Source organism: Erysipelothrix aquatica, from assembly GCF_009828775.2.
Lineage (GTDB): Bacteria > Bacillota_I > Bacilli_A > Erysipelotrichales > Erysipelotrichaceae > Erysipelothrix > Erysipelothrix aquatica.
This window is the reverse complement of sequence record NZ_WTSY02000003.1, coordinates 1-57,671: the sequence shown is the minus strand read 5'-3', so window position 1 is coordinate 57,671 and position 57,671 is coordinate 1. Positions and strand designations below refer to the sequence as shown.

Annotated in this window: 51 protein-coding genes, 1 tRNA gene and 1 other annotated feature (1 of these 53 running past the window's edge); of the genes, 46 read left to right on the top strand and 6 right to left on the bottom strand. The window is 38.5% G+C overall.

Going from position 1 to position 57,671, the window contains the following annotated elements; genetic code table 11:
- The 7 genes in view from GVV20_RS01550 to GVV20_RS01520 are tightly spaced (at most 55 nt apart) and all read left to right on the top strand, a layout consistent with a single transcriptional unit that may run on beyond the window.
- Positions 1–166 carry the end of an ABC transporter ATP-binding protein gene (locus GVV20_RS01550; protein WP_159740783.1) on the top strand. Its footprint begins 1,031 nt before the window's first position, so the window shows 166 of its 1,197 coding nt (coding positions 1,032–1,197); its start codon lies beyond the left edge, outside the window; the stop codon is at positions 164–166.
- The gene (locus GVV20_RS01545) at positions 166–804 is read left to right on the top strand and encodes an ABC transporter permease (protein WP_159740775.1); all 639 of its coding nucleotides are present in this window, start codon (positions 166–168) and stop codon (positions 802–804) included. Before GVV20_RS01550 ends, GVV20_RS01545 begins: the two co-directional genes overlap by 1 nt.
- A 1-nt stretch (position 805) precedes the next feature.
- Positions 806–1,777, top strand: a complete 972-nt coding sequence (locus tag GVV20_RS01540) for a glycine betaine ABC transporter substrate-binding protein (RefSeq protein ID WP_159740776.1) — start codon at positions 806–808, stop codon at positions 1,775–1,777.
- Positions 1,778–2,410 (top strand): ABC transporter permease, encoded by a 633-nt coding sequence (locus GVV20_RS01535; RefSeq protein WP_159740777.1) that lies wholly within the window; start codon positions 1,778–1,780, stop codon positions 2,408–2,410.
- A gap of 55 nt (positions 2,411–2,465) precedes the next feature.
- Positions 2,466–2,996, top strand: a complete 531-nt coding sequence (locus tag GVV20_RS01530; RefSeq protein WP_159740778.1) for a dihydrofolate reductase family protein — start codon at positions 2,466–2,468, stop codon at positions 2,994–2,996.
- 29 nt (positions 2,997–3,025) lie between these two features.
- Positions 3,026–5,629, top strand: a complete 2,604-nt coding sequence (locus GVV20_RS01525) for a sensor histidine kinase (RefSeq protein ID WP_159740779.1) — start codon at positions 3,026–3,028, stop codon at positions 5,627–5,629.
- The gene (locus GVV20_RS01520; RefSeq protein ID WP_159740780.1) at positions 5,604–6,284 is read left to right on the top strand and encodes a response regulator transcription factor; all 681 of its coding nucleotides are present in this window, start codon (positions 5,604–5,606) and stop codon (positions 6,282–6,284) included. Before GVV20_RS01525 ends, GVV20_RS01520 begins: the two co-directional genes overlap by 26 nt.
- A gap of 47 nt (positions 6,285–6,331) precedes the next feature.
- Here the strand turns inward: GVV20_RS01520 and asnS are convergent, their stop codons facing one another.
- Complete coding sequence (gene asnS / locus GVV20_RS01515) at positions 6,332–7,696, bottom strand: asparagine--tRNA ligase (RefSeq protein WP_159740781.1); 1,365 nt, start codon at positions 7,694–7,696, stop codon at positions 6,332–6,334.
- 39 nt (positions 7,697–7,735) lie between these two features.
- Positions 7,736–7,973, bottom strand: a binding site (T-box leader).
- A 157-nt stretch (positions 7,974–8,130) separates the two neighbouring features.
- Between asnS and GVV20_RS01510 the strand changes: the two genes are divergently transcribed.
- Together GVV20_RS01510 and GVV20_RS01505 are read left to right on the top strand one after the other, a co-directional pair.
- Complete coding sequence (locus GVV20_RS01510; RefSeq protein WP_159741377.1) at positions 8,131–8,292, top strand: hypothetical protein; 162 nt, start codon at positions 8,131–8,133, stop codon at positions 8,290–8,292.
- 15 nt (positions 8,293–8,307) lie between these two features.
- Positions 8,308–8,472 (top strand): hypothetical protein, encoded by a 165-nt coding sequence (locus GVV20_RS01505; RefSeq protein WP_159741378.1) that lies wholly within the window; start codon positions 8,308–8,310, stop codon positions 8,470–8,472.
- Positions 8,473–8,683: 211 nt separating this feature from the next.
- Here the strand turns inward: GVV20_RS01505 and GVV20_RS01500 are convergent, their stop codons facing one another.
- Positions 8,684–9,124: a GNAT family N-acetyltransferase gene (locus tag GVV20_RS01500; RefSeq protein ID WP_159741379.1), complete on the bottom strand. Its 441-nt coding sequence runs from the start codon at positions 9,122–9,124 to the stop codon at positions 8,684–8,686.
- A gap of 179 nt (positions 9,125–9,303) precedes the next feature.
- On the opposite strand from GVV20_RS01500, the gene GVV20_RS01495 reads away from it, so the two are divergent.
- From GVV20_RS01495 to pip, 5 genes are all read left to right on the top strand, one after another.
- Positions 9,304–9,894, top strand: a complete 591-nt coding sequence (locus GVV20_RS01495) for a nuclease-related domain-containing protein (protein WP_159741380.1) — start codon at positions 9,304–9,306, stop codon at positions 9,892–9,894.
- Positions 9,895–10,050: 156 nt separating this feature from the next.
- Positions 10,051–10,950, top strand: coding sequence for an ABC transporter substrate-binding protein (locus GVV20_RS01490; RefSeq protein WP_159741381.1), 900 nt, complete (start codon positions 10,051–10,053; stop codon positions 10,948–10,950).
- Positions 10,947–11,645 (top strand): ABC transporter ATP-binding protein, encoded by a 699-nt coding sequence (locus GVV20_RS01485; RefSeq protein WP_159741382.1) that lies wholly within the window; start codon positions 10,947–10,949, stop codon positions 11,643–11,645. Before GVV20_RS01490 ends, GVV20_RS01485 begins: the two co-directional genes overlap by 4 nt.
- On the top strand, positions 11,629–12,360 hold the full coding sequence (locus tag GVV20_RS01480) for an ABC transporter permease (protein WP_159741383.1): 732 nt from the start codon (positions 11,629–11,631) through the stop codon (positions 12,358–12,360). The genes GVV20_RS01485 and GVV20_RS01480 overlap by 17 nt, the downstream gene beginning before the upstream one ends.
- Before the next feature lie 49 nt (positions 12,361–12,409).
- Positions 12,410–13,324: a prolyl aminopeptidase gene (gene pip, locus GVV20_RS01475; protein ID WP_159741384.1), complete on the top strand. Its 915-nt coding sequence runs from the start codon at positions 12,410–12,412 to the stop codon at positions 13,322–13,324.
- 47 nt (positions 13,325–13,371) lie between these two features.
- Here the strand turns inward: pip and GVV20_RS01470 are convergent, their stop codons facing one another.
- Complete coding sequence (locus tag GVV20_RS01470) at positions 13,372–14,364, bottom strand: YeiH family protein (protein WP_159741385.1); 993 nt, start codon at positions 14,362–14,364, stop codon at positions 13,372–13,374.
- A gap of 182 nt (positions 14,365–14,546) precedes the next feature.
- Here GVV20_RS01470 and GVV20_RS01465 point away from each other — a divergent pair, with 182 nt between their 5' ends.
- The 5 genes from GVV20_RS01465 to GVV20_RS01445 are packed head-to-tail and all read left to right on the top strand — an operon-like array spanning position 14,547 to position 19,258.
- A complete protein-coding gene (locus GVV20_RS01465; RefSeq protein WP_159741386.1) occupies positions 14,547–15,434 on the top strand; it encodes a helix-turn-helix transcriptional regulator in 888 nt (295 codons plus the stop codon).
- Positions 15,431–16,513 carry a Gfo/Idh/MocA family protein gene (locus GVV20_RS01460; protein WP_236261746.1) on the top strand — a complete coding sequence of 361 codons (1,083 nt, stop codon included), beginning with the start codon at positions 15,431–15,433 and terminating at the stop codon, positions 16,511–16,513. The genes GVV20_RS01465 and GVV20_RS01460 overlap by 4 nt, the downstream gene beginning before the upstream one ends.
- Positions 16,510–17,478, top strand: a complete 969-nt coding sequence (locus tag GVV20_RS01455; protein WP_159741387.1) for a sugar phosphate isomerase/epimerase family protein — start codon at positions 16,510–16,512, stop codon at positions 17,476–17,478. The genes GVV20_RS01460 and GVV20_RS01455 overlap by 4 nt, the downstream gene beginning before the upstream one ends.
- Positions 17,478–18,188 (top strand): ThuA domain-containing protein, encoded by a 711-nt coding sequence (locus GVV20_RS01450; RefSeq protein WP_159741388.1) that lies wholly within the window; start codon positions 17,478–17,480, stop codon positions 18,186–18,188. Before GVV20_RS01455 ends, GVV20_RS01450 begins: the two co-directional genes overlap by 1 nt.
- A 20-nt stretch (positions 18,189–18,208) precedes the next feature.
- Positions 18,209–19,258, top strand: a complete 1,050-nt coding sequence (locus GVV20_RS01445; RefSeq protein ID WP_159812629.1) for a Gfo/Idh/MocA family protein — start codon at positions 18,209–18,211, stop codon at positions 19,256–19,258.
- A 44-nt stretch (positions 19,259–19,302) separates the two neighbouring features.
- Here GVV20_RS01445 and GVV20_RS01440 read toward each other — a convergent pair whose 3' ends face one another.
- Positions 19,303–19,971, bottom strand: coding sequence for a YoaK family protein (locus tag GVV20_RS01440; RefSeq protein ID WP_159741025.1), 669 nt, complete (start codon positions 19,969–19,971; stop codon positions 19,303–19,305).
- Positions 19,972–20,162: 191 nt separating this feature from the next.
- Between GVV20_RS01440 and GVV20_RS01435 the strand changes: the two genes are divergently transcribed.
- From GVV20_RS01435 to rlmD, 10 genes are all read left to right on the top strand, one after another.
- Positions 20,163–20,239, top strand: a tRNA-Arg gene (locus GVV20_RS01435).
- A gap of 153 nt (positions 20,240–20,392) precedes the next feature.
- A complete protein-coding gene (gene brnQ / locus GVV20_RS01430) occupies positions 20,393–21,757 on the top strand; it encodes a branched-chain amino acid transport system II carrier protein (protein ID WP_159741026.1) in 1,365 nt (454 codons plus the stop codon).
- 345 nt (positions 21,758–22,102) lie between these two features.
- Complete coding sequence (locus tag GVV20_RS01425) at positions 22,103–23,620, top strand: FGGY family carbohydrate kinase (RefSeq protein ID WP_159741027.1); 1,518 nt, start codon at positions 22,103–22,105, stop codon at positions 23,618–23,620.
- A gap of 71 nt (positions 23,621–23,691) precedes the next feature.
- On the top strand, positions 23,692–24,216 hold the full coding sequence (locus GVV20_RS01420) for a DAK2 domain-containing protein (RefSeq protein WP_159741028.1): 525 nt from the start codon (positions 23,692–23,694) through the stop codon (positions 24,214–24,216).
- A 141-nt stretch (positions 24,217–24,357) separates the two neighbouring features.
- Positions 24,358–24,684, top strand: coding sequence for a DUF1093 domain-containing protein (locus GVV20_RS01415; protein ID WP_159636180.1), 327 nt, complete (start codon positions 24,358–24,360; stop codon positions 24,682–24,684).
- Positions 24,685–24,833: 149 nt separating this feature from the next.
- Positions 24,834–25,958: an exonuclease SbcCD subunit D gene (locus GVV20_RS01410; protein ID WP_159741029.1), complete on the top strand. Its 1,125-nt coding sequence runs from the start codon at positions 24,834–24,836 to the stop codon at positions 25,956–25,958.
- Positions 25,955–29,029 carry an AAA family ATPase gene (locus GVV20_RS01405; RefSeq protein ID WP_159741030.1) on the top strand — a complete coding sequence of 1,025 codons (3,075 nt, stop codon included), beginning with the start codon at positions 25,955–25,957 and terminating at the stop codon, positions 29,027–29,029. The genes GVV20_RS01410 and GVV20_RS01405 overlap by 4 nt, the downstream gene beginning before the upstream one ends.
- Before the next feature lie 10 nt (positions 29,030–29,039).
- Entirely contained in the window at positions 29,040–30,011 is a 972-nt protein-coding gene (locus GVV20_RS01400) for a nucleoid-associated protein (RefSeq protein WP_159741031.1), read from the top strand.
- 90 nt (positions 30,012–30,101) lie between these two features.
- Entirely contained in the window at positions 30,102–30,803 is a 702-nt protein-coding gene (locus tag GVV20_RS01395) for a GntR family transcriptional regulator (RefSeq protein WP_159741032.1), read from the top strand.
- Between the two features lie 226 nt (positions 30,804–31,029).
- Positions 31,030–32,394, top strand: coding sequence for a 23S rRNA (uracil(1939)-C(5))-methyltransferase RlmD (rlmD, locus tag GVV20_RS01390; RefSeq protein ID WP_159741033.1), 1,365 nt, complete (start codon positions 31,030–31,032; stop codon positions 32,392–32,394).
- A 99-nt stretch (positions 32,395–32,493) separates the two neighbouring features.
- On the opposite strand, the gene GVV20_RS01385 is transcribed toward rlmD, so the two are convergent.
- Positions 32,494–33,327, bottom strand: a complete 834-nt coding sequence (locus tag GVV20_RS01385; RefSeq protein WP_159741034.1) for a helix-turn-helix transcriptional regulator — start codon at positions 33,325–33,327, stop codon at positions 32,494–32,496.
- Between the two features lie 95 nt (positions 33,328–33,422).
- Here GVV20_RS01385 and GVV20_RS01380 point away from each other — a divergent pair, with 95 nt between their 5' ends.
- Positions 33,423–35,156, top strand: coding sequence for a glycoside hydrolase family 2 protein (locus GVV20_RS01380; RefSeq protein WP_159741035.1), 1,734 nt, complete (start codon positions 33,423–33,425; stop codon positions 35,154–35,156).
- Between the two features lie 19 nt (positions 35,157–35,175).
- On the opposite strand, the gene GVV20_RS01375 is transcribed toward GVV20_RS01380, so the two are convergent.
- Positions 35,176–36,414 carry a competence/damage-inducible protein A gene (locus GVV20_RS01375; protein WP_159812627.1) on the bottom strand — a complete coding sequence of 413 codons (1,239 nt, stop codon included), beginning with the start codon at positions 36,412–36,414 and terminating at the stop codon, positions 35,176–35,178.
- 145 nt (positions 36,415–36,559) lie between these two features.
- Here GVV20_RS01375 and GVV20_RS01370 point away from each other — a divergent pair, with 145 nt between their 5' ends.
- The 16 genes from GVV20_RS01370 (at position 36,560) to GVV20_RS01295 (ending at position 57,599) form a co-directional block, all read left to right on the top strand.
- A complete protein-coding gene (locus GVV20_RS01370; protein WP_159812625.1) occupies positions 36,560–38,155 on the top strand; it encodes an ABC-F family ATP-binding cassette domain-containing protein in 1,596 nt (531 codons plus the stop codon).
- 142 nt (positions 38,156–38,297) lie between these two features.
- Positions 38,298–40,064: a phosphotransferase gene (locus tag GVV20_RS01365; RefSeq protein WP_159812623.1), complete on the top strand. Its 1,767-nt coding sequence runs from the start codon at positions 38,298–38,300 to the stop codon at positions 40,062–40,064.
- The gene (locus tag GVV20_RS01360) at positions 40,061–41,248 is read left to right on the top strand and encodes an ethanolamine utilization protein EutH (protein ID WP_159641214.1); all 1,188 of its coding nucleotides are present in this window, start codon (positions 40,061–40,063) and stop codon (positions 41,246–41,248) included. Before GVV20_RS01365 ends, GVV20_RS01360 begins: the two co-directional genes overlap by 4 nt.
- A 192-nt stretch (positions 41,249–41,440) precedes the next feature.
- Positions 41,441–42,289, top strand: a complete 849-nt coding sequence (locus GVV20_RS01355) for a MurR/RpiR family transcriptional regulator (protein WP_159740432.1) — start codon at positions 41,441–41,443, stop codon at positions 42,287–42,289.
- A gap of 79 nt (positions 42,290–42,368) precedes the next feature.
- Complete coding sequence (gene murQ, locus GVV20_RS01350; RefSeq protein ID WP_159740433.1) at positions 42,369–43,274, top strand: N-acetylmuramic acid 6-phosphate etherase; 906 nt, start codon at positions 42,369–42,371, stop codon at positions 43,272–43,274.
- A gap of 2 nt (positions 43,275–43,276) precedes the next feature.
- On the top strand, positions 43,277–44,422 hold the full coding sequence (gene anmK / locus GVV20_RS01345) for an anhydro-N-acetylmuramic acid kinase AnmK (RefSeq protein WP_159740434.1): 1,146 nt from the start codon (positions 43,277–43,279) through the stop codon (positions 44,420–44,422).
- A gap of 95 nt (positions 44,423–44,517) precedes the next feature.
- Positions 44,518–46,308, top strand: coding sequence for a sulfatase-like hydrolase/transferase (locus GVV20_RS01340; protein WP_159740435.1), 1,791 nt, complete (start codon positions 44,518–44,520; stop codon positions 46,306–46,308).
- A gap of 20 nt (positions 46,309–46,328) precedes the next feature.
- Complete coding sequence (locus tag GVV20_RS01335) at positions 46,329–48,116, top strand: sulfatase-like hydrolase/transferase (RefSeq protein ID WP_159740436.1); 1,788 nt, start codon at positions 46,329–46,331, stop codon at positions 48,114–48,116.
- Between the two features lie 177 nt (positions 48,117–48,293).
- Positions 48,294–49,016, top strand: a complete 723-nt coding sequence (locus GVV20_RS01330) for a WecB/TagA/CpsF family glycosyltransferase (protein ID WP_159740437.1) — start codon at positions 48,294–48,296, stop codon at positions 49,014–49,016.
- Positions 49,013–50,122: a non-hydrolyzing UDP-N-acetylglucosamine 2-epimerase gene (gene wecB / locus GVV20_RS01325; protein ID WP_159740438.1), complete on the top strand. Its 1,110-nt coding sequence runs from the start codon at positions 49,013–49,015 to the stop codon at positions 50,120–50,122. Before GVV20_RS01330 ends, wecB (GVV20_RS01325) begins: the two co-directional genes overlap by 4 nt.
- A 14-nt stretch (positions 50,123–50,136) precedes the next feature.
- Positions 50,137–51,948, top strand: coding sequence for an EpsG family protein (locus GVV20_RS01320; RefSeq protein ID WP_159740439.1), 1,812 nt, complete (start codon positions 50,137–50,139; stop codon positions 51,946–51,948).
- A 15-nt stretch (positions 51,949–51,963) separates the two neighbouring features.
- Positions 51,964–53,157 (top strand): glycosyltransferase family 4 protein, encoded by a 1,194-nt coding sequence (locus GVV20_RS01315; RefSeq protein ID WP_159740440.1) that lies wholly within the window; start codon positions 51,964–51,966, stop codon positions 53,155–53,157.
- Position 53,158: 1 nt separating this feature from the next.
- Entirely contained in the window at positions 53,159–54,175 is a 1,017-nt protein-coding gene (locus GVV20_RS01310; protein ID WP_159740441.1) for a polysaccharide biosynthesis protein, read from the top strand.
- On the top strand, positions 54,175–55,284 hold the full coding sequence (locus GVV20_RS01305) for a polysaccharide biosynthesis C-terminal domain-containing protein (RefSeq protein ID WP_250690166.1): 1,110 nt from the start codon (positions 54,175–54,177) through the stop codon (positions 55,282–55,284). Before GVV20_RS01310 ends, GVV20_RS01305 begins: the two co-directional genes overlap by 1 nt.
- Positions 55,285–56,412, top strand: a complete 1,128-nt coding sequence (gene wecB, locus GVV20_RS01300) for a non-hydrolyzing UDP-N-acetylglucosamine 2-epimerase (protein ID WP_159740443.1) — start codon at positions 55,285–55,287, stop codon at positions 56,410–56,412.
- On the top strand, positions 56,409–57,599 hold the full coding sequence (locus GVV20_RS01295) for a glycosyltransferase (RefSeq protein ID WP_159740444.1): 1,191 nt from the start codon (positions 56,409–56,411) through the stop codon (positions 57,597–57,599). Before wecB (GVV20_RS01300) ends, GVV20_RS01295 begins: the two co-directional genes overlap by 4 nt.
- Positions 57,600–57,671 lie beyond the last annotated feature (72 nt).

Here is a 57,671-nt window from a genome sequence, read left to right as displayed (position 1 = left end):
TAGCGATGGTAAGCTCGTTGGAATTGTGACACGTGCGGCAGTAGTAGGGGCAGTCTATGATGCATTCTGGAAAGACTACGAACCGCATGAAGACCTTGAAGTAATAGACGATGAATTATCGGACAAAGCATCTTCAGCTGTTGCTCAGAATGGTGGTGCTGCTTAATGTTTTTTATTGAAAATGGTCCCATGATTCTTTCGAAGATTGGCGAACACTTATTGATTAGTACCGCCGCACTATTGCTTGGGTGCTTAATTGCGATTCCTTTAGGGGTTATTGTAAGCCGAAATAAGAAACTCGCTCAATTTACAATTTCAATCGCATCTGTTTTACAGACGATTCCGTCGCTTGCATTGTTGGCGATGATTGTGCCAATAATGGGTGTAGGACGTGTTCCTGCAATCGTTGCACTTTGCATCTATTCATTACTGCCTATTCTTAGAAATACTGTTCTAGGGATGGATGGTGTTAATCCAGGCATCGTGGATGCATCCAAAGGTATGGGAATGAATACCCTACAACAAATTTTCAAAGTACAACTTCCGCTCGCATTATCGGTAATTATGGCAGGTGTTCGTTTATCAGCAACCTATGTATTGGCGTGGACAACATTGGCATCTTACATTGGCGCTGGCGGATTAGGGGACTTTATTTTTAGTGGTCTGAATAATTTTGATTTCAACCTTATCATTGCCGGAACGCTACCAATTATGATTCTTGCATTCATTGTTGATTTACTACTTGAGAAAGTAGAAATGAAGCTATCGCCTCAAACCGGTTCAGAACTTAGAGAGGGGGCATAACATGAAAAAAATAATCACAACATTAGTAGCACTTATGATTCTTACAGGATGTTCACTTCCGGGTTTAGGTGGAAGTGCCCGTAATAATGACATTGTGATCGCTGGTGGTAATACTACTGAACGGCAGATTCTTTCTGAAATTGTCAGTCAAATGACACAACACTACTTACCAGAAACACGCGTATCCCTTATCAATAATCTCGGATCAACCCTTCTCATATATCAAGCGATGAGCCGTAAAGATGCAAATATTTCGGGAGCTATGTATACGGGAACCTCGCTAACAGGCGAGTTAGGACTTCCGGCATCAAGGGATCCGCAGGATGCACTCAAACAAGTTCGTGAAGGGTACTTTGAACGGTTTGATATGGTTTGGTTCCCATCATATGGTTTCGCAAATTCCTATGCATTTATGGTAACACGCGAATTTTCAGAAACGCATAGCATTACAAAAGTTAGCCAACTAGAAGAACTCGCTCCATCATTGCGTGCAGGGGTTGACGCATCATGGATGGATCGCAAAGGCGATGGTTACGCTGACTTTAAGACTCAATATGGTTTTGATTTTGGCACAATGTACCCAATGGAGATTGGCCTAGTTTATAACGCCGTTCAAGTAAATGAAATGGACGTGGTGTTGGGTTACTCCACAGATGGCCGTATCGATGGCTATGACTTGGTTGTACTTGAAGATGATAAGAATCTATTTCCGCCGTATGATGCAAGTCCAGTGTTATCACGCACTGTACTCGAACAATATCCAGAACTTGAGACAATTATGCTTAAACTTGAAGGTGCTATCCCACAAGAAACGATGCAACAATTGAATCAAAAATCTGATGAAGGTAAAATCGAACCCAAAGTAGTTGCTCGTGAGTTCTTAGAAGAACATAACTATTTTGAAGATAAAACTGTTAAACCGTTGATACAACGTTCTGACTACAAGTTTTTGAATGAAAAGGAGGGGGAATAGATGATTCAGGAAATAATTGAATACTACATTGCGAACGGCGGAATTGTTTTCCAACAATTTCTTCGACACTTTCTAATATCCATATACGGCGTACTATTTGCTTCACTCCTAGCCATTCCCTTGGGATTCTTTATTGCTCGGCATCGAAAACTAGCACCTTGGGTGATTCGTTTGGGAAATATCATTCAGACAATTCCCTCCCTTGCGATGTTATCAATCTTAATGATTGGAATGGGACTTGGACCCAATACAGTCGTTGTGACAGTCTTTTTGTATTCTTTGTTACCGATTGTAAAAAACACTTACACAGGTGTTCTAAATGTTGATGACCAACTGCTAGACGTTGCTAAAGGAATGGGAATGACCCAATGGCAAATTCTTTACAAAGTTGAGTTACCTTTAGCTGTATCGATTATCATCGGAGGCATTCGAAATGCACTGGTGGTTGCGATTGGAATAACTGCAATTGGAACCTTTATTGGTGCCGGTGGTCTGGGTGATATTATAACCCGCGGTATCAATGTTTCAAACGGGAGTGCAATTGTATGGGCAGGAGCAATACCAACTGCGCTTATGGCCATTCTTTCTGATCTCTTGTTGGGTTCAATTGAGAAACGTCTATCGCATAATTAAAAGAAGTGATTCATCACTTCTTTTTTTGTATAATAGAAGCAATGGAGGGTTGATTATGCAAGAAACAATTTTATACATCGCCGTGAGTATTGATGGATACATTGCGACAGAAACTGGAGCAATTGATTGGCTAGATTTAGACCGTGTTCCATTCGCTCCATCATCTCAATACACGCAATTTTACGACACGATAGGTGCCGTTGTTATGGGAAATAAGACATATAAGCAAATTACGACAGAGCTTGCTGTTGACAATTATCCGTACAAAGATGTTCAATCATACATATTTACGCATCAACCAACTACGAATACTGATTCAATGACATTCCTCAACGAACAGGTTGACGTTGCATTGCCGAAGATTCAAGAAGCGACAGAAGGGAATATCTGGATTGTTGGAGGGAACGGTGTCATTCAACCTTTAATTGAGAAAAATCTTATCGATACATATATCATTACAGTCATTCCTGTCTTCTTGGGCAGAGGCATTCCTCTTTTTGAATCATTTGATTCAGACCGTTACGAATATATCATGAAGGCTACAACCCTTGAAAATGGAATGGTTACATATACTTTTAAAAAATAATACGACAAACATGAGGGTGAGGCGATGAAATGAAGCGCGGTAAACTAAAAATATTCTTAGGATACGCAAAAGGCGTTGGAAAAACATATGCAATGCTTGATGAAGCGAAGACCCTAAAAAATGAAGGTGTAGACATTGTGATTGGGTATATGACACCCAATCAAAGTAAAACGACCCTAGCACAAGCAACAACCCTTGAGACTATGCCGTATAAAACATACAAAAATGAAAGTCAAATATGCTTAGAGTTTGATTTGGATGGAGCACTTCAACGAAAACCCAATACAATAGTGATTGATGAGTTGGCTCATGATAATGCACCAGGAATGCGACATAAAAAAAGATATCAGGACATAGAAGAGTTGCTAAGAAATGGCATTAATGTATATACAACCATTAACATCAAAAATATTGATAGTTTGCATGATTTTGTGGAGTCAATTACAGGTAAACGGGTTGATGAGCGGGTTCCTGATGTTATTTTTGACTCAGCGGATACCATTGAGCTCATTGATATTTCGCCCAAAGACTTATTGCTCCGGGTTTCAAATATAGAAGATACTGACGAGGAACAAGGTGTTTTATTTCCTAAAGAAATCTTTACGGAAGAAAATCTTATTGCTTTGCGTGAAATAGCACTTCGTAAAGCAGCTGATCAAATTCATCACAGTAGTTACAAGACCGCATCCTACACTACGAAAGAACACATCTTAATCTGTCTTTCGACATCACCCACAAACGAAAAAGTTATACGAACTGCGAGTCGTATGGCTGAAGCATTCCATGCTAGTTTTACAGCAGTATACGTAGAGAATGAAACGAAACAATTAAATCACGATGCTCAGTTTCAACTCCATCAAAATATAAAGTTGGCAGAAGCTTTAGGTGCACAGGTTACGATGCTTTATGGAGATGATATTGCACTTCAAATTTCTGAATATGCGCGCTTAAGTCAAGTAACAAAAATCGTGATTGGGCGAACTGTTCGTAAACGAGGAAGGTTTCGGGGTCCCGGTATTATTGACCAACTCTCAGAAACGGTTCCAACCATAGATATTTACGTCATTCCAGACCAAAGCACTTCATATTATTTAAAAAGGGAGTCAACTTTACAGAAAGAAGTCTTTCATTGGAACGATGGATTTAAAGCTTTGTTAGTTATTTTTGGAGTCACTTTAGTTGGCGGACTCTTTGCCTATCTTGGTTTTAATGAATCTAATATTATTGTTGTGTATCTGTTAGGTGTTCTCGCAATTGCAATGTTAACTGAAGGACGCATTTGGTCTTCTATTGCATCTGTGATATCAGTGCTCGTGTTTAACTATTTCTTTACGAAACCACAATTTTCATTACAAGCGGATGATTCGGGTTATCCTTTCACATTTGTATTCATGTTCGTTGCAGCGTTTGTAAGTAGCACGCTGACAACAAAATTGAAAGCACGTGATCTTCAATCAGCGAAAAAAGCATATCGTACTGATGTGCTTCTTGAAACCAGTCTTCGCTTGCAAAAAGCATCGAGCTATAGCGAAATAGTTGACGCTATGGGTCACCAAGTAAAAAAACTCTTAAACACAACGGTTATTATTTATACACCAGAAAGTAAACAACTCATTCCGACGGTATATAGCGACTTAAGTCCTGATTATATTCATCATGAATTATTGTCTGAAGATGAACGGAATGTTGCGCAATGGGTTTACATAAATAACAAACGTGCGGGTGCCTCAACAGATACAATGTCCGAAAGCCAAATGGCCTATATGGCAATTCGCTCAACAGATAAAGTTGTGGCTGTGTTAGCGGTTCATAATGATCATCAAAATATTGATCCATTTTTACGAAATCTTCTGGTTTCATTAATTAACGAGGGTGGCATTGCACTAGAAAAAGCTGCATTGGATGCCCAACAACACCACGATGCTTTAGTGATTGAACAGGAGAAACTGCGATCGACAATCCTTCGAACAATTTCACATGACTTAAGAACACCACTTACAACGATCTTGGGCAACGTAGATTTACTTCAACATGGAAGCCTTGATGATGGTGAGATTAATCGAATTTATACTGATATTAAAAATGATGGAATTTGGCTCATGGATTTAATTGAGAATATTCTTGCGATGACAAAAATTGATAATGATAACCTAATTATTCAATTTGAAGGAGAAGTGCTTGAAGATTTAATTGCTGAAAGTGTGCACCGCGTTTCAGGAAAAGCAAAGCACCACACCATTCTTGTGGATGATGCGGAAGATGTCGTACTTGTCAATGTAGACTCAAAACTTATGATCCAAGTCTTTACCAATTTAATTGATAATGCATTAAAGTATACACCAGAAGGAACACAAATCCGTATTCGTATCGATAACAAAGACTTGGAAATGGTGACGATTCATTTTGAGGACGAAGGACCAGGAATTGCCGACAAGAAACATCTTTTTGAGATGTTCTATACGCAAAATCAAGACAGTCGCCGTGGTATGGGGTTAGGATTGTATCTTGTTAATGAAATTGTGAAGGCTCATGGCGGAAGTATCACCGTTAGTGATGTTGAACCGCAGGGTGTTCGTTTTTCAGTTAGTTTAAGGAGGTATATTATTGATGAAACCGCACATATTAATCGTTGAAGACGATCCAATTATTCAAAATCTGATTCTGAATACACTTAAGCTTGAAGCGTATCCAGCTTATGTTGCAAATACGGCTCAGGAAGGTGTTCAACTTTTTAATGCCAATAATCCAGAAATCGTTATTTTGGATTTAGGACTTCCAGATCGTGATGGTGTTTGGGTGGTACAAGAGATTCGAAAACAATCACTCGCGCCCATTATTGTTGTGAGTGCGCGTGCTGAGGTAGATGATAAGATAGGGGCTTTGGATGAGGGGGCTGATGATTATATCACTAAACCTTTTGAACCAGAGGAACTAATGGCTCGAATTCGAGTTGCGCATCGTCGCCTCCATATATCCGATACACAATCAACTCAATTTCGAAATGGTAATCTTGTGATTGACAGCGATGCGAGTACAGTTCAAATCCATGGTCAAGATGTACACGTAACCCCGACGGAGTTTAAACTGTTATTGTTGATGATTGAAAATGTGGGTAAGGTACTAACCTATCATATGATTCTAAAGGAAGTATGGGGTTTATATTCAGATAATATTCCTGCCTTAAGAGTATTTGTGACTACGTTACGAAAGAAACTTGAAAAGTATGATCCAGACCTTCAATATTTACAAACGCATGTAGGTGTCGGATACCGCATGATTAAGCATTAAAATAAAAAGAAACCGCTGATTACACATGATAATCGGCGGTTTTATGATTAGAAATCTGCAGAACCCGGTGTTCGTGGATAGGGAATTACATCACGGATGTTATCCATACCGGTGATGTAACGCATAAAACGTTCGATTCCAAGTCCGAACCCACTGTGCTCCACTGTTCCATAACGGCGTGTGTCAAGATACCATGTGTACAACTGTTCATCAAGACCATGGGCTTTGATACGCTCTTGCAATACGTCAAGACGTGTCTCACGTTCGCTAGCACCTACTATTTCTCCAATTTTAGGGAAAAGTAGGTCAGTGGCTGCGACTGTAACGTGATCGTCGTTGAGCTTCATATAAAAGGCTTTCTGATCTTTTGGATAATCTGTAACGAATACTGGTTTTTTAAAGATGACATCGGTTAGATAATGTTCATGTTCGCTTTGGAGTCCGGTTTCCCAAGTTGGATTAACTGTAAAAGCATGATCTGAATCAAGAAGTAATTGGATTGCTTGTGAGTACGAAATTCGTCCGTAGGGTTCAGATACTGTTTGCTGTAATTTCTTGATAAGTCCTTTCTCGATAAATTCGTCAAAGAAAGCCAGTTCTTCTGAGGCGTGATCAAGAACATATTGAATCATTGCGTTAGACATTGATTCAATGAAATCCATTAATCCAATAAGATCAACGTAAGCCAACTCCGGTTCCACCTGCCAAAATTCAGATACATGTCGAGATGTATTTGACTTCTCTGCACGAAAAGATGGTCCAAAAGTATATACTCTTTGGAATGCTTGGATGAATGGTTCAATATGAATTTGACCTGTGACGTTTAAAAAGGCTTCTTGTTTAAAGATATCGTCTTTGAAGTCTTTATGCGGTTGCGTAGGGTCTAAGGTACTGATTCGGAAAACATCCCCATCACCTTCAGCATCAGTTGTTGTGATAGCCGGTGCTTGTATATAAGTGACATCTTGAGATTCTAAGTATTTGTGCATCCCTTGTGTGAGGATTGAACGTGTTTTAAACACAGCATAAAAAGTGTTGGAACGTGGGCGAAGGTGCGGAATCGTTCGGAGAAACTCAAAACTGTGCCGTTTCTTTTGTAGTGGGTAATCACTGGCAGCCATGCCTTCAATGATAATGGAATCAATTGCAATTTCGTGCGTATGTTTGCCTGCAAGCCCAGTTTTCAATCGACCGCGGATTCGAACACTGCTCCCAATTGTAAGTTTGGAAACTACGGGATACTGTGAATGATCTGCGTCGATAACACATTGAGTCGTAGCAAACTGTGATCCATCATGGATCTCGATAAAGAGAATAGAACGAGATTGGCGTGTTGTACGCACCCATCCCGCAACGTGAACAGGCGTCCCATGTTCTAAAGTATGTAATGATTTAAGCGAATGTAATGACATCTTAGGTCCTCCTTGGTATAAAAAAACAGCATTATATCCCAAAGGGACGAAATGCTGTGTTCCGCGGTACCACCCAAATTATCATAATTATGATCACTTTACGATTCTATCAAATCGTGTAGTAAGATAACGGACTACACCCGATTTTCCCTAGTTCAACGTTCAGGAAAATTGCTCAGAGGGGTTATTTGCAGTGGGCTTACTTAATGACCTTTCACCATCTGTCATCTCGCTAATAGCAGTTCCCAACGAAACATATCCTCGTCATCGCTTTATTTTGTACTATTATAACGCAGTCTGCGCAGAAAGCAAGTTTTTATGTAAATTAAATGACAAACCTGTAAGGCAGGTGTCATTAAGTTCGATGGCTCGTAAGATTCGCTCGAGGTATACTATGTATACAAAAGGTAATTCATACCACAAGGAGAAACATTATGACCATCGTAACTTTAACATCAACACTTATCACAAAACTTGCTGGTAAGAAACCAGCTACACCACAACCTGAAATGACATTGTTTGATATTGCGGACAGTGCAAATCTTGATAAAGACCAAGTTGAGAGTTTCTATACAGCACTCAGCAATACATTATAATCGGAGGGATACACCATGACATTCATGACATTAGATTTATCAAAAAATAATAAAACAAAGGCTTCAAAAAAAGAAGTGAAAATAGAGACAATACTTGACATTGCGGCTCAAGAAATTACAAATCAAGAATTGCAACTTGCATTTATTAATCAATTGGCTGCTCAAAACAACCCTTTCTAGTGAAAGGGCTGTTTTTTTATGAGAAAATTAAGACTAACTGAATTGCGCTGTAAATAATGCTGTAACAGATAATCATAAAAAAGAATAGGGCAACGAGTTTTCGTTTCATAGAACACCTCACGTAGTTACCATACCAATTTGTAGCATAACTGCCATCGATATCAATAACGAAATCCTTACAATGATGTAACAAAAAAACTCCCAAGGGAGTTTATTTACGATCGATAATCATTTGTTCGTAGGCAATGAAGTCATAACCTTTACGTTTGTATAAGCGTTTTGCAGATTCATTTGCAGGTGCAACCTCAAGTCGGAACCGTTGTACATTTGGGAACATATCTTGAAGCTGATCAAGTACTGCAGATCCAAGACCTTGTCCTTGATGAGAATCTAAGATACTCAATTCCTCGATCCATAGTTGTGGTGCTCCAATTTCTGTTGAAAACATTCGAGAGCATAAAACATACCCGGCAATAGTACCATCAACTTTAATAAACCATCCATAAGCATCCGAACTGTTTAAGATATATTCAAAGTTACGAGTAAAGACAGAGATGTTCGGTGGTGTAAAGGATGCAGGACCACTGTGAAACTCGGATGCGAGAGCAATGTAGCCATCTAAATCATTGACTGTAAAATTTTCTAAGTTCATAAGAACCTCCTGTTTATACGAAAGAAAAGCGTAATGTTTATATTCTAACAAGTTGTGTATTAAATTTCAAACAGGAATTTGAATTGATGAAAAAAAATCGAGACTTCGAATTTTGCGAGGTGGAGTCTTCTCACCATTTAATCTATAATAAAGAAACAAAACTAATATCGGAGGCAACTTTGACAAACTTTCTGCGTAATCTAAAATATAGAATACTTTATAAAAAGCATAAAGATTCCAGTATCCGTGCTGAATATGCTGTTTTTGCTGAAGTCCAGCGAATTCTTGCTGGAGCTACATTTATGCGAACGTATGTTCCCATCGCAAACGATCGGGGAATCCGAGAAATTGATGTTCTATCGATTTCTAAGTTTGGTGTATATATCTTCGAAGTGAAGCATTATACTGGGGCAATTCAAGGAAAAAAAGAGGCTTCTTCATGGAATCGTCAGTATCAAAATGGTACGACTACACAATTTCGGAATCCGCAAATTCAAAATGACTACCATCGTGATGCGTTACGGCAATTTTTTCATCTGAATACTGTTGAGTCCTATATTGTTTTTACCCATCCCCAGAGTACACTGAAAACCGATGCGTGTAACACTGTTTTACTGAAAAACCTACCGAAAGTACTCACAAAACGAAAACGTATTTTAAGTCGAAGAGACATGCGGCGAATGAAACGCTCTTTAGTAAAATATAATCGTATGTCATGGATACGTCAGTATCAACATCGCCGTTATGTTAAATCGATGAAACAGAAGTAAGGGGGATAACTTTGTGAGGATTACTTCGCATTTCGTCAAGCCGTTATCAAAACGAAACGAACTAAATTTTATTAGTATTAGAAATCGGTGCCGATATGCCGTAGAGGCTTTATATTTGAGTGATTTCGCGTAAACTAAAAGGGAAAGAGGGAACTTATGAAAAAAACAGTCATTTTAGGAGTTGTTGTAGCATTCGCAATCATTCTAGGAGGATGCAGTGCGAAAAAACAAGAAACTGTAGTTTTAAACTTGGGAATGATGCCGGCAGTTGACGCCGCACCCATTCTCTATGCTCAAGAAAATGGAATCTTTGATGGATTAAATTTAGAAGTTAATGTTGATATCTACCAGAATGCCATTGAACGTCAAAGTGCGCTTCAAAGCCACCAAATTGATGGCGCGTTAACGGACGTTATTGCATTGATGCAGAATGTTAATGCAGGTTTTCATATGAAAATCACCCTGTCTACGGATACTAGTTTTTTACTTTTGACCAAAGACCCAAATCGTTTGGATGCTGAGCACTTAAAAGCAGCATTGATGGAAGTGAGTGTGACAAACTATTTGACAGATCAAGCGTTAGCTGGCAAAAATGTTGAAAAGATATACATCAATGATATTCCTGCACGATTAGAGATGATTGGTTCGGGCAATGTTGATGTTGCGGTTATACCAGAACCCGTGGCATCCATGGGAGTTTTGAATGGTCTTACGAAAACAAAAATAGAAGTTAATGATAATTTCAGCCCCAATGTCATTGTATTTACTGATAAAGCAATTGCGGAGAAACACGATGCGATCCAAGCATTTCATCTAGGATATAATCAAGCTGTGACTGCAATGGCAAATGATGATGCCGGCGTACGATCAATTTTAGTTAATCGTCTCGGTTTAAAACCAGAGATTGAACAGGACATTGTATTGCCACAATATCAAGCCGTTCGCGTACCATCTAAAGAATATTTAGAGAAACTTGCGTCATGGAGTCAAAACGTGCTTAACACGATTGTAACTGTGGATTATGACAGCATGGTAGATGCACAGTTTGTCCAATGATTTCAATTCAAAAGTTAAATTTCGCCTATAATCAAGAACCTGTGCTTAAAAATATAAATCTTCAAGTGGCGTATGGAGAAGCAATTGTATTGCTCGGAAAATCCGGGTGTGGGAAGACAACACTTCTAAATTTAATAGGACATATTGTAAAAACAGATGAAGGATTGCTAGAAGTTACAGCACAGCGCCCCGCCATGATATTTCAAAATTTTGGGTTAATGCCATGGTTGACTGTGAAACAAAACATCATGTTGGCGATGCGTGCTTATCCGAACAGAGACATTGAAACAGAAGCCCAACAACAAAGTAATGACTTAGGAATTCAACCTTATTTGGATCGTTATCCTAGTCAACTTTCGGGAGGGCAAAAACAACGGGTTGCGATTGCACGAGCACTCAGTATCCACCCTGATTTATTGCTTGTGGATGAAGCAACATCATCACTGGATACACAACATGCAGAAACAATCCAGGCAATCCTCAAATCATTACAAAAAAATATGACTCAAATCATTGTAACGCATAATATCGAGGAAGCAATTTTCCTTGGTAAACGGATTTTGATTATGGATCAGGGAGAAATTGTGCACGAGTTTGATAACCCAATTTATGATTTAGAAGAAGCCCGTCATGATATTCGTTTCTATGAAGTCTGTCTAGAATTGCGAGGTTTATTTGATGCGAAAACACGTTAAGTATATTTTTGCTTCGGGATTGTTTATCTATGCAGTGGCGTGGCTCTTTCACGTCATATTTCAAACAACATTGTTTCCCAATCCGAACACAATCATCATGATATCGATGCGGGATTTCAATAAATTTGTTCCTCATCTTCTGGTGAGTGGTTATCGAATTCTAATCAGTATGAGTGTCGCATTGATTGTAGGTGTATTAATTGGTCTTTTGATGGGTGTTGTACCATCGGTTAAGAAGATTCTTAATCCGTTAGTCTATACGATGTATCCAATTCCTAAAATAGCCTTTTTACCAGTTTTTATGCTTCTTTTTGGCATTAAAGACTTTTCTAAGATTTTATTAATTGTAACCATCATTATATTTCAATTTATTATTGCGACAGTGGATGCAGTTGAAGCGATTGATAATGACATTCTTAAAGCTGCAAAAATTATGAAAGTACCGAAAAATAGTATGTTTATGAACGTATACTTACCTGCTATACTTCCTAATATTCTGACTGCTTGTAGAAATGCATTTGGAATGAGTATTGCGGTTCTATTTTTTGCTGAGAACTATGCGACAACTTATGGTATGGGGTATACCATCATGAATTCGTGGATGATGGTTCAATATAAAGATATGTACGCTGGTATTCTTTTGCTTAGTATTTTTGGATTACTCGTCTTTATCTTTATTGATTATCTTGAAATGCGCTTGATTCGTTGGCGATAAGCCGTATTAATCTAAGAATGTGCTACAATAATTTTATGAAGGAGAATTTATGGAACCAACACAATATATTACAACTGAGGATGGTCACGAATTAGCAGTTTATATAAAGGGAAACCCTGAGAAACCTGCAGTTATCTTTTTGCATGGTGGTCCAGGTGGACGAATCTCAGAGGCTTCATTTTCGTTTTTTGATTTAAATGAGTGGTTTGTCATCGCGTTTGATCAACGGGGTTGTGGGAACTCAAAACCGTTCGCAACATTAGAAAATAATACACCTCAAGCAGGTGTAGCAGATATCGCACACATTGCACATACTTTGGGGATATCAAAATGGACAGTATTTGGCGGTAGTTATGGTTCAACCCTTGCTTTGCTCTATGCAATTGCATATCCAGATGCGGTAAAAGCATTGGTTTTAAGAGGGATTTTCTTAGGTCGTGAAGAAGATGTCGCATGGTTATATCAAGAGGGTGCTTCATATTTCTACCCAGTAGAACACAAAGGGTTTAAAAAGATGATCGAACCATCAAAACGTCAAGACCTTGTGAGTGCCTACTATGAAATATTCACAGGAGATGATGTTGAGCTAAAACGGAGTGCTGCTTTTGCCTGGTCCCGATGGGAAGGCTCTCTGGTACGTCTTGTGCCAGATCTTTCTGTGCAAACAGACCCTATCACTGATGCAGATATTAGCCTTGCGACATTAGAATGTCACTTTTTCGCAAATAAAATGTTTTGGAACGATGACAATACTATTCTGAATCACAGTGCGCAGATTGCACACATTCCAACCTATATTGTTCATGGTCGTTATGATGTAGATTGTCGAGTGAGTGCCGCTTATGAGCTTCACGAGGCTTTATCGGGAAGTGAGCTGCACATTGTTGATGCTGCAGGGCACAGTCCTTATGATGTACCAATGCATGATCGTCTAACAACAATTATGGCACAACTTCAATACTAAAAACACACACCTTGTTTTGGAGCAAGGTGTGTGTTTTTGTTATTAATTTAAAGAAGGATAGCAATCAGTGCCGAAGCTGCAAGGATTTGAAAAATACCAATTGCGACTGCTAGCAGGATCAATTGACGACCGCTTTGGATAAGAACGCGTATATTCAGACGCAGTCCGATAGCTGCAAGTGCAGAAACTTCTAAAAAGGTGCTGACATTACTGAGCGGTTGTGCAATTTCGCTTGGGACCAGGGCCATTGAATTTAAAATACATACGACGATAAATCCAAGAATATACCATGGAACAAATTGTGAGAATTTGCGTTCAACTTTTTGGGAATCCGCTGGTGCATCTTTACCAGCAACAAAGCCCCAAAGTAAAACCACAAAGACAAGCAATAAGACACGAATTATTTTGAAAATCATAGCATACTCGAAGACAGGCTTGCTAATACTGCTTGCAGCACCGGCTACTTGTCCAACGGATTGAATGGTTCCTCCAAGAAGAGCACCAATTTGTGTATCAGTGGTAAAAAGGGTCGTCGCAATGATTGGTAAACCAAGCATTAAGATGGTTCCCAATAGATTGGTAATCGTAATTGAAGAACCTTTATCATCACGTGAAGCCTGAATGCTCGGAGCTACAGATGCAATGGCGCTTGAACCGCAGACTGCATTCCCACTTGCCATGAGTATGGCGAAGTTTTTACTGAATCCCATTTTCTGTGCTAAAACATAAACAAATGCTAGTGTTAATGCCATCAAGATTACAACAAAGAGGAATGCATTAATTCCAAGATCAATCAAGGTCTGAGTTGTTACCGAGAGGCCAAGTAATACAATTGACACCTCTAAGAAACGTTTTTCAGTAAAACCTGTTCCGCGCTCCCATATATTTTGTTTAAACAACGTGTTTCCCAAAGCGATACCCAGTAGGATGGCAAGTGTTGCTGCTCCAATTTTAGGAATAAATTGGGCGCCTAAATACGCAAGTCCGCAGATGACAATTGAGAGGCCAATTCCCATGCCATAATCTTTAATAGTTTTCATATGTTACTCCAATCTCTTATGTAAAATTATAAACCTATTTCTTTGAGATACAACCGCAATTTCACGGATATCGAATTTCGGCACTTTGTCTAAGAAAGTCAATATATAAGACAAATGTGTAACGAAGTGTGATGTATCCGCTTACTTGGTGGTGTATGATAAACATAGAAGTGAGGGATAGCATGATTAAATATTTAGAACGTCCAATCTTTGAACACGATCTTCCGGTTATGTATTATCGTCATGAAGGCCGTGTCTTAACTGCACCACATTGGCATCAAGAAATTGAACTCATTTATGTTCAAGAAGGAATCCTTAACTTAGGTGTCGAAGAACATGTCTTTACCCTTGAAAAAGGAGATATTTATATCGTTAATAGTGGAATAAGCCATTATTTTTTGAGCTCACCAGGAAGCGTTCGTTTGGTAGTGCAAATTGATCCAACGTTTTTCACTCACGAAACATCTGCCAGTGACCTCGTTAAGCATTTGAACTTAATTGAACCCTATAGTATTCATTGGAATCAAACGATTCGCGAACAAATTTATCATTTTATTGCCACAATTGGGCATGAAATCGAATCGAAAGATATTGCATTTCGTTTCCGCATCCAAGAATTACTCTACGGATTTTATGTTAATACATTTCGAAACTTCCCATTAAAACAAAGTGGCTCAGATATATTGGCACCAAGTATCAAGAATCAAGATGTTTTGGATAAATTGAATCGTGTCTACCGTTACATTGAGGCACATTATGACCATGATATTTCTCTCGAACGTGTTTCGGATCATATTGGTTATAACAGTTATTACTTTACACGATTTTTTAAGAAGCATACCGGTCAAACCTTTGTAGAATTTCTGAATGAATTCCGAATCAATCGCGCTAAATGGTATTTAGTTACAACAGACTGGAGTATTTCTGAGGTTGCATTTGAATCGGGGTTTCAAAGTGTTAAGACCTTTCATAGCGTGTTTCGCAAACATGTAATGGATAGTCCCTTACAGTATCGAAAAAACATTCAAGATCGTGTCGAAGAATCAGCGATCAAAAGGAGCGAATTATGATTAAAATAGGTATTATTGGTTGTGGTGGTATTGCTTTTGGGAAACATTTACCCAATCTAAAATTATTGGATGATGTGGAACTTGTCGCATTTTGTGATCTTGACGTCGAACGAGCGACTAAAGCAAAAGACGAATATGGAACACCGGATGCACGTGTATACACCGATTATTTAGATTTATTGGCGGAGCCATTGGATGTTGTTCATGTTTTAACACCAAACAACACCCATGCAACTATCACAATTGCAGCGCTGGATCACAAAAAGCATGTCATGTGCGAGAAGCCGATGGCCAAATACGCATCTGAGGCTCGTGAAATGATTGCTGCAGCAAAGCGTAATGATAAGAAATTAACTGTCGGCTATCAGAATCGTTTTCGTAGCGATTCCATGTTCTTAAAAAAGATTGCACAAGAAAATCAATTGGGACATATCTATCTGGGGAAAGCCAAAGCAATCCGCCGCCGTGCTGTTCCAACTTGGGGTGTGTTCTTAGATGAGGAAGCTCAAGGAGGCGGACCGCTAATCGACATTGGAACACATGCACTTGATTTAACGTTGTGGATGATGAATAACTATAAGCCAAAGTATGCGGTCGGAACAACTTATCATGAACTAAGTCAAACACCCGATGCTGCGAATGCGTGGGGATCATGGGATCCAACCCAATTTACCGTCGAGGATTCGGCATTTGGGTTCGTTGTAATGGAGAATGGTGCAACTATTATCCTGGAATCGAGTTGGGCTTTGAACACATTAGATGTTGGAGAGGCAAAAACATCTCTTTATGGAACCAAGATGGGTGCAGATATGGAACAAGGATTACGACTCAACGGTGAGGAATACGGAGCCCTTTATCAAAAAAATATAGATTTCGAAATTGGGGGCGTTGATTTCTACGATAGTAAAGGAACAGAGCCGGGATATCTAGAGGCACGGGCATGGATTGATGCTATCACTATGGATACACCACCAGTCGTTGATCCGTATGAGGCGTTGATTGTAACTGAAATACTTGAAGCCATCTATACATCAGCAAGCACAGGTAAGCCTGTATATTTTGAGGAGGACACACAATGAAATTAGGCGTATTTACACCGCTTTTTGCAAATTTATCATTAGATGAACTACTGATTCGCGCTCAGCAAGCTGGATTAAGTGTGCTAGAAATAGGAAGTGGTGGTAATCCAGGGAGTCATCACTGTCCTGTTAACCATCTTTTAGAAAGTGAAAAGGCACGTCAAGATTATCTTCAAAAGTTTGCGGACCACGACATCACGATTAGTGCACTGAGTTGCCATAACAATCCACTTTCCCCAAATCGAGAAGAGGCAGAATTGGCCGATAAAACACTTCGTGACACCTTGAAGCTCGCACATCTTCTAGGCGTTCCTGTTGTAAACACATTTTCAGGAATCCCAGGGGACAGTGAAACTGCAAGCTATCCAAACTGGCCTACATTATCATGGCCCACTGAATATCAGAAAATATATAAGTGGCAATGGGAAACGAAAGTAATTCCATATTGGAAAGACATTGCGCAAGTAGCCGAATCCTTAGATGTTAAAATTGGCATTGAAATGCACGGCGGATTTTCAGTACATAGTCCCTATACGGCATTGAAACTTCGTCATGCAACATCTGAATATATTGGTGTAAACTTTGACCCATCACACATGTGGTGGCAAGGCATTGATCCAGTAGCGGCGATTAAAATACTCGGTCGAGAATCTGCCATTGTCCATTTCCATGCCAAAGACATTTATATGGATCAAGATAATATAAACATGTATGGTGTAACAGATATGCAACCGTATGGTGATGTTACGACACGAGCTTGGACATTTAGAAGTGTAGGGTGTGGTCACGATTTGAAAATTTGGTCAGATATGATGAGTCATTTACGGATTTATGGTTATGATGGTGCAATAAGCATTGAACACGAGGACCCACTCATGTCAATTGAAGAAGGGTTTGCACGTGCCGTTAAGAATACCAAGGCAGTCATGATACATGATGCATCTGCTGAAATGTGGTGGGTCTAATGAACATCACAATTTATAATGAATTTATACATGAACAAACACATGATGCTGTAAAAGCTGTGTACCCTGAGGGTATTCATACTGTGCTTGCAGAAATGCTTAGACACGAAAACGACACGATTTCAGTGGTTACACTCGAAAATCACGATACAGACGCATCTCGCGAAATCTTGAAAAATACTGATGTGTTGTTGTGGTGGGGACATTTGGCACACGATAAAGTCTCAGATGATATCGTGACAATGCTTAAAAATCAAGTTTTGAATGGTATGGGACTTGTTGTGTTGCACTCAGGGCACATGTCGAAGCTGTTTATGCGACTCATGGGAACGAGTTGTGATTTGAAATGGCGTGAAGCAGGGGAAAAGGAACGATTATGGGTTCTTGATCCAATTCACCCTATAATGCGTGGAATTCCCGAATATATTGAGCTGGAAAATGAAGAAATGTATGGTGAATTCTTTGATATTCCCAAACCTGATGATGTTTTAATGGTATCATGGTTTACAGGGGGCGAAGTTTTCCGAAGTGCATGCACATTTACACGTGGGCATGGCAAAATATTCTATTTTAGACCCGGTCATGAAACCTACCCAACGTATTATGATCCCCATATTCAATCAATTATTCGAAATGGGGTCAAATGGGTAACACCCACACCCAAAATTCATCGTGCATTCGGAAACCGACAAGCACTCGAAGTAATCTAACACAGGAGAGATAGTGTACAATGTTAAATTTAGTAATTATTGGCTATGGTGGCATGGGACGTCATCATGCAAAAGATTTAATTTCTCAAACACGACATGTTCAATGTGTCGGTGCCTATGATACGGACCCAGATAACCTTGAGAAGGCAGGGTTGGATGGATTTATTATGTACCAAACTTTTGAAACAGTCCTTGATGATGATGGCGTTGATGCAATTCTTATTGCAACACCGAACGATTATCATGAGTATATTGCGATTCAAGCACTGCAAGCGGGGAAACACGTTATTTGTGAGAAACCTGTTACATTAACAGCAGCTTCCTTAGAACGAATCATGGTTGTTGCTAAGGCAATGGAGCGCACGTTTATGGTTCACCAAAATCGTCGTTGGGATGATGATTACTTAATCATTCGAAATATTTATGAAAACCAAGAGATTGGTGATGTCTTTCATATTGAATCACGAATTCATGGTGGCAATGGCATTCCAGGTGACTGGCGTTGTGAAGCAGTCCATGGTGGCGGAATGGTCTATGATTGGGGTGTTCATGTCTTTGATCAACTTCTCATGATGATAAAGAGCCCAGTTATGTCGGTTTCTAGCGATTTATCGTTTGTTTTGGGTCATGATTCTGATGATGGATTTGTAACTCAACTTATTTTTGAAAATGGTATTCGAGCGCACATCGAGGTTGCAACGACTAATTTCATTACTTTACCACGGTGGTATGTCAAAGGGTTAACGGGAACTGCGGTCATCCATGACTGGAATCGAAATGGTGAAATGGTGCTATTGCGCGCTAATGTTGATCATGTACCACCAAAACCAATTCGTGCGGGTGCAGGTTTTACAAAAACGATGGCACCGCTTCGTGAAGCGTCATTAGAGCGAAAGCCACTTCCTGAACCGTTGACATTGGATACAACGTTTTACGATAACTTTGCAGCGGTTGTGGCGGGGACTGCAACGCCATACGTTGCGAATGAGGAAGTCATGCGCGTGATGGTGCTTCTCGAAACAGTATTCGAAGCCTTTGAAACGCAACAAACGATTCATACCCACATTTAAAATAAAAGTCACATTCTCGAATGTGACTTTTTAAGTGTGAAAATTTATAATTTTGGATTGAGTGAGGTTTCAATGCTATCGAAGTGTGCGCGAACATAAAGCACTAATGTCATGATGAAGATAATCGGGAAGATTAAGGAGAAGAAATCATCGACGACCCAAAGACTGAGTGCTCCACATACTGCGCCACTTAGAAATGCTATCCACGTTGATGCAATAATCAAAACATCGATGCCTGATTTTTCCTTGCGAGTCCATTGTGCAAGCGTTGTGCCAATTGCATAAAGTACCCCAGTCATGTAACCCTTACCCAAGATTAATCCATTTATTGCGAATTGTAGTCGGTTTTGCATGCCCATCGCAAAGGTGAGCAACAGAAAACTAGGGAGCGAATCATGGACTGAATCCATGACAAGCGATAAACTAAGTAAGACACATTCGATAAGCATGATTTGGATCATACCTAAAGCATCTAATGTAGGAACGAGAATGTTCGCGACAAAAACACCAAACATAAAAAATGTCAGTGCACCTGTATAGAAGACAACTTCTTTAATAGGGCCGTTTGCGATATGAATTCCCAGTCGTGCACTATTTCCACTCATAAATGAGATGAACATGTCACCGAATTCAAAAATACCTAAGACACTAATAAATGCAGCGATAAACGATAAAGCAGTTAATACAATAAATATATGTTTGTTATTTTTCATGATAAACCTCTTATTTCCAATAGTAGCGAAATCAGAAAATGAATGCAAGAATTTTGTATCGCATGGATGGATGGTAAGAACACATTTCGTTTAATGTATTAACGTCTAAATTTTGTATAAAATCAAGTAATTGGCTGAAATGGGTTGCACTCTTAAGGTGTTGGTGGTATTATAACTAAGCCTTAAGTGATGCGCTCGTAGCTCAACTGGATAGAGCACTTGATTACGGCTCAAGAGGTTATGGGTTCAACTCCTGTCGAGCGCGCCAATAAGTTAATTCAAACAACATGAAAATTGTTGTTTTTTTTGTCTATATATGTATTTTTGATGCATTATAGGCCAATGATGAAAGTATATTCAGAAAATACTTGAAAGCATGTTACATGTGCGATAAGATAATGAAAAATTGAAGGAGATTCTTATGAAGCAAACAGTATTAACACGGATGAAATCACGCATCGTTCTTGCATCACTCTTATTTGGTTTATTTTTTGGAGCAGGAAATCTGATTTTTCCAGTTAATATTGGCCAGTTATCAGGTTCAAATATTGCCCAATCAAGTTTTGGTTTCATACTCACTGCAGTGGGGTTGGCAAGTCTAGGAGTAATTGTTTGTGGGCGATCAAAAGCAGATAGTCTAGAAGACATGCTACAACCATACGGAAGGCGATATGCGCGTATGTTTACCATTTTGCTACTCCTAACAATCGGACCAATGTTCGCGTTACCTCGAACGGCAACAGTGCCCTACGAGGTTGCGATTAAAGCACTCATGCCTCAGGCTAACCATCAATTAGGTATGCTTGTTTACTCGTTCTTATTTTTTGGCGGTGCATTACTAATTGCAATTAAACCCTCTAAAATTGAGGTTTGGGTTGCAAAGATCATTAATCCACTTTTTCTAATCTTTCTAGTAGTTTTCTTCATCATGTTTATGATGAATCCATTAGGGAGTGCATCGAACACGCTACCTTCAGGAACCTATGAAACCTCGGCATTTCTAACAGGGTTTCAAATGGGGTATCAAACCATGGACGTGCTTGCGGCTCTATCGTTTGGGTTTGTTATCGTTCAATCAACGAAAGAAAACCACCCAGAATCACAATCATCACTCGTTAAAAATGTTGTATATGCGTCTTTGATCTCGGGTGGGGCGATGATTTTTATTTACACAATGCTTCTCTTGATTGGATCGTCATCTTTAAATGTTTTACCTGTCGCTTCGAATGGTGGGATTGCATTAGGGCAATTATTTCATTACTATTTTGGGAGTGCTGGATTGATATTTTTTGGAATTACAATTACGTTTGCGTGTATCACCACAGCCGTCGGTCTTATAACGAGTTGTGCTCGTTACTTTTCCTCAATTATTCCGAAAGTATCCTATGAAATAATGGCAGTTGTGATTGCTAGTGCTGGCTTCTTAGTTTCAAATGTGGGGCTTGAAGCAATCATTCAACTATCGATTCCGGTTCTAAATTTTATTTATCCTTTAGCGATTATGCATGTCATCATGGGGTTGCTTTTTACAAAATTTTTAGATAAGAAACGTGTGATTAATATGATGCTTGGCGTAATGGTTGTGGTAGCTATGTTTGAAACAATGATGCAATTACCGTTTCTTGCAAGTCAAGAATTTCTAAAACCGTTATTCACCGCATATCAGACATATGTTCCACTAGCGTCAATTGGGTTAGGGTGGTTGAATTTTATGATTGCAGGACTTTGTATTGGATATTGGGTTCAAAAAATCTCAAACCGTAATACTCGATCGAACCTTACATAGTACTTTAAACTGGAAATAGAATGATTATTTGATTGCCGGATAAATTAAGCGGTTTGAATGTTAGATTAAAATAACGGTGAATAAAGTTATGGGTGCGCAAGCATCCTCTTTTTTATCTGACTTTATCGATGCGGGGATCGAAACGATTTGAACTTGTAGTTTTTATAAATGTGATAGTTTTGTAAAGTTTATGTGAATAAGTCATCTGTCACAAACAATTGCTTAATTTATGATATTATGAGGCAACAAGAAAGCGCTACCATCGATATGGGTAGGCACACATAATACTTTGATGAAACCTTCTGAACAAATTACCGTATCGTATTGATAAAACCAAGGAGATTTATGGAACGAAACATTGTTGTATTACATCATGAGTTAACACATTCACGGGCGGTTGTTGTTAATCAAAATAAAGAGATTGTGGCATCTGCGTCTGTTGAAATATCACCAATCTATTCTCATTTACATCGGGTCGAACTCAACCCAGAAGTGATTTGGGAATCGCATATGCAAGTGATAGCGGATGTTTTGACTCAGGGCATTGATATAAAGTCTATAGCGGCAATAGGAATTGCAAATCAAAGGGAAACTATGCTTGTTTGGGACAAAAATACAGGGGCACCAATATACAACGCAATTGTTTCAACCGATGACGTCACATCACACATTTTCTTACATCGGCTTGGCAAAAATATCTTGAAACACATTTACGAGGCTACAGGTTTATCGCCTGACAGTCTCTATGCTGCATCAAAAATCAAATGGATATTGGATAATGTTCCAGGAGCTCGTCTTCGTGCTGAAAAAGGAGAGTTGTTGTTTGGTACTGTTGACACCTGGCTTGTCTATAAGCTAACACACAAAAAAGTACATGTAACAGATGTTACGAATGCAGCCCACACTATGCTATTTAACATTACATCACTTGCATGGGACGATGCATTACTTCAAATATTTGATATTCCACGTAAAATGCTTCCAGATGTCAAAAATAGTTCAGGTATGTATGGGTATGCAACGATCCAAAACACGACGATTCCAATTACTGGAATCATAGGTAACGACCAAGCTGCTTTGCTTGGGCAAACATTTTTAGGATCGAGTGGCAGTTATCCATATAACTCAGGGAATTCACTAATAATGAATACAGGATCAAAACTAATTCGCAGCAATCATGGTTTAAATACAACGATAGCGATGGGGATCAACAACCACGTTAACTATGCATTAGAAGGAAGTACCGTGCCAGACACCGTTGTTAATCATTGGTTACTTCAAGATTTGGGTCTTATTCAAAAAACTGATGATTTAGAATTTTTTGCCACGAAAGTCGAAGATACGCTCGGTATTTATGTTATTCCCAAACAAACCTACGCGCTACGGATTGGCAACAATCAACCAGTTCGAGGAAATATATTGGGATTAACCCGTGCATCAAAACGAGAGCATATTATTCGTGCCGCACTCGAATCAATTGCGTACCAGTCCTATGATATTATTCAGGGAATGGAGTCTGATTGGGGCGGGGCCTTGACAACGTTAAATGTTAGTTCAAAAATGACAAATAATAGTTTTCTTATGCAATTTATGGCAAATCTGACAGGCACGATAATTAGATGCATTGACCAAGATACAGCCATTGTCGTCGGTGTGGCTTTCTTAGCGGGTTATGCAACTGGGTTGTTTGGAAATGATCAATGCGCACAAAATCAAACCGTGATGAACACAGAATGGCACCCTGAAATATCTTATGAAACGCGCAAAGTAATGATAAATGGATGGCATGAAGCTGTTGTAAGGTCCATGGGTATAACACGTAGAAGTCAAGGTGCGACAGAACATGATTCAGTTGCGTTATAAGGGCGTTTACGTATCTCAAAATGATGCATTACGCATTCGGTAATAATCAAATTAGAAAGGTGTAGAATATAATGGAATTAGAGCAGTACGAATTATGGATCCAGGAATTTAATGCATTGATAGAAGATAACGAAGAACTTTTAAATTACTACGATACAATGAGCGGTGATGGTGATCATGGCACTAATGTCATACAAGGATCAGAGGCTGTTTTAGAAATGATGGAGCGGCGTCCATATTCCGACCCTTCGCAATTTATGAAGCAAGTCGGGTTGACCTTGCTAGCGAAGTTAGATGGAGTGTGTGGTCCCTTGTATGGTGCAGCATTTAATGCTATGGCATTGCATACTATTGATCCTTCAAGTGAGATGTTTCACTCAGGATATGAGGCGATTGCGAAACGTGGACAGACACCTCGTGACCATCCGATGCTTAAAGTGTGGCGGCATTTTGCGAACAGAGATGTTTTAGAGGTCGCGATTCCTAAGCAATATGAATTAGTGGAACACGTCACAACAATTGCGAATTCAACAGATCCAGGAGCAATTTCATCATACTTGTTGTTTCAAGCCTGGCTTAATGTGTTTGGTAAGTAAGTCGTTTTAAATTGATGCGAAAGAGAAATGACACGGTCGTTTCTCTTTTTGTGTGACAATATTGTAAGTCAGATGTTCTGGAATTCGATGGGTGTTTAGTCTAAAAATGCGTAAGATAGCAGTAGATAAAGGAGAACCGGTATGACCAAAAATCTTAAAAGAATTTTGATTGTTGCAGTTGTTTTCGTAGGTGTCGCGTTCTTGCTGAAAGATCAATTCAAAAAAGACTATCGCACTGCATATGGATCGACTGAACACGCTGAAATCTCTCAACTTGCAAATGGTAATTTTAAATATCAATTGGAAGTTGAAAGCTCTGATGGGGATAAAAAAATTATTAGTTTCGAATCAAAAGGCCAAATTGATCGTCATAGTTATCTCAAAGTAGAAACTGTAGATGATACTTTAACACAATGGTCTTTGGTTGAAGCACATCAAGTACCGCGGCGTATTCGAACCCAACAATAAAGAAAGCATAGAAAGCTAATTGCTTTCTTTTTTTTGACCCTAATTTAGCTAAAGATGATGAAATACCAAAACTATACGACACTTCGCTGTTATTCCTTTGAGAACGATTAAAACATTGATACAATAAAGATATTAAACCGAGGTGAAACATGAAATTTTTACATTGTGCTGATTTACATATAGGAAGACGCTTAATGCAAGTTTCTTTAATCGAAGATCAAAAATACATCTTACGTCAAATACTGGATATGGCGAAGCGTCATCATGTCGATGCACTCATTATCGCTGGAGATGTGTATGATAAAAATAGTCCAAGTGAAGAGGCTTTTTCCTTATGGGATTGGTTTCTTGTTGAATTAGCCAGTCATCAGTTGGAAACGATTGTGATATCTGGAAATCACGATTCTAATGATCGATTAGGGGTAGGAAAGCGCCTCTTAGAGAGAACGAATATTCACGTTATTACACATCTCACCACTACGATTAATCCCATAACAATTGCTAATGTCGATTTCTATCCAATTCCATTTATTAAACCAGTCTATGTTGCAAATGTTTATGAAGACTTTAAAAGTTCAAATTACCAAGAAGCGTATCAATTTGTTCTTGATCATCTTAAGCTCAAAAAAGATCGTAAAAACGTCATGATAGGTCATCAATTCTTTGTGAGTGGTAGTAGTGAACCTGAAATAGCTCAATCAGAGACAGGACTAACCCTGGGTGGTCTCGATGCGATTAATACTACGATTCTTGAAGCGTTTGATTATGTGGCATTGGGACATATTCACCGACCACAGCGGATTGGTAGTGATACAATTCGATATGCAGGATCAATTCTTAAGTATGCATTTGAAGAGGCACAACAACGAAAGTCAGTAACCTTAGTAACTGTCGATGATACGGTTGTTTATGATCAAATACCTCTTAAACCGCTTCGTGATGTTCGTGTAATCAAAGGGCCAATTGATGAGCTCATAAAAATTGGGGAAACCGAAACCTCGCAAGATTATATCCATGCGATTATTACGGATGAAACCGTTGTTCATAATGCAATTACACGTCTTCAACGTGTTTATCCAAACACATTAACCTTAGAAGTTCAAAATCAGCTGAGCATACATAATGGTTCATTACAACGGGCTGAAGAAGTGGTATCAAAAAAACCGTTAGAACTTGTTCATGATTTTTTTGAACAACAGACTGGTCGTGATTTAAATGATGAGGAGCAGCGCTTAGTAGTTTCTCTTTTAGACGAGATTGGAGATGCCTCATGAAACCAAAAAAATTAATAATGAGTGCCTTCGGCCCATATGCAGAACAGACAACAGTAGATTTCTCAAAATTTCAGAATGGTCTGTATGTTATATCTGGAGATACTGGTGCTGGAAAAACAACGATATTTGACGCTATTTCCTATGCATTGTATGAAGATGCGAGTGGGTCAATGCGCCAGCGCGATACCTTACGAAGTGACTATGCGTCAGCAGAGATAGAAACCGCGGTAGTTTTGGAGTTTGAACATTTTAACGAAACGTATACGATTCGTCGAACACCACGATACGAACGCCCTAAACTAAGAGGAGAAGGCACAACCACTCAAGAGCCGACAGTTGTTTTAACAATGCCAGATGGTACACAATTCGATAGCATTAGTGACGTTAAAAATAGGATTGAAAGCCTATTAGGTATGGATGCAGCACAATTTAAACAAATTGTTATGATTGCTCAAGGAGAGTTTTTATCGTTACTTACTGCAAGCAGTTCCGACCGAAGTAAAATTTTTCGAAAAATTTTTAGTACGCAACTTTATGATACCGTGCAGAAAAAATTAAAGGAGCAATCTCTTCTTGTTCGACGAGAGTTGGATAGCATTCAAAAACTAGCACATGACCAATTGATGCGTATCAAAGGTTTTGATGCTTCAGATATGGATAGTTTTGATCTTCAAACGGTGCTAAGCCAATTAAGTCAATATATTGCTGTTACTCAGTCTGAAATCAAAGACCTTGAGCAATGTGCGCAGCGTTTAGAAACAGAAGCAATTGGGTTACAAGACACTTTAACACGAATTAATACTCAAGAAGCACTAACGCAGCAAATTGATGCACTGACGAAACGTCATGAAACGCTCCAACATCAACGCACGCAGATGCTTCAACATGAAAAGGACCTAGCTCAGTACGATACAATGGTTGCTGCAGTCAATCCAATCGTTAAATCGTATCAAGAAACGATAGCCATTTCACAAAAATTAAGCAACGAGTACCAAGAACTTCTTAACCAAGAAATGATTGTAAACGAGAAGATAGGGGTATTAGAAGCACAAAAAACTGAAATGGATGACCACCGCACCATGATTCAAAATCGATCCTATGCAATGAAAGAATTAGAACGATTGATGCCAAAATATGAAGCACTTAGAACCCTACAGACAAACCTCGATAAACATCAGCTTGCATTAACTCAGCTTCTTGCTTCGTATGACCAAACAAACTTGAAAAACTTGAAAATACAAAAGCGTTTAGAGGAAGTTGCACTGGCTGAAGCTGAAATTGTGAATCAACAAAATATGCTAATTAAAGCGCACGATACCCAACAAGCATTAAATACTCAAAAACAACATATTGAATCAGTGCTTGAAAAGATTCGCATCAACATGCAACTCAAAGCTTCATTCGTTGCGAAACAACAAGCGGTTCAAGATGTTGAACAAGAATTAAAGATGCAAAATAAAGTAACCATGGATATTCAAAAGACATTCTTTATGAATCAAGCCGGAATCATTGCTAAAGACCTACAAGATGGTGAACCATGTCCTGTTTGTGGATCTCTAGAGCATCCACACATTGCCGAATTCCATGATGCTTTAGTGACTCAGGAAACGGTTGAAGACGCACTTAAAGTTCGTCAAAGTAAAGAAACTGTATTCCAAAAGCATCTTGCGGAATTGGGGGAATTGAAGACGCGACGTGATGATTCTGAATCAAGCCTTGTCCAAATTCCGGACTATGATGCATACAATGATTCATTGTTAGAAACTCTTATTGCACAAATCAACGATCAATCTACTACAATTAATACACTAAAAAGTAAGATTTCGACTTATCAAACGAAAATAGCGAATAAGCAGCAACTTCTTGATGACAAAAAAAATCTAGATCATACGCTTGAAACATTAACGCAGCAAATTCAGTCTAAAAAAACAGAAGAAACGACGCTTAAAACTGAACTTTCAGCAATCAAAAGCAGTGTATCTTTCGATACATTAAATGAAGCTCAAGCACATCTAAAAATGCACGAGGAAGCGAAACAACGTCTTGAATCTATTGTAGACGTCTATGATGCTGCAGTTATGAAAACTCAAAATGATCGACTCGTGCTTCAAACTACAATGAAACACAATGTTGACCAAATACAACAAACAGATAAAGCGCTAGAAATACTTAACGTGTCGTTAAATCAATTACTGAGAGAGTATCACCTTGACAGTTTGGCAACATACAAAGACACGCTAATGAGTGAAGCCGCATACAAGCAGGAACAAACGCTAATTCAAAACTATAAACAAAATAGTCGGGATGTCGAAACCGAACTGAAGGCATTACGATCGCAAGTTAGTCCAATTGAAGAAGGGTCAAAACCAGTGCTTTTAGAAGCAATTAACGAAAATAAAACCCACCGTGAGACCAACCAACAACAACGGAATATTTCCATGCGAGACTATCTTGTGCATGATGAAATTCATAACAGTCTTCAAAAGTTGTATCAACAAAGCAAAGCGAACCTGCACGAATATCAAACAGTGTCCGATTTAGCGCGAGTCATGAATGGTGAACTTCAAGGACGTGATAAAATTACGCTCGAAAATTATATTCAAAGTGCTTATTTTGAATATATTATTCATGAGGCGAATAAGCGTTTTAAGATTATGACTGCTCAGCGATATGAACTCGTTCGTCAAGAAATAGCAAGCAACAAGCGCGAAAAATCAGGGCTAGATCTTGATGTCATGGATTATTGGACGGGTAAACGTCGTAGCGTAAAATCGTTATCCGGTGGCGAATCATTTAAAGCATCGTTATCAATGGCCCTGGGGCTTTCAGATGTAATTCAAAATAGTTCGGGTGTTGTAAGTGTAGAAGCAATGTTTATCGATGAGGGTTTCGGAACATTGGATGATAAGTCGCTTCAATCAGCTGTCGATGCCTTACAAAACTTAGCATCGAACGATCGTCTCGTCGGTATAATTTCACATGTTTCTGAACTTAAAGAGCGTATTCCGCAACAAATTGTTATAATGAAGACTGATAAAGGCAGTAAACTGCGTCAAATCACAGTAGAATAATGGGGTAACTATGGATATTAATAAAGCAATCATTCATACATTGGATGATGATCTCAAATCAATAATTTTGTCACAACAACCGCTGAACTTAAACAATCAGCATGCAATTGAAAACTACTTACTTAAACTTGTGAAAGGGATGCAAAACAGCACTTCAACGACACGGGCAACAATTGGCGATCGCAGTCCCTTTAAAGCTCTAATCGGAACTCAATTTCCATTCTTGGAAACCACGCAAGATTTAGCCCGCCAATGGTTCGAACAGTATATCCAAAATATGGACTATACGAGTAACAATCTTGTGTTTGTACTTGCTGATTTAGGAGAGTCTGTTGGGTTTGGTATGTTTGAACTTCTAAGCAAAGACGGTGTCATCAAAATCACGCAAAATGTTCAGGGAGTTGAAAATGCATTGGTATACAACCACGCAATTATGCCAAGTGGATTCGCAAGTGTTCAAGCAGGATTTTTAATCGATCTAACAACTGGCGATACCCGAGTTAAGGCAGTGCCAGCCAATCGTGATGCCATTGAAACTTTTTTAGATACGACCTTGATTGCTAATTCTAAACAGTCATTTCAAGTTGTTGATACCTTGATTCAATCGATTTCTGATCAGCGTGATGTTGACCGATTACCAAATACAATCAAAGCGCGACAAATTATTACAGATAACGTGGAGCTGTATGATGAGATTGAACCCGAGCAAATCTTAAAGGAAATTTTTGAGGATATTGACGAACACGAAGCATCGCTGATTCATAACGCTTTTGAAGCAAATAACGTTACGGACCTCATTAATTTGAAACTCATGAATAAAACGGCAACGATAAAAAAACACCGTATTCGAACGGAATCAGGTATCGAAATTATCCTGCCGCTTGATATTTTGGATGTCCAAAACATAATTGATATTAAAACCGACATCAATGGACGGGTCTCAATCGAGCTTAAAGATATCGGAAAAATTGTTGAAGAATAACAAAAACATCATAATATTTGCATTCATACTGTATATTAGCTGTTAATAAGCTATAATTGTAGAAACTAAGGGATTGAGGGAGGTATGTCAGTGAATAGAAAAAAATTATTGTATTTAGAAGTTGCACAACAAATTAAGAAAGACATTCTCTCGGGCCGTTATCCTGTTGGCAGTTACATTCCGACAGAGCGTGAATTAGAAGAAATGTTTGCTGTTAGTAAAATTACAGTTCGTAATGCGGTAGAAATACTGAGTAATGAAGGATATCTTGAGAAAAAGAGTGGTAAAGGAACGACTGTTCTAAGTAATCGACTTTTCAATCGGCTCTCAAAAGCAAATTCATTTTCTTCAATTCTTGAAAAGCAGCACGAGTTGAAAAAAGAACTTATGGAAATTGGCGTTGTTGATGTACAAAATAATGCCACATTATTTGAGGCATTTGGTGAGTCCGCAACGTGCCTAAAACGCATGTACTATTTGGATGGTGAACCATACATTACGTTTGAACACTATTTTCCAGTCATGTCGATAAAACATGCCATTAATGAAATTGAATCAAATTCATTGTACAAATGGCTTGCTCTTAAAGGCTTTGATGTGGCACATTTTAGTGACCGTTTCTATGTTGTTGTGGATGTCGAACCGATGATTCGTAAGATTCTAAAGCTCGAAGACCAACCTGTGTTATGTCGTGAACGTCACACAGAAAACGCGGAGGGTGAAGTTGTTGAAATATCCTATGGCTACTACAATACCGATGCGAAAGCCTACCAAATTGACTATGAAATCTAAAAAGAATTAATGAAGCATCTTTTAAGATGCTTTTCTTTTGAGATATGAAGGATATCTGTTTACATATATAGCCCAAAATCATATACTAAACATGTTCGAAATTTTTAATAACTAAAATTCATGCGGGATCTTTCAGCACCAATGTAAACTCCACATTGCTGTAACCATGATTTTATTAAGAAATTTAAACCACAATCGATAACATAATCGAAGAAAGAAGGAAACCATGAATACTGATTCATTAAAGAAAAATGATATTCTTGAATTGACATTTATTGATATGTCATACGAAGGGAAAGGCGTCGCTAAAGTCGACGGTTATCCTATTTTTGTTGAGGGAGGAATTACGGGCGAAACTGCGTTAGTAAAGCTTGATCGTGTTGAAAAAAAATATGCCTTTGGTCGTATTACTGAACTTCTCATTCCATCACAAGATCGCGTCCATGTAAAATCGAAAGATCTTGCACTAAATAGTACTATTCCACTCCAACATGTAAGTTATTCCCGACAATTAGAACTCAAAACGAAGATTGTTGAGGATGCTTTCAAAAAAGACCCAATGTTTAAAAATGTATTGGTAAATCATATTATTGGAGCCGAAAATGAATGGCATTACCGTAATAAAACTCAAGTTCCAGTTCGAAAAGTTGATGATGCTATGGAGATTGGAGTCTTTAAACATAACTCGCACCAACTCATCCCCGTTAACAACTTCAAAATTAATGCACTTGGAATTGATGAAATTGTTGTTGGAATTCGAGATATTCTCGTTGAGTTTAATGAAAAACCATATGATGCTCGTACAAATACAGGAAACATTCGTCACATCATTGTTCGCCATGGTCAAAATACTGGAGAAGTAATGGTTATTTTAGTAACACGTTCGAAGAGCTTGTTCCCGCAATCTAAAATTGTTCCGGCAATTGCAGCTCTATCGGATAATATTGTAAGTATCATTCACAATGTGAATCCACTTAAAACCGCAGCTATAATGGGTCCAGAATCAAAAGTTGTTTATGGCAAGGAAACATTCAAAGAAGTTATTCTTGACAACACTTATGAGGTCACAGCGGAATCATTCCTACAAGTGAACACTCCGCAAGCGGAAGTACTCTATCAAACACTCTTAGATACACTTCAACTTGATGGAACAGAAGTCGTGCTTGATGCTTATTCTGGAATTGGAACAATATCACTGAGTCTTGCTCAAAGAGCTAAAGAAGTTGTTGGAATTGAAATTGTTGAAGAAGCCGTCATCGTTGCCGTTAAGAATGCAGAGATTAATGAAATCTCAAATATTTCGTTTATTGCAGGTGATGTCATTGAGGGAATTAAAGAACTATCGTTAAAACCAGATGTAGTTGTTGTTGATCCACCTCGAAAAGGGCTTGAATCATCATTTGTTGATGACGTTATTGCCTTAAGTCCAGAGAAAATTGCGTATGTAAGTTGTAATCCTGCAACGCTCGTTCGTGATTTAAAACCATTCGTATCTGCTGGCTATAACATTGATAGTGTTCAACCAGTTGATATGTTCCCACAAACAACACATATCGAATCTATCGTATTATTAGTTAAAAGCAGTATATAGTTTTAAAGTAATCAAAGTACGATATTGAAAAAGGAGCAAGTAAAAACTTGGCTCCTTTTTTTGTGGGATAGAGTTAATTGCATGATAATTCACCATGAGTTAATCGGATTTACGGCGATTAGTATTCCGCCATTGAGTGGGTGTATATCCACTTTTGCGTTTGAAAATATTAGAGAAATACTGCGGGTCGGAAAACGCCAACCGATCAGAAATTTGTTGAACTGTTAAAAAAGACTCCGAGAGCAGTAATTGTGCCATTTCGAGTTTCTTATCAAGAAGGTAATTGTAAGGCGTTTGGTGAAGTTGCTGCTTAAAAAGTCGGGTTAGTTGTGAGGATGACATATTCACATGTGCGGCGACGTCGCTAATCGATATGGTTGTAAACACTGAATCATCGAATCGTTGTTTCGCCTTGTAGACAGATTCGCTGAGATGTAATGCATCGTTTTTGATGGAATGGTCGTGAATAAGAAGAATCAATTTATGAAATTGAAGCGATGTTTGCTGTGATCGTTGCTGCGGCGTTAAAGAATAATTTTCACATATAACCAGAAGCTCAGAGAGACAATCAAATACATCCAAATTCCGAAAAACATAATTATTGTGAATGTGATATGTTTGAAGCAGGTGATCGCATAAACTGCCTGACACATTAATCCATAGTTTATGAAGAGGATTTTTGGGGTTTGACCAATATTCGTGATCATGGTGCTTAGGTAGAAAAAAAACATCGCCTTGTTGCACAATATATTCGACACCATCAATTCTCAACGTTCCAGATCCAGATACAACATACTCAAAACTATAGATATGCGAATGTTGGCGTTGGACATGATACGTGGTGAATGGGTATGTGATTCCCGCAATTTCAATACGAAAAAGGGTCGGTGTCTGAAAATGACTGGGTAAAAAACTAAGTATATGTTCTTTCATGCGTGTATTCCTCACTTAATTGATTGAAATATCCACCATTTCTGAAATTGGTGATTGTATAATTCAATTATAGATAAAATAGAAGGAGAACTCAAATGAATAGTATACCCAGACATGAACATCCGAATCCGCAATTTGAACGCCAAACTTGGCAAAATTTAAATGGATTATGGAAATTTGATTTTGATTTTGGAAAAAGCGGTTTAGATCGTCAATGGCAAAAAGAGCACACATTTATACGGCAAATAACCGTACCGTATCCTCCAGAAAGCAAGCTTAGTGGTATTGAATATACTGATTTTATGCCGGCAGTATGGTATCAAAGAGATTTTGAGATTGGTGTAGATCATCTGCAATCCGAAATTATACTTCACTTCGGTGCGGTCGATTATAAAACAGAAATATTTGTGAACGGTCAGTCAATAGGAGCTCATGAAGGTGGTTATGATTCATTTTCATTTGAAATTCGAGAGCATGTCCATGTAGGTATCAATACTTTGACTGTTTATGTTGAGGATGATGTCCGTTCGGGAAGACAACCCAAAGGAAAACAAAGTTCTTTTTACTACTCTCGAGGTTGTGATTATACCCGCACAACGGGTATATGGCAGACTGTGTGGTTAGAGTTTGTGCCTTTTACACGACTCGAAAGCATTCGATATTATCCAAACATCCATAATAGTACAATTGCGATTGAAGCTTTTGCTACAGGAAAAGGGCAATTATCAGTTGAAATCACCTATGATGGAAGGTGTGTCGGACAGCATCGAACGACTCTCAATAAGCATGGATTTGTTCAAATAGAATTGGATGAGCTACATCTATGGGAAATCGGTGAAGGTGCATTGTACGATGTCACATTCTCTTTTGAAGATGATACCGTTCATAGTTATTTTGGGATGCGTGAAATTGAACTTGACGGGTATGAATTTAAGCTCAATGGTAAAACAATATTTCAACGGTTTGTGCTGATACAAGGCTTTTATGAAGATGGTGTTTATACCGCGAAGGATGATGAAAGCCTAAAACATGATATTACTTTAAGTCAATCTATGGGTTTTAATGGAGCACGGTTGCATGAAAAGGCGTTTGAACCGAGGTTCTACTACCATTGTGATCGCGCTGGATTCATGGTCTGGGCCGAAATGGCAAACTGGGGCATTGATCTTTCGAATTACCAATCGATTACGGATTTCCTACCCGAATGGCAACAACTCGTTAAACGAGATTTTAATCACCCATCGATTATCACCTGGAGTCCATTCAACGAGACATGGAATGTTGAGGAAAGGCCTCAACGTGACGAAATTATCGAGTTAATTTACCGAACGACTAAAGACATGGACCCAACACGACCATGTGTTGATACGAGTGGAAATTATCATGTTGTTACTGATTTTTATGATGTTCATGATTATACTCAAGATGTCGATCAATTACGGTATCATTTCCAAGGGATTCATCACCCAAATGGTGCATTCTGGGATGAACATGATGCCCGACAAACCTATAAATCAGGACAGGCATTTTGTATTAGCGAATATGGCGGTATCAAATGGGATCCAAGTGGTGAAAGTTCATGGGGTTATGGTACAGAACCACAATCTGAAACTGAATTTTTAGATCGCTATGAAGGACTTACAAATGTTTTACTTCAGCACCCACAATTGTTTGGCTATTGTTACACACAATTGTATGATATTGAACAAGAAAAAAATGGGTTGTGTTACTATAATCGAAAACCCAAATTTGATACTGAACGCATTAAAGCTATCAACTTACAACCAGCGGCCATAGAATTGCTATCGACGCATGATGGGAAAGAGTAAAAAAAGCCTTTACGGCTTTTTATTTTAAGTGTTTATGAATTAAGGCAAGTGCCGCCTGAGATGCTGCATAACGAACACTTTCGCGATCAAGATGGCGATGTCCAAACATATATTTTTCAGTAATACATCCATCTGCCGTTGCTAGGGCGATATAGACAGTTCCTACAGGTTTTTCAACAGTTCCGCCAGTCGGACCTGCGATTCCCGTTATTCCGATACCATAATCAGCTTTAGCAAGTTTTTTAACGCCAAGTGCCATTGCTTCAGCTACATCTTTTGAAACTGCTCCTACTGAATCAAAAAGAGACGAATCGACACCGAGGACTTGATTCTTCATGGTATTTGAATATGTGACTGCACCATAATTGAAAATGGCGGAACTCCCATTAACATCCGTTATACGTTTCGCAAGTAAGCCACCGGTGCAACTTTCGGCCGTTGCGATAGTTTGATTGCGTTTCGTCAATTCGAGAACCAGTTCCTCTTCTAACGATCCGATATTCACTCCCATAATATTATCTGGGAAGGTTTCAAGAATGACGTTGACTGCGTTCTGATTCAAAGCATGGCCTTCGGCTTGTGAACGTGCACGAGCACTAACACGTAACATGACCCCATTTTCATGCAAATAGGGGGCAATGGTTGGATTGGTGCTTTCTATCATTAAACTAGAGAGCGCTTCCTCGATGTGAGACTCCCCAATACCCTGGATGTAAACACGATCGGAAACAATCATAAAGTCGCGTTTTTCTGCGAGAAACGGGATAACAGAATTCATAAACATCGGTTTCAGTTCCCGAGGTGGTCCTGGCAATAAAATGACTATTTTGTCATTTTGCTCGATGAGTACACCGGGTGCGGTTCCGTAATTATTATCCAATGCTCGCGAACCGTCTGGAATCATAGCTTGCTTAAGGTTGTTATGAGGCATAGTGCGATGTGATTTCTTGAAATAAGACTCAATCCGTTCTTTTGATGCCAAATCCATGACCATTTCCAAATTTAATGCTTGAGCAACGATTTCTTTCGTTACATCATCATATGTTGGTCCTAGACCGCCCGTGATGATGACCATATCACTACGGCTAAGTGATTGTTTGATTTGTGCTTCTAAGCGGGCGGGGTTATCGCCAATTACTGTCTGAAAGTAATTGTTGATTCCATAATCTTGTAAGTGTTTAGCGATGAATGTTGCATTTGTGTTTACAACATCTCCCATCAATAATTCAGTACCAACATTAATAATTTCTGCGTTCATAAATTCACCTCAATATGGTTCTATTTTAGATGTAAATGAATATCAGTTCAAGCCCATCACTCAAGAAGTACTGATCTCGAGACAATGAATACGTACCGTTTCTATTTTTATGATATAATTGATTGGATTCAAAAGGAGAATGCGTGTGATTAGTACAAATAATTTATCATTAATGTTTGATGGGAAGGCTTTATTTGAAGATGTATCCATCAATTTTATAGAGGGTAACTGTTATGGGGTTATCGGTGCAAACGGTGCTGGTAAGTCAACTTTTTTAAAGTTGTTATCAAAAGAACTCGATGCAACGGGTGGTCATGTATCAGTCCAACCTGGGAAACGTCTTTCATTTTTAAAGCAAGATCATTTTGCATATGATGAATTTACTGTCTTAGAAACAGTTATCATGGGAAACCAAGACTTATATGCCATCATGAAAGAAAAAGATGCAATCTATACTAAAGAAGATTTTAGTGAAGCAGATGGAATTCGTGCTGGTGAACTGGAAGAAAAATTTGCAGATATGGATGGTTGGAATGCTGAAACCGAAGTATTCATGCTTTTAAATGGTCTTGGAATTGACAGTCAATATCATGAAGCTAAAATGGCGGATGTTCCTGCGGCTGATAAGGTTAAAGTCTTATTGGCACAAGCGGTATTTGGTAATCCAGATATTTTATTACTGGATGAGCCGACGAACCACCTTGATATTGAAGCAATTCAATGGTTGGAAGAGTTTATTATGAACTTAGACAACACAACTGTTATCATGGTTTCTCACGACCGTCACTTCTTAAATAAAACATGTACCCATATTGCAGATATTGACTATGGCAAGATTCAACTCTTTGTCGGAAACTACGACTTCTGGTATGAATCCAGTCAGTTGATGCTTCGTCAAATGAAAGATGCGAACAAGAAAAAAGAAGAAAAAATCAAAGAACTTCAAGACTTCATCGCTCGTTTTAGTGCGAATGCCTCGAAATCTAAACAAGCAACATCGCGAAAACAAGCGTTAGCAAAAATTAATATCGAAGAAATGCAACCTTCAAAACGACGTTACCCATTTATCGAATTTAAACCAAAACGTAGTTTAGGTACTTCAATTTTACAAGTTGAAGACCTTACAAAAACAGGGGATGGCATTACCTATTTCAAAAATCTCAACCTTACTGTTGGAAATGGCGAAAAAGTAGCCCTAGTCGGTGAAAACGAACTTGCAAAGTCAATGTTCTTTGATGTCATTTCAGAAACGACACCTGCTGATTCAGGTTCAATTAACTGGGGATCTAGTGTTGAATATGCATACTTTAATAAAAATTTTGAAGAGAACTTTGAAGTTGATGAGCGCATCGTCGACTGGTTAATGGAATTCTCGGATGAAAAAGACGAAACATTTGTTCGTGGATTCTTGGGACGTATGTTATTCGGTGGCGATGATGCATTGAAGAAAGTTAATGTCCTTTCTGGTGGAGAGAAAGTGCGTTGCATGATGTCAAAAATGATGATTTTAGGTGCCAATGTGCTCTTACTTGATGAGCCAACAAACCACTTAGACATGGAATCAATTACTGCATTAAACAATGCGCTCATTAAATTCCCGGGTACAATCATTCTTGCATCCCATGATCATCAAATTATCGAAACAACAGCAACACGAGTCTTTGATTTTAAAGCAGATGGTTCTGTGTTTGATTATCTTGGTACTTACGAAGAATATCTTGATTTTAATAAAAATAAATAATTCATGATAAACGGTCGAAAACGACCGTTTTTTTATACTGGAAAAATGTGATTTCTGAATTTTACAACAATAACATCGTTAAATATATTGCTTTCGTTCATTTTATGGTAGAATTAAGGAAATTATGAACAAGGAGAAATATATGATAACAAAAAACGAATTTGATATCCTAAAACTATTTCATCTCAATCAGTTTACAACACAGCGTGACGCAAGTGCGCTTAACCAACTATCTTTGGGTAGTGTTAACAGTGTTCTAAACACTTTAGTCGAAAACGAGTATATCAAAGACAACCAAATTACTGAAAAGGGAACAGCTGTCATGCAGCAGTATAAAGTCGACAATGCGATTATTATGGCTGCAGGAATGGGCTCCCGGATTGCACCACTCGGTTACGAAAACCCAAAAGGGCTCTTGAAAGTTCACGGTGAAATCCTTATCGAACGGCAAATTAAGCAATTACAAGCATCCGGAATCAAGGATATCACACTGGTTCTTGGTTACATGAAAGAGAAGTTCTTTTATTTAGAAGACAAGTTCAATGTAAAAATCGCCATCAATGAAGACTATTACCGCTACAACAATATTTCAACAATTTTGAAAGTAGCACCACAATTTAAGAATACCTATCTTTGTGTCTCAGACATATACTATGATGAAAATCCATTTGATCCCTATATGTATGGGCCAAGTTATGCAGTAGTTCATGAACATGCAAATGTTTCGGGGGAATTCTATGCATTAATGAACTCACGTAAATTGATTAAAGATATCGAAATTGGCGTCGGCGAACCATTGATGACAGGACACGCTTATTTTGATAAAGCGTTTTCGGATACATTTATTAGTATCTTAAAAGAAGAATTCAAAGACGAAACGACACGTTATCGTTTGTGGGAATATGTCCTTATGAAACATATCGGAACACTAAAGATGTACGGTAAGGAGTATCCTGCGAATTCAATTCATGAATTCGATAGTTTTGAAGATCTTCAAAACTTCGATACCTTGTATATTACGAATACCGATTCGCAGATTTTAGAAAACATTACGACATCTCTAAATTGTGAGCTTAAAGATATCAAGAATATTGAGGCGGTCAAAAAAGGACTTACAAACTTGTCATTCAAATTTGAAGTCTTTGATAAAGTGTACATGTACCGTCATCCAGGTGTCGGAACAGATAGCTACATTAACCGCCGAGCTGAAGCCTATGCTCAAGAAGTAGCGAAAGAATATGGTCTTGATGATTCATTTATCTGTATGAATCCAGATAAAGGTTGGAAAATTGCGAACTATATTACCGATACCCATACAATGGACTATCACAATGACTATGAAGTAAATGCGTCTCTTGAAATGATTCGTAAACTCCATGATCTCCAACTTGAAGGTAAATATGAATTCAATGTTTGGAAGAAAACAAATGATTTTATTGCGATGATTGCTGAAAAAGGGCGTCATGATTTCGACGATTTTGATGAATTATACAATAAATTAGAACGTGTTTTCCAATTTACGGAAGCCGATAACTATCCGAAAATATTATGCCATTGTGATTTCTATGATCCAAATATTCTCTTCCAAGGCAAACGCCCATATCTCATTGATTGGGAATATGCTGGTGTTGATGATCCAGGTGTTGATTTAGGAACGTTTATTGCATGTTCAGATTACACCTTTGAAGAAGCTATGGATATTTTAGATCGTTACGAAGGCAAACCGATGAGTTTTGAACGCCGTCGCCACTTTATTGGCTACGTTGCACTCGCATCATATTATTGGTTTATCTGGGCTATTCTTCAAGAATCAAATGGCGCAACGGTCGGCGAATACCTTTACATTTGGTATCGTTCAAGTATTAAATATGCAAACGAAGCTTTAGCACAGTATGGAGAAACGCTATGAAAATAATTAGTGACGTTGTTGTCTACATCATCATGTTCTTTGCAGTATGGGGATGTTTGGCATCAATTTTTAAACCTGAAAGTGAAATGGGAAACCAATTTCTTGAGGGAATCAATGCAATTGGAAGTATTTTCTTACCCGTTGCCGGTATTATGGCATCCTTGCCAATCTTAATCAGTTTGATTACAAACTTTATCAGCCCAGTTTTTGCCTTCTTTGGTGCAGATCCAGCAATCGCAGCAACGACATTTCTTGCTGTCGATATGGGTGGGTATCAACTTGCGGAATCATTAGCTGTAACGAAAGAATCATGGATTATGGCAACAACGGTAGGGTATATGGCTGGTGCTACCATCGTCTTTAGTATTCCTGTGGCTTTAAAAACGGTAAAAGAAAAATATCACCGTCAAATGTCATTAGGGATTATGATTGGATTTATTACGATACCTGTCGGGGTTCTTGTAAGTAATATTATTATTGCGTTAATGAGTCCAAGTGTGCGTGCCTTGTCGAGTACAAGTGCTGCAGCTCAAACAGTTATCCTGAACATGACTTTCCAAACAATCTTTCTTAACTTGATTCCATTACTCATCATTTGTTTCTTAATGGCGTTTGGCTTATGGAAAAAACCAGATATGATGATTGCTGGATTTAAAGGCTTTGGTCGTTTCATGGATGCATTTACCAAAATAGTCTTTACTTTAGTGGTCGTTGAGTACTTTACAGGTATCTTCAGTACGCTCTTTGGAGTTTGGCCATTTGAACCCATCATTGCAGATGAAGCAGATATTAACCGTGCGCTTGAAGTTGCTGGTTATATTGGTATTATGCTCTGTGGAGCATTTCCAATGGTATATTTCATGCAGACACGTCTCGAGAAACCGCTGGAACGTTTGGGTAACAAAGTTGGACTTTCATCGAAAGTGGTGACAGGTATTCTTGCTGCTGCAGCGAATGTCATCGCACTCTTCTCGATGATTGACGATTCATTCGAAGATCATGAAATTATTGCAGTTATTGCTTTCTCAGTTTGTGGTGCGTTTGTAATCGGGGACCATCTTGCGTTCACAGCTAACTTCCAACCTAACTTAATCGTACCGGTTATGATTGGTAAGCTTACTGCAGGAATCGTTGCAGTCACAATCGCTTTAAAGGTCTTTAAACCTAAGAAATCGCTAAACTAACAAACAAGGACTTTGAGTTTCGATTCGAAGTCCTTTTTGTTTGCACTTTTCTTCGAATAAGTTGTTTTTATAGTTCTTTTTGTAATACTGAGTACCGAAAAGACAGTAATTGTGGTATCTTTTGTGATATATTTCCCATTTAGTAGGAAATACGATACCATAAGGTTAAATAAGCAATTTTGGGAGGCTTCTATGAGTAGTATATATCGCATTAAAGAGAATATGGGGACCTATACAGATACAGAGTTACGGATTGCAAATTATATTCTTGAAAACAAGGAGTATGTTATCACGCTCTCATCACAAAAATTAGCAGAAGCGGTTGACTCATCTGCGGCAGCCGTTGTACGTTTTTCAAAAAAAATTGGGTACAAAGGATTTACCCATCTCAAGGTAGAGCTTGCGAAATCCAAAGAAGACATCGAAGTTATTGATTCGATAAATCGTTTAATCACGCAAGATGACTCGGTACAAACCATGATTCAAAAGTCGAAGTTTGGAAATGCCGAAACGTTTGATAAAACATACAAACTTCTTGATGTGGACCAACTTGTAAAGGCAATTGAAACGCTTAAAGGGGCCCGCCGTATTTATCTACTCGGAATTGGTGGGTCGAGTCTTCCGGCACAAGATTTGTATCAAAAGTTAACACGAATTGATAAACAGGTGCTGTATTTTGATGATTTTCACTTGATGGTATCTGCGATGACACATATAAATCAGCATGATGTGGTTATTGCATTTTCCTATTCAGGCATGACACGTGAAATTCTCATTGCACAACGTGAAGCAACTGAAGGTGGGGCTTGTGTTATTGCCGTTACTCAAGTTGGTCGTAACGACCTCTCTCGTTATGCAGACATCGTTTTACATATTCCAAAAGAAGAGTCAGAGCTTCGTTTGGGATCCATTGCATCACGATTTTCAATGCTCGCAGTTTCCGATTTACTCTATTTAGGTGTTGCGAAAGATGACATTGAATCAACCCGTAAAAAACTGGTTGCATCACGCCAAAGTGTTAAAACAATCCGTGACATTTAATAAAATTTCATAAAAAGGCAAAAGGGTTTGAAATAACATTTCAAACCCTTTATAATGGAGTTAAAGTGAGGATGAGATTATGAAAATTGATTTGAGTAAGATAGGGACAGAGCAACAAAATAAAAACACGATGCATATTGATACGCTCGAAACGGAAGCAATGATTCGTTTGATTAATCAAGAAGATCAAGCAGTTATTGATGCAGTTGGTGCTGCTGTACCACAAATTGCGAAAGCAGTTGACGCAATCTATGAAACAATTTTAAACGGCGGACGCCTTGTATACATTGGCGCTGGAACATCGGGTCGTCTTGGTGTTCTGGATGCATCCGAAGTGCTTCCAACATTTGGAATGGGCGAAGAAGCAGTTGTTGGATTAATTGCTGGTGGTGACGTCGCATTACGCCATCCAGTTGAAGCCGCAGAAGATAATGAAACAATTGTTGTTGAAGATCTAAAACGCATTAATTTTAATGAGAACGATATTCTTTGTGCGATTGCGTCATCAGGACGAACACCATATTGTGTTGGTGGCTTAAAGTATGCACGTAGCCTCAATGCTAAAACAATTTCATTGGCATGTGTTGCTGACAGTGTTATCGCACAATATGCCGATTATCCAATCGAAGCAGTCGTTGGACAAGAGGTTGTTACAGGATCAACACGAATGAAATCAGGTTCGGCAACAAAAATGGTCCTAAACATGTTATCAACAGGGGCTATGATCAAATACGGTAAAGTCTATGGAAACCTTATGGTTGACGTTAAAACAAGCAACGCAAAATTAGTTGAGCGTGCAAAAGGTATTATCATGAAAGCAACGGGTGTTGACTATGACCGTGCTGCTTACTTACTTGATGCAAGCGGAAACCATGTGAAAACAGCAATTGTCATGCAAGAGACAGACACAACTCAAGCAGAAGCAAAAGCACTACTAGAAGCAAATGAAGATCGTATTGCACTTGCAATCGCAAATCGAGGCTAATAATGACAGAAAAAATCGCCATAGGATTGATGTCAGGAACGTCATTAGATGGTGTTGATGCTGTACTTACGAAAATTAGTGGGTATGGCGTTGATACAAATCTTGAGGTTTTAGGATTTACATCACTCGACATCGATGACACACTTCGTCAAAAAATACTCAATGTCAGTCACCCAGAATCATCACGTGTTGATGACATTACATCTTTAAACATGGAACTGGGAATGATCTGGTCAAACGCAGTAACAAAATTATTGGATGAAACACAGTATAAAGGTGCGATTGACTTTATCGCATCACATGGGCAAACAATTCATCACTTGCCAAATGCAAAAGCGCCCCATGTTCGTTCAACCTTACAAATTGGAGATCCGTCTTATTTGGCATATGATCATAATACTGATGTTGTCTTTAATTTTAGAATGATGGATATGGTCGCTGGTGGAGATGGTGCGCCGTTAGTTCCATATACTGAATTTGTCTTGTATCGGGACGCTAACAAGACACGTCTTTTGCAAAACATTGGCGGAATTGGTAATGTTACCGTTATTCCAGCCAACGCTCAACTAGATGATGTCAGTGCATTTGATACAGGTCCTGGTAATATGATGATGAATGCTGCAATGGCATACTTCTACCAGAAACCGTACGATAAAGATGCTTCAATGGCAAAACAAGGTCATTTAATTCAAGATTTGTTTGATACGCTAGCAACGAATCCATACCTGAACATCGCCCCGCCTAAATCAACGGGACGTGAAATGTTTGGTGAAGATGTTGTTAAAGAAATTTGTGAAAGCTATCCAGATCAAGCGAATGATGTTCTTTACACTTTGACCTACTTTACAGCATTCACGATTGCTCAAGCGTATAAAGATTTCGTGATGCCACATCACACAATTGATGAAGTCATTCTTGGTGGGGGAGGAGCATACAATCCACTCCTCGTATCCTTAATTGATGAAATGCTTGATGGTGTCAAAGTTATCACTCAAGAATCTCTAGGATTCTCAAGTGATGCTAAAGAAGCGATTGCCTTCGTAATTTTAGGGAATGAAACCCTAAATAAGCAACCAAGTAATGTTCCGACAGCAACTGGAGCATCAAAGCCAGTCATTTTAGGACAGATTCAACCAAAACCATTTTAAGCGCTACTACAGCGCTTTTTTAACGAATATCACGAAATGTTATTGTTTTGTTAACTGAAAGTGATATCATAAAAGCATTGAGTGAGGGAATTAATATGCTATTTAATGTAAGTCTTATAATTCTGTTTCCGCTTCTAGGAGCATGGATTCTAGTTAAAGCAACACGACAAACCATGAAGGTTCGCGATGTAGCTGCGCTAGCTATATTATTAACGGTAACAATCGGTAACGCAGTGAACTGGTTCATGCGTGGTAAATCAGTAATTGGTCATGTCAACCGCAATCCACGATTCTATGCGTTACATATTGGTATTGCTCTAGTAGCTGTTCTAGCATCATATTTGATTATTCGAATGATGAAGAAAAACAATTATACAATCAGAATCTACCGGTTTTACACCGCAAGTATACTCAGTATCTTGTTATTTATGATTATTTATATTCTTTGGATTCTAAGTACAATGGGAACACTAACCTTTGATATTGTGCTTAACAACCTTATTTCACCAATTAACACACAAACAGGAACTTTTGTAAATGACATTGTTGGTCTTGGTAGCAACTTTGCTGCTATCTTCTTTGGATTCTTTACAATCGCATACTCAAAAGATTTAGTGACGCCAATTCGTTGGAAATCCCGACGCAGCACACCATTATGGGTCCGCTTCACGAATCGAATGAGTGTGGCAATCATTGCAGTCTTGGTAGTGTCATTATCATTCCAAGCTTTATATGTACCACAAATCATTAGTTATGCATTGTCAAATGATGCTTTCTTTGAAGATCACTATGTAAATCCGCAGGATGCAAATTTACAATTTCCTGAAAAGAAACGAAATCTAATCTATATCTTCGTTGAATCATTGGAAACGACCTATCTTGATAAAGAACGTGGTGGCAATCATGATGTAAATATGATTCCAAATTTAACACGTTATTTGGAAGGCGGAGCTGTCAATTTTTCAAATACGGATGCGCCTTATGGTGGAATTCAAAATGTCCCTGGAGCAACATGGTCAATTGCCGGAATGTCAACACAGATGTCTGGGATTCCGTATAAGAAACCTCCAGGAGAACGTGAGGATGGCTATGTTGAATCGTTTTTACCAGGGATGGTAAACCTTGGTGACATTCTTCACGAACAAGGCTACCGTCAACGACTTATTGCAGGAGCGAATGCCTCATTTTATGGCATCCGTAGTTTCTATGAGCAACACGGTAATTACGAAATCTACGATTGGGGTAAAGTTAAAGAAGTCGGTTGGCTTGATAAAGACTACTTAGAGTGGTGGGGCTTTGAAGACCGAAAACTCTTTGATATGGCTAAAATGTCATTGAATGAATTCAGTCAGTCCGATCAACCGTTTAATCTTGTATTAGAAACCAATGATCTTCACTTCCCAGATGGATATACCGACTCGGCATGTGAAAAACCATTTGGACAACCATATGCAAATGCAATTAGCTGTAATGACGCTGCTATTGGTGAATTCTTAGATTGGGTCGTTCAACAAGACTTTTATGAAAACACGACGGTAATTATTAATGGCGATCATTTGAGCATGGATGCAACATATTTCCAAACACTTGATCAATCATACGACCGTACAACATTCAGCATGTATCTCAATCCTGCTTGGGATAAAGCATTGCCACAGGCAACGCTCAAAAACCGCACCTATTCTGCACTCGATGTTCTCCCAACTGTGCTATCAGCCTTAGGGGTATCATTTGATGGATCGCAACTAGGAATAGGGGTTGATCTTTCTTCAGGAAAACAAACACTTTCTGAAAAGTACACAATCGAGTATTTACGAAAAGTAATGGAAATGCGCAGTGAATTTTACGAATCAAACATTCTGACGGTTTCGTCAGATGAGAATTAATATATCTACTGGAGGGAAGTATGTTTTTTCAAATTTTTATAACACTGATCTTACCGCTCATACTGAGTTTGGGGCTTTGGTTTCTATCAAAACGAAACATCGATTTAAAGACACACTTTGGATTAACTGTCATTATGACGTTAATCGTAACCAATGCTTTTAGTATCGTTAAGTATGATGCCAGTTTCCTAAATCAATATTTTACGGCAAAACGTGCCTTTGTCTATTTTTCGGCGATAGTATTTGTCGCAGCAATCGTTGCATTCATTATTTGTAATGCTAAAACCAAGCTAAAAAAGTTACCACTTTATAGATTGTTTTCATGGATTGCATTATCCGTAGTTTCTATTGGTACACTATACTATTTATGGTTGTTGGGTTCATTAGGGAACATTACTTTTGATATCATTCTTTTCAATATCTTATCACCAATAAACTCCGAAACCGGAACATTTACGCGTGATATTATTGCAATTACGGTGCCTAGTGTTGTAAGTGTCATCGCATGGCGATTTGTCATTTACTCAGATGTTCTCACAACCCCGATTAATAAAGAAAGTAAATCACGTGTCGGAATCGCGCCTAAGATTTTTTCGCGAGCATTACCACTTGTTCTTGCAATTGCAGTTCTAATGCATGCATCGTATACGTTGAAAATGCCGGAGATTTATAATTATTTTACCTCGGACAATGAGTTGTTCGAAACGTACTATATCGATCCAAATTCGGTCGACATTAAATTCCCAGAACAAAAACGCAATCTAATCTATATCTTCTTTGAATCATTAGAAGCAACATACTTTGATAAAGCAAATGGCGGTGCGATGGAACAAAACCTGATTCCATCCCTAACCAAATATCTTGATGATGGCGAAGCAGTCAATTTCTCCCATCAATCAACATATGGTGGAATCCGTACAGTTCCTGGTGCAACATGGTCTATCGGAGGTATGGTAACCCAAACAAGTGGAATTCCATACGTTTGGCCACCAACTTCACATGAAGATGGAACCGTCGAAAATTACATGCCAGGATTGACGAACCTTGGTGATATCCTTTATGCGAATGGATATCACAATCGACTCATAGTCGGCGCAAGAAGTTCAGATTATGGTGTCAAGAGTTACTACGAACAACATGGTAACTATGACATCTACGACCGACTTCATTATATTGAGACAGGTCAGTCATCACACGAGTACTTCAAAGGTCAATTCGGAATTGAAGATCGTACTATGTTAGAATTCGCAAAAGAATCAATTCTTGAGATGAGTGCCGGAGATCAACCATTCCATGCAGTTGTAGAGACGGTTGATACGCACTTCCCAGATGGTTATGTTGACGAGCTCTGTGATGCACCATCAATTCATCCTTATGAAAACTCAATTACATGTGATGAACGTATTGTTGCAGATTTCATTGATTGGATTAAAGCTCAGGACTTCTATGAAAACACAACAATCGTCGTTAATGGAGACCACTTAAGTATGGATAAGACATACTTTACAACGATTGATTCAGACTATGAACGCACTACATTCAACATGATTATCAATCCAGTATGGGATGAGTTGGATCCAAGCATTACTCGTAATCGAGGATTTAATGCTACAGATATTTTCCCAACTGTTCTATCGGCAATAGGTGTAGAAATCGAAGGATCAAAGCTGGGGATCGCAACTGACTTAAGTTCAGGCGTTCCTACCCTGACCGAAACTATAGGTCATGATCCAATCTTTAAGGCCCTTGGTGAAACAAGCCAATACTATAACCGTAAAATTTTCTGGAACAAAGATAACGAAGAATAAACCTTAAACCTAAAGATTTTCTTTAGGTTTTTTCTTGTTTTGAAATAAATTTAGTAGTGAAGTAATCATGAGATATTCATCAGGAATGGTTAACTATGACCACCAAATATGATATTATAGATACAGATATTTACGAACTGAACGTATCGGTTTATAAGTGCCGAAAGGAATTGAACAATGAAAGACTTACTCAAAAAAGTTACGCAAATGCCGCGTGACGAAGTCAATGAATTTTTGACACAAAAAATTATGCAACATGAACGGGTCAACTTAGTGACAGCAAACCCAGAAATTATGATGCACGGAAGCCAAGATGAATCCATAGCTCGTTTTCTCCTTGATGAATCTACGCTTATAACTCCAGATGGAATCGGGGTTGTGAAGGGGTACAACAAGCTTTTTTCTGCAGATATTAAACGCATTACCGGTGTTGATACAGTGAGCGACATGCTTAGAATTTCAAGTGAGCAAGGTTTCTCGCTTTTTGTCTATGGTGCAAAACAAGAGGTTCTCGATAAATTTAAAGATATTCTTGATAAAGAATATCCAGGGATTGTTATTAATGAACTACTTAATGGCTATGACAATACATTTGAAGATGCAATCGAAGCGATGAAAGGGTATAACTCTGATCTTGTACTGATTGCGTTGGGCGTTCCGCGTCAAGAACGTTTTATGATTGAAGCTGCAGCAATTCAACAAGGTGTCTTCATCGGATGTGGTGGTAGTATCGACGTTTTAAGCGGTATGATTAAACGTGCACCTAAATTAATCATGGCAATGAACCTTGAATGGCTCTACCGTATCGCATTTGATCCCAAACGTATGAAACGTTTTTGGAACAACCAAGTTGTCTTTATGAGAAAAATTTACAAACTTAAATCGGAGGAAAAACAATGATTAAAGTATTATCCATATTTGGTACACGCCCTGAGGCGATTAAAATGTGCCCACTTGTCAAAGAACTACAATCCCGCGAGGCGATTCAATCAGTTGTTTGCGTGACAGGTCAACACCGTGAAATGTTAGATGCTGTCCTTGAAGTCTTTGACGTTGTCCCTGATTACGATCTTGCAATCATGAAACCAAAGCAAACCTTATTCGATGTTACAACTGAAATTCTAAACCGAATCAAAGAAGTCTTAGAAATTGAAAAACCAGATATTATTCTCGTACATGGTGATACACAAACAACATTTGTTTCAGGACTGGCCGCATTCTACATGCAAATTCCTGTAGGGCATGTTGAAGCTGGATTAAGAACATACAATATCTATTCACCATTCCCTGAAGAATTTAACCGTCGGGCTGTAGGTCTCTTTGCTGCGAAACATTTTGCACCGACACAACAGTCTTACGATAACTTAATTCGTGAAGGAATCTCCGAAGAACTTGTGGTTATTACTGGTAATACCGCAATTGACGCTTTAAAAACAACAGTTCGTGATAATTACGACCATCCAATCCTCCAATGGGCAAAAGGCAGTCGATTGATTCTTATAACTGCACATCGCCGCGAGAATATTGGCGAGCCGATGCGTCAAATGTTTAAAGCCATTAAACGCATCATCGACACTCATCCAGATACTAAAGCAGTCTATCCAATTCATATGAATCCTGTTGTTCGAAGCATCGCAGATGAAATTCTCGGAGATGACGATCGCATTCGTATAATTGAACCGCTTGACGTGATTGATTTCCACAACTTTTTAAATGCGTCATACCTTGTATTAACCGACTCTGGGGGAATCCAAGAAGAAGCACCAAGTTTAGGGAAACCAGTTCTCGTTATGCGTGATACAACTGAACGTCCTGAGGGAATCGCTGCTGGAACACTCAAACTTGTCGGTGTTGAAGAAACTCCAATTTATGATGCATTCTATGACTTATTGAACAATCAAGAAACTTACGATGCGATGTCTCATGCAACGAACCCTTATGGTGACGGAACCGCATGTGTTCAAATTGCAGACTCCATTGTTCAAATGTTCCAAGATAAGGCGTAGAGAAGGGGTAAATTATGTATTATTTACTATTCATCTATCTTCTGGCAATTAGTTTTATCCCGTTGCCAAAGAAATACGAACAGAAAGACAAACTTATACGCTTAATCTTTGCGGCAGTGCCACTGATTCTTATTTCAGTTATGAGATATGGCGTGGGTGCCGATTACTTCTCATATCAGTATCTCTACGATAAGACATCTTTTGTATCGACCTCTGTTATGCAATGGGAATTTCCCAACATAGATATTGGCTTTCTATATCTGATGAAAGGGTTCGGATTGCTACATATCCCATATTGGGGTTTTGTTGCAATTCTCTCTACACTCCAAATCTTGGCAATGTCTTGGTGGATTTATCGAAACTCGGAAAATGTTGGTCTATCTATGGTTGTCTACTATGCGATGTTCTTGTTTGTGTGGAACTTTAGTGCATTACGACAAGGTCTTGTGATTACATTTGCACTTCTCCTATTTGATAAAGACTTTGAAATGCCTGTATGGGCTGAAATCCTATTAATTCTTGGACTATCGCTCTTCCATTCAAGTGCCTTGATTTTACTCTTGTATGTTATTTCAAAACGGATCAATATCTCCAGAAATGCAATTATTGTAATTTTTGTTACATGTATTGTTATCAGTTTACTACCATTCAGTACGTTACTTGGAAGATTTGCTCATATTGAAATTGTGGCACGTTTCCTCGAATATGTCGGAACAACGGGTTATCGAAACCTTCTCTCATTTGCATCATTAGCTAGAATTGCTTTATTTTTAGGAACGTTTATATTTTATAAAGCAATTGTTGTAGACGATTACTCAAAGAATATCGTCAATGCATTTCTGCTTGGATTTGCACTTTATCTTGCATTATCATTTGCTCCAGTAGCTGCAGGACGGTTTGCGTCTTACTACTATATACTTGCAATTCTTGTGTTCCCGATGATTGTTACAAAAGTTCCAGAAGTTTACTCGCGACTATTCTCAGCAATCCATATCGTGGTGACCGGTGCACTCGTAATTTTCTTGGGTGTTTCGCTAATGAAAGAAATAAGTACAATGGCAGAACAAACTGAGTTTGTTGGGAATGCACGAATGATGCCATATACGACACTCATGAATAAAGATGCAACTCAGTTTAAAAGCACTTATGCTCATCTAGTTTATGATTATGAACAACGTGATGAACGTTATCAAGAATTTAAATCCAAAGAACCAATGGTGACGGTCGCAATTACACCTGCACGTGAGCAAGATACGTTTGTTTCAGTTTGGTCGGAAAGTCTTCAAACATATATTTACTTGAACCAAAGAGGGGAACGAGTTACTGATTTAACATCGAATACGCGAAGCCCAATCTATGGCTACAATATTATGTACCCAAACTTTTATGGAGGATATCCAATTGATTCTGTTTACAATTTAGTAACTGAGTCAATTTCCGATCCACGCACAATTGGCCCCGAAGTAGCGCTTGATTTCGCTCGCAGTAATGAGTACCCAGTGACTGTTGAGATGACACAAAACGAACTTGATTCACGAATTCTAGCTCTATTTGATGATGTCACACAAATCACGAGCGTTTTAGAACGGACCTTCGTCCAAAATGATTACAAAATCTATGAAATTGTCTTCCAAACCGTTCCAATGCATGTCTACACAGATATGGATAATAAACCATTGGTAGATCGCCACTTTTCAACAGGAACACGACTCTACAATAATGCGTTTATAGTTACAGAAGGTTTTAAAACTCGTGAGATTTATAATCTCGACAATACATTAATTTGGGTAGAACCCGCACAATCAACAAGTACGATTAAGAATTAGAAAGAAGGTGTCACTATGAATGTACTATTTCTGAGTTCAACGCATGCTGGCGTCGTCGACAAGGGAATTTATTCCGATCTTATGTTGTATTTTGCAACACAAGGTCATACTGTCACGATTGCCTATAGCAGCGAATCACCTTCAGTCGAAGTATCAGATTCATATGTTCATGACAATATTCGTTATGTCATGAGCAGATCCGCAAAACTCACAAAAAATAAAAATATGATTCAAAAAGGAATTGCGACAATCACGTTTGATTCAAAACTCAAACGCACGATAAAAAAAGAACTTGCCAATGAGACCTATGATATTGTTCTTTACGCAACGCCTCCAGTAACAATCGTAAGTACACTCAAGTATTTACACAAAACAAATCCCAATGCATTCTTCTATCTCATGCTAAAGGATATCTTTCCTCAGAATGCAGTCGACTTAAATATTATGGGAAAAGGAATTATTTACCGATATTTCAAGCATATGGAAAAACAACTGTATGCATTATCTGATTTTATCGGAACCATGTCACCACGAAACCTAGACTATATCGTTGAAAAAAATCCAGATCTTGTTGATAAAGTTGAAGTACTTCCCAATACGACAAGTCTTAACACCGATGAAGGGAAGCCTTTGACACGAAATGAATTAGGATTACCTGAAAATAAGAAACTTCTGTTCTATGGTGGTAATTTGGGATTACCTCAATCTGTTCCATTCATCCTGGAATGTTATGAGAAAATCAAAGACCGTGAAGACCTAGGGTTCGTTATTGTCGGAAGTGGCGCTCAGGCTGATCTGATTACTGATTACATAGCAAACGAAAAACCAAAGTCACTCTACTATTTCAAACACAAACCCCATCATGAGTACATTCAAGTGATGGCGCAGTGTGATGTTGGTTTGGTATTCTTAGACCATAAATTTACCATTCCTAATTATCCGCAGCGAATTCTTGCATATATGGCACAAAGCATGCCAATCATCTGTGCAACAGATGAAAGTAGTGATATTGGAACAATCGCAGTTGCAAATAATTATGGTTTTGCAGTATCAAGTAATGATTCCAATCAGTGGCTTGAGGCAGTGGATGAACTAATCAACAATCCTGATAAAGCAACCCAAATGGGTGAGGCGGCATACACTTACCTCAAAAACCATTACACAAGTGACAAAGCATATGACATTATCATGAAACACATGGAGGTATAACATGGACGAAAATACAATTATTTTAATCACCGGTGGTACAGGTTCTTTTGGACACGCAGTCGTTAGACGTTTACTTAACGATAATCTTGCCAAAGAAATTCGGATTTTATCACGTGATGAAAAGAAACAAGATGATATGCGTAAAGAGTTTAATGATGACCGACTTCAGTTTTATATTGGCGATGTACGTGATAAATCATCACTTGCATATGCAGTACGTGGTGTTGATTTTATCTTCCATGCCGCAGCATTAAAACAAGTTCCATCATGTGAATTTTTCCCAATTGAGGCTGTAAAAACGAATGTAATCGGAACTGATAACGTTCTAGAAGTTGCGGTTGAAAATAATGTAAAGCGCGTTGTTTGCCTTTCAACTGACAAAGCCGCATATCCAATCAATGCGATGGGAATTTCCAAGGCGATGATGGAAAAAACATTCATCGCTAAAGCTCGACTCGCACAATCAACAGGAACTGTAATCTGTGGAACGCGCTATGGAAACGTCATGGCATCCCGTGGGTCAGTTATTCCATTGTTCTTTGACCAAATTAAGCAAGGAAAAGCACTGACAATTACTAATCCTCAAATGACACGTTTCCTTATGTCACTTGAAGATGCTGTAGATCTCGTTCTCTTTGCATTCGAAAATGGGGAACCTGGTGATCTTTTTGTTCAGAAATCACCAGCAAGTACGATTGAAGATCTAGCAACTGCAATTTTGGAAATGACACATTCAGAAGTTGGAACACGAATCATTGGAACTCGTCATGGAGAGAAAGTATCTGAAACACTCTTAACACGCGAAGAATTTGTGAAAGCAGATGACTTAGGAGAGTACTACCGTGTACCGATGGATCAAAGAAGCTTAAACTATGATAAATATTTCATTGATGGTGAAGAACATCCGACTGATGCAGAGTATAACTCTGATAACACATACCGTCTCAATGTCGAAGAGATTAAAGAACGACTCGCAAATTTATTTGAAATACAAGAAGAACTTTCGAGGTTTCAATAATGAAGGTTCTGGTAACAGGCGCTTCAGGATTCATTGGTAGAAACCTTATCGCATCACTTCATAACCTTGGTTATGAGGTTTTTGCGTTTGATAGAGAATCTACAGAACAAGAGCTCATTTTGTACACTAAAGAAGCCGATGCAGTTGTTCATTTAGCTGGAATAAACCGACCTAAGAACCCTTCTGAGTTTAAAGAAGGTAATACTGACCTGACACAACAAATTTGCGATTTGTTGGTCCAACATCAGAATCAAGCACCATTTGTTCTCTCAAGTAGCATTCAAGTTTCCTTAGATAATGCATACGGACAAAGCAAGCGTGATGCAGAAACCATAGTGAAAAAACACGCGGTTAAAAACAATAGCAGAATTATTATCTATCGTTTTTCAAATCTGTTTGGAAAATGGTCGCGTCCAAATTACAATTCTGTTGTTGCGACATGGTGCTACAACATCAGTCGAGGGCTTGAAGTAAGTTTATCTGATCCTAATGTCACGTTAACATTAGAATATATCGATGATGTAGTACACGAGTTGATTCGAGCAATCAATGGCAATCCAAATATTGATGATGAGTCCATTGCGACAGTTCCTGTCTCACATACCGTAACATTACAAGAACTTTTGAATCTCATTCAATCCTTCAAGCAATCTCGAATTGATCTAAGAATTCCCGATGTTGCGGATCCTTTGACCCGAAAACTTTATAGTACGTATTTAAGTTATCTAGATATTAATGATTTCTCGTATCCGTTAATGACGCATTCCGATAACCGTGGAAGTTTCACCGAAATATTTAAGAATGACCATGCAGGACAAGTTTCTGTAAATATATCGAAGCCTGGAATTACAAAAGGAAATCACTGGCACCATTCAAAAATTGAAAAATTTTTGGTTGTCCAAGGCGAAGGAACATTTCAATTTCGACATATTATTACAAATGAACTCATTGAATATCAAATTAATGATAAGAATATGACTGTTGTTGACATACCACCGGGATATACCCACAATATTATTAATACTGGAGCAATCGATCTTGTCACCATTATTTGGGTGAACGAGTATTATGATCCAAATAATCCAGATACATATAGCATGGAGGTTTAAATGAAAAAGTTAAAAGTTATGACTGTCGTTGGAACACGGCCAGAAATCATTCGTCTATCAGCAGTAATCAACCGTCTTGAAAGTAGTGATGCTATTGAACATGTTCTCGTTCATACAGGGCAAAATTACGACTATGAATTAAATGAAGTATTTTTCAAAGATTTCAAAATTCAAAAACCTGATTATTTCTTAGAAACTGCGACAGGACAACCAATTGGAACTATTGGTAATATTCTCATTAATATTGAACCAATTCTACAAAAAGAAGCACCGGATGCATTCTTGGTACTTGGCGACACGAATAGTTGTTTATGCGCGATTGCTGCGAAACGCATGCACGTTCCGATATTCCATATGGAAGCAGGGAATCGTTCTTTTGATCAACGAGTACCAGAAGAAACAAACCGTAAGATTGTTGATCATATATCTGACATTAATCTTACTTACAGTGATATCGCACGTGAGTACTTACTACGCGAAGGTATTTCATCTGATCGAATCATTAAAACCGGAAGTCCAATGTTTGAAGTTATTGAATCACGACGTCAAGACCTTGCAAACAATACCATATTGGAATCACTTGGACTTCGCAAAGGACACTATTTCGTGGTGTCAGCTCATCGTGAAGAAAACATTAGTTCCGAGGTGAACTTCATGAATCTGGTGGATACACTCAATACCATAGCTGAAGTTTATGATATGCCAGTTATTGTCAGTACACATCCACGAACACGAAATATGATTGAAAAGAAAAATATTACGTTCCATCCTAACGTTCAAATTCTTAAACCAATGGGATTTAACGATTATGTTACGTTACAAATGCACGCAAATGTAACCCTTAGTGATAGTGGTACGATTTCAGAAGAATCATCAATTTTGGGATTCAAAGCACTAAATCTTCGGGAGGCACATGAACGTCCTGAAGCGATGGAAGAGGCTTCGGTAATGATGGTTGGACTTCACAAAGACCGCATTCTTCAAGCATTACGCGTTCTCGAGACACAATCAACTGAAACATTACGAACCGTTGCCGATTACAGCATGCCTAATGTCTCAGAAAAAGTATTACGAATCATCCTTTCATATACTGATTATGTTAATCGAACAGTTTGGCAAAAATCATGAAAATACTTTTTATAAATTCAGTTGTAGATTTCGGTAGTACAGGGAAAATTGTACGACAACTGTCCGACGCACTCATTGAAGAAGGCCATGAAACACTGATTGCATATGGTCGAAATTATGACGCGAATGCTGCCAATTCATATTACATTGGTGATAAATTGGCAACGTATTGGCATGTTGGTATGACGCGACTTTTTGGTCAACACGGACTTCACTCGAATAAAGCAACAACTAGGCTGATTCGAAAAATCGAAAGCTACAATCCTGACGTCATTCACATACACAATATTCACGGATACTACCTTAACGTTAAAATGTTGATGAATCATTTGAAAAATAGACCTCATACACGCATCGTCTGGACCCATCATGATTGCTGGGCATTTAGTGGGAGTTCTGCATATTTTTCTTATAGTGGATGCAAGGTGTGGGATCAGGGCTGTGTTGAATGTGTATCGACAAAAGAATATCCTGAAGTTAAACTTTTCGCTAATCAAAAAGAAAACTTTAAATGGAAACGCGAAGCTTTTTCAAACTTTAACAATCTAAATGTTGTGGCTCCTTCTGAATGGCTCAAAAATCTTGAAATGGATACATTTTTTAATGAATATCCAATTACGAGAATTTACAATGGCATCGACTTAGAAGTCTTTAAACCACAAGAACCAACCCAAAATAATAAAATAAAAATTTTAGGGGTGGCAAATTTATGGGAGGCACGCAAAGGCTTGCAAGATTTTGTTGAACTTGCAAAGCGCTTGGATGATCGTTATCACATAACACTAGTTGGTGTGAGTGAATCACAAATTACAACCTTGCCCCAAAACATAACCGGCGTTCAACGTACAAATAACCAGCAAGAACTGGTTCAACTTTATAGTGATGCCGATATCTACTTGAACCTGAGTGTCGAAGAAACACTCGGTATGACGACAATTGAAGCACTTGCTACTGGAACACCTGTTATCACTTATGATAAGACTGCAGTGCCTGAAGTTGTCACAGCAGCAGTAGGGAAGGTTGTTGCAGCAAATGATATTGATGCCTTGGTGAATACACTAGAGACATTCTCATTTGATGCGTATTCTGTTGACCAATGTGTTGCCCGCGCACAGGAATTTGCAAAAGAAACAATGATCAAAAACTATATGAAAATGCTTATTAATGAAGAAACAGCGAATGGGTAAATTTGCTGTTTCTTCATTTATGTGAATGTTCACATATCCGTATGTTTTTAATCAAAGTGTAATACAATAGAT

Bases quoted from the DNA above. Each gene is read 5' to 3' on its own strand.
- murQ (WP_159740433.1), top strand. From the start codon at position 42,369: ATGAAAATTGATTTGAGTAAGATAGGGACAGAGCAACAAAATAAAAAC.
- pip (WP_159741384.1), top strand. From the start codon at position 12,410: ATGGAACCAACACAATATATTACAACTGAGGATGGTCACGAATTAGCA.
- rlmD (WP_159741033.1), top strand. From the start codon at position 31,030: ATGAATACTGATTCATTAAAGAAAAATGATATTCTTGAATTGACATTT.
- GVV20_RS01385 (WP_159741034.1), bottom strand. From the start codon at position 33,327: ATGAAAGAACATATACTTAGTTTTTTACCCAGTCATTTTCAGACACCG.
- GVV20_RS01420 (WP_159741028.1), top strand. From the start codon at position 23,692: ATGGAATTAGAGCAGTACGAATTATGGATCCAGGAATTTAATGCATTG.
- GVV20_RS01405 (WP_159741030.1), top strand. From the start codon at position 25,955: ATGAAACCAAAAAAATTAATAATGAGTGCCTTCGGCCCATATGCAGAA.
- GVV20_RS01520 (WP_159740780.1), top strand. From the start codon at position 5,604: ATGAAACCGCACATATTAATCGTTGAAGACGATCCAATTATTCAAAAT.
- GVV20_RS01510 (WP_159741377.1), top strand. From the start codon at position 8,131: ATGACCATCGTAACTTTAACATCAACACTTATCACAAAACTTGCTGGT.
- GVV20_RS01365 (WP_159812623.1), top strand. From the start codon at position 38,298: ATGATAACAAAAAACGAATTTGATATCCTAAAACTATTTCATCTCAAT.
- GVV20_RS01410 (WP_159741029.1), top strand. From the start codon at position 24,834: ATGAAATTTTTACATTGTGCTGATTTACATATAGGAAGACGCTTAATG.
- anmK (WP_159740434.1), top strand. From the start codon at position 43,277: ATGACAGAAAAAATCGCCATAGGATTGATGTCAGGAACGTCATTAGAT.
- GVV20_RS01540 (WP_159740776.1), top strand. From the start codon at position 806: ATGAAAAAAATAATCACAACATTAGTAGCACTTATGATTCTTACAGGA.
- GVV20_RS01330 (WP_159740437.1), top strand. From the start codon at position 48,294: ATGAAAGACTTACTCAAAAAAGTTACGCAAATGCCGCGTGACGAAGTC.
- GVV20_RS01445 (WP_159812629.1), top strand. From the start codon at position 18,209: ATGTTAAATTTAGTAATTATTGGCTATGGTGGCATGGGACGTCATCAT.
- GVV20_RS01335 (WP_159740436.1), top strand. From the start codon at position 46,329: ATGTTTTTTCAAATTTTTATAACACTGATCTTACCGCTCATACTGAGT.
- GVV20_RS01505 (WP_159741378.1), top strand. From the start codon at position 8,308: ATGACATTCATGACATTAGATTTATCAAAAAATAATAAAACAAAGGCT.
- GVV20_RS01305 (WP_250690166.1), top strand. From the start codon at position 54,175: ATGAAGGTTCTGGTAACAGGCGCTTCAGGATTCATTGGTAGAAACCTT.
- GVV20_RS01440 (WP_159741025.1), bottom strand. From the start codon at position 19,971: ATGAAAAATAACAAACATATATTTATTGTATTAACTGCTTTATCGTTT.
- GVV20_RS01355 (WP_159740432.1), top strand. From the start codon at position 41,441: ATGAGTAGTATATATCGCATTAAAGAGAATATGGGGACCTATACAGAT.
- GVV20_RS01460 (WP_236261746.1), top strand. From the start codon at position 15,431: ATGATTAAAATAGGTATTATTGGTTGTGGTGGTATTGCTTTTGGGAAA.
- GVV20_RS01360 (WP_159641214.1), top strand. From the start codon at position 40,061: ATGAAAATAATTAGTGACGTTGTTGTCTACATCATCATGTTCTTTGCA.
- asnS (WP_159740781.1), bottom strand. From the start codon at position 7,696: ATGTCATTACATTCGCTTAAATCATTACATACTTTAGAACATGGGACG.
- brnQ (WP_159741026.1), top strand. From the start codon at position 20,393: ATGAAGCAAACAGTATTAACACGGATGAAATCACGCATCGTTCTTGCA.
- GVV20_RS01340 (WP_159740435.1), top strand. From the start codon at position 44,518: ATGCTATTTAATGTAAGTCTTATAATTCTGTTTCCGCTTCTAGGAGCA.
- GVV20_RS01545 (WP_159740775.1), top strand. From the start codon at position 166: ATGTTTTTTATTGAAAATGGTCCCATGATTCTTTCGAAGATTGGCGAA.
- GVV20_RS01485 (WP_159741382.1), top strand. From the start codon at position 10,947: ATGATTTCAATTCAAAAGTTAAATTTCGCCTATAATCAAGAACCTGTG.
- GVV20_RS01490 (WP_159741381.1), top strand. From the start codon at position 10,051: ATGAAAAAAACAGTCATTTTAGGAGTTGTTGTAGCATTCGCAATCATT.
- GVV20_RS01465 (WP_159741386.1), top strand. From the start codon at position 14,547: ATGATTAAATATTTAGAACGTCCAATCTTTGAACACGATCTTCCGGTT.
- GVV20_RS01380 (WP_159741035.1), top strand. From the start codon at position 33,423: ATGAATAGTATACCCAGACATGAACATCCGAATCCGCAATTTGAACGC.
- GVV20_RS01535 (WP_159740777.1), top strand. From the start codon at position 1,778: ATGATTCAGGAAATAATTGAATACTACATTGCGAACGGCGGAATTGTT.
- GVV20_RS01530 (WP_159740778.1), top strand. From the start codon at position 2,466: ATGCAAGAAACAATTTTATACATCGCCGTGAGTATTGATGGATACATT.
- GVV20_RS01425 (WP_159741027.1), top strand. From the start codon at position 22,103: ATGGAACGAAACATTGTTGTATTACATCATGAGTTAACACATTCACGG.
- GVV20_RS01320 (WP_159740439.1), top strand. From the start codon at position 50,137: ATGTATTATTTACTATTCATCTATCTTCTGGCAATTAGTTTTATCCCG.
- GVV20_RS01295 (WP_159740444.1), top strand. From the start codon at position 56,409: ATGAAAATACTTTTTATAAATTCAGTTGTAGATTTCGGTAGTACAGGG.
- GVV20_RS01500 (WP_159741379.1), bottom strand. From the start codon at position 9,124: ATGAACTTAGAAAATTTTACAGTCAATGATTTAGATGGCTACATTGCT.
- wecB (WP_159740443.1), top strand. From the start codon at position 55,285: ATGAAAAAGTTAAAAGTTATGACTGTCGTTGGAACACGGCCAGAAATC.
- GVV20_RS01310 (WP_159740441.1), top strand. From the start codon at position 53,159: ATGGACGAAAATACAATTATTTTAATCACCGGTGGTACAGGTTCTTTT.
- GVV20_RS01315 (WP_159740440.1), top strand. From the start codon at position 51,964: ATGAATGTACTATTTCTGAGTTCAACGCATGCTGGCGTCGTCGACAAG.
- wecB (WP_159740438.1), top strand. From the start codon at position 49,013: ATGATTAAAGTATTATCCATATTTGGTACACGCCCTGAGGCGATTAAA.
- GVV20_RS01480 (WP_159741383.1), top strand. From the start codon at position 11,629: ATGCGAAAACACGTTAAGTATATTTTTGCTTCGGGATTGTTTATCTAT.
- GVV20_RS01450 (WP_159741388.1), top strand. From the start codon at position 17,478: ATGAACATCACAATTTATAATGAATTTATACATGAACAAACACATGAT.
- GVV20_RS01525 (WP_159740779.1), top strand. From the start codon at position 3,026: ATGAAGCGCGGTAAACTAAAAATATTCTTAGGATACGCAAAAGGCGTT.
- GVV20_RS01455 (WP_159741387.1), top strand. From the start codon at position 16,510: ATGAAATTAGGCGTATTTACACCGCTTTTTGCAAATTTATCATTAGAT.
- GVV20_RS01400 (WP_159741031.1), top strand. From the start codon at position 29,040: ATGGATATTAATAAAGCAATCATTCATACATTGGATGATGATCTCAAA.
- GVV20_RS01415 (WP_159636180.1), top strand. From the start codon at position 24,358: ATGACCAAAAATCTTAAAAGAATTTTGATTGTTGCAGTTGTTTTCGTA.
- GVV20_RS01375 (WP_159812627.1), bottom strand. From the start codon at position 36,414: ATGAACGCAGAAATTATTAATGTTGGTACTGAATTATTGATGGGAGAT.
- GVV20_RS01470 (WP_159741385.1), bottom strand. From the start codon at position 14,364: ATGAAAACTATTAAAGATTATGGCATGGGAATTGGCCTCTCAATTGTC.